Raw genomic sequence first — 57,671 nt, 5'->3', positions numbered from 1 at the left:
ACCAGGGCACCGCTCTGGTTCATCGTGCCGCCGATCACGCTGTCGCCATCCGACTTGGTGACGGGCATGGATTCGCCCGTGACCATCGATTCATCGAGCGCCGAACGCCCTTCCTCGACCACGCCGTCAACCGGCACCTTTTCGCCCGGCCGCACCCGCAGCCGGTCCCCCACCGCCACATCCTCCAGCGGGATTTCCGCCTCGCTGCCGTCCTCGGCGATGCGCCGAGCGGTTTTCGGGGCAAGGTTGAGCAATGCCTTGATCGCGCCCGATGTGCGTTCGCGCGCGCGCAGTTCCAGCACCTGCCCCAGCAGCACCAGCACGGTAATGACGGCGGCCGCCTCGAAATAGACCGCGACGGTCCCGTCAGCGGCGCGGAAGGCGTCCGGGAAGATACCGGGCGCCAGCGTCGCGACGACGCTATAGGCCCATGCGACGCCGGTCCCCATCGCGATCAGCGTGAACATGTTGAGATTGCGCGTCTTCAGCGAAGCCCAGCCGCGCTCGAAAAAGGGCCACCCCGCCCACAGCACGACCGGCGTCGCCAGCGCGAACTGGATCCAGATCGACAGCTTCATGGGCACGAGATGATGCAGCGCCGGGAAAAGGTGCCCGCCCATTTCGAGGATGAAGACCGGGAGGGCCAGCGCAAGGCCAATCCAGAAACGCCGTGTCATGTCGAGCAGCTCGGCGCTGGGTCCGGTATCGGCGCTGACCATTTCCGGCTCAAGCCCCATGCCGCAGATCGGGCAGGCGCCGGGATGGTCCTGCCGGATCTCCGGATGCATCGGGCAGGTCCACATCGTCCCCGGCGGCGCATCGACGGGTTCGACGGCGGACTTGTTCAGATGCGCTTCCGGGTCCGCAATGAACTTCTCGCGGCAGCCGGGGCTGCAAAAATGATAGTCGTGGCCAGCATAGGTCGCGTGATGCGCGGTTTTTTCGGGATCGACCGTCATGCCGCAAACCGGGTCGACCACCAGTCCGGCGGAATGCTTGCCATGGTCACCACAACAACTGTGGACACCGGAATGAACGCCATGTTTCGACTCGGCCATCAACCGTCTCCTTCTATCGCAGGGCAAGATGGAGTTTGACACCATGTCAGAGTCAATAGGCACTTTACCTTATCATTGTGTCAAGGTGCATGAAGGGTTCGAAAAGGATTCGAATCGTTGTCACCCAAGGCCCAACCGCCCAACAGGCCCCACCACCCAACAGGATTGCGATGAAGTTGCTTTCGTCGCTCCTGATTGCGCTTGCCATGCTCGTCTCGTCCGTATCGATGGCGAGCGGCACTGCAACGGCTATGCCGCATCAGGGTGCGATGGAGATGGCTTCGGTCGCGGGGCATTGCGCCGGGAGTGAATCTCCCTCCCATCGTAAATCACCCGAACCCGGCATGCACTGCGCCGTTGCCTGCGCGGCGTTCCCGGCAATGCCTTCCCTCATCGAGCAGTTGGATCGGCCAACAAAGGCCTTATATTCTGTTGCGGGACAGAAACATCTCATCGCGATCACGCTTGAGAGAGACACGCCGCCGCCGCGCATGATTCCGGGGAATTGAGGTTCATCCACTTTCTTCCGGAGATTAGTCATGAAGTTGATAATTGCTGCGATCACGATGATGATCGCCATGCCAGCCTTCGCCCAGAGCGCCGCACCGGCCGATGTGCGCACCCCACCCACCAGCCAGGGCGAAAAGACCGGCCATGACGGGCATGAAGGTCACGATATGTCCAGCGGCTGCTGCGACAAGGGGGCTGATGGCAAGATGGCCTGCTGCGAGAAAATGAAGGCCGAGGGCAAGGCGGAGGCGCCTGCCGCCGATCCGCATGCCGGACATGGCATGAGTCAGCACTGATCGAACGCAAACCGGGAGGCGGCTTTCCCGTCTCCCGGCCCATTCAGCACATAGCGGGCTCCCCCGATGGAGCCGAGGACAATATCATGACACAGACGATCGATCGGCGATCCCTGCTGCGTGCCGGCGCGGTCGGCGCCGCCGGACTGGGCTTTTCCGGCCTGTTCCCTGCCTGGGCCCAATCGGGTTCGGCAGGTCTGGCCGGCTCGCCGGGGCTGGCGCCGCAGATGCCCACGCTTTCGGGCGAGAATATCCACCTTAGAATCGCGAACACCCCCTTTACGGTTGGCGGCCGCACCGGCCATGCCGTCACGATGAACGGCGTATTGCCCGCGCCGCTGATCCGGCTGCGCGAGGGGCAGAATGTGCGCCTCCATGTCGAAAATACGCTGGATGAGGATAGCTCGATCCACTGGCATGGGCTGATCGTACCATTTCAGATGGACGGCGTTCCCGGCGTCAGCTTCCCTGGTATCAAGCCGCACACTACCTTCGTTTACGAATTTCCGCTGCTGCAAAGCGGCACCTACTGGTATCACAGCCACTCCGGACTCCAGGAGCAGCAGGGCCATTACGGGCCGATCGTGATCGATCCCGCCGAGCCCGATCCGGTCGCCTATGATCGCGAGCATGTGATCGTGCTCAGCGACTGGACCTTCCTGCATCCGCACCAGCTCGTCACCAAGCTCAAATCGGAAGGCGGCTATTTCAACCGCCAGAGGCAGACGCTGTTCGGCATGCTGCGTGGTGGTCCCGAGGAGAGCATGTCCGCTTCCGACCGCGCCATGTGGGGAAAGATGCGGATGGACCCCACGGACATCGCGGACGTGACGGCTGCCACCTATACTTATCTCGTCAATGGTCACGGGCCGCAGGAAAACTGGACCGGCCTCTTTCGCTCCGGCGAGCGGGTGCGGCTGCGCTTCATTAATGCTGCTACCATGACGATCTTCAATATCCGCATTCCGGGTCTGCCCATGACCGTGGTCAGCGCTGATGGGCTGAATGTCCGTCCGGTGACCGTGGACGAATTCCAGATCGGCAATGCCGAGACCTATGACGTCATTATCCAACCAACCGAGGACAAGGCGTTCACGCTCGTCGCGGAGTCGATCGATCGTTCCGGCATGGCGCGCGCCACGCTCGCGCCGCGCATGGGGATGACCGCGTCCGTTCCACCGCTTCGCCCACGTCCGACACTCACCATGAGGGACATGGGCATGGGCAGCATGGATCATAGTTCAATGGCTGGAATGGACCATGGCGCAATGGCCGGGATGGGTCATGGCGGCTCCCATTCGATGGGCAGCATGAACATGCGCGACAAGTCTTTGGTCCCCGACAGCGTCAAGGTCGGTGTTGGCGTGGATGCCATCGCCATGTCACCAGCCGATCGTACCGGCGATCCGGGCGTCGGGCTGGAAGATGTCGGGCACAAGGTGCTGACCTACCGTGACCTTATGTCGCTCACCCCAAACCCTGACACGCGCCCGCCGCAACGCACGATCGAGGTCCACCTCACCGGCAACATGGAGCGCTTCATGTGGTCGTTCGATGGCGAGAAATTCAGCGAAGGGGTCGAGCCGATCCGCTTCGAACGTAACGAACGCGCACGAGTCGTGCTCATCAACGATACGATGATGACCCACCCGATTCATCTGCATGGCCATTTCTTCGAGGTGGTGAACGGCCATACCGGCAGCTATCCCCGCAAGCACACGGTCAATGTGTTGCCGGGCGGCAAGGTCAGCTTAGACCTGACGGCAGACGCACCCGGCGACTGGGCGTTTCACTGCCATCTGCTGCTTCACATGCACGCCGGAATGTTCCGTGTCGTCACCATCCGTCCGCTGGAGGGAGATGCGGCATGAAGTATCTCCTCAGCCTGCTTCTCGCGGCCGCCGCAACGCCCGCGCTGGGGCAGCATAACCATGCCGCCGCCGAACAGCTGGTGACGGCCGATCCGCATGCGGGGCATCAGATGGACGAAGAAGCTGACGACCCCCATGCCGGGCACGATATGCCGCAGTCTCCATCCGGTCCATCGGATCCACACGCCGGTCATCAGATGCCTTCCACTTCCGCAACGGACGCGCACCGGGCTCATGCTGGGCATGAACCCGGCATTCCCGATCCGCCGGTGGCGCCGCCGTCAGCGGCGGCATTGCGTGGTCCCGATCACGCTGCCGATGCCATTTTCGGCGCGCAAGCAATGGCCCCGGCACGCGAAACCGTCCGCAAGGAGCATGGCGATATCAAAAGCGGTATGATCCTGATCGATCAGCTGGAAGCGGTCATGGGCAAGGGCAAGGACGGTTATGCGTGGGAGGCCCAGGGTTGGTACGGTGGCGATATCGACCGGCTCTGGTTCAAGACCGAAGGAGAAAGCAGCTTTGGCGAGAGTCCGGAACACGCCGAGGTTCAGGCGCTCTGGAGCCGTGCGCTCGACCCGTGGTGGAATCTTCAGGCCGGTATCCGTCAGGATTTTGGCGCGGGGCCCGATCGGACTTACGCCGTTGTCGGCGTCCAGGGCCTTGCCCCTTATTGGTTCGAAATGGGTGGGGCGTTGTTCCTGTCGGACAAAGGCGATTTCACCGCGCGGATCGAGGCGGAATATGATCAGCGTCTGACCCAGAAGCTGATCCTTCAACCTGCGGCTGAGCTCAACTTTTCGGCGCAGGATGTTCCTGAGCTTGGCATAGGCTCCGGCCTCTCCACCGCCGAACTGGGACTACGGCTGCGCTACCAGTTCGTACCCGAGTTCGCGCCCTATGTCGGCGTCCGATATGAGCGCGCTTTTGGCGACACGGCAGATTTTCGGCGTGCACGGGACGAGAAGGCAGGAGGATGGAATTTCCTGATCGGAATCCGATCCTGGTTCTGAGGACGACTGTTTCCAGGCTGGCACGCGTCGCTGATGCTGGCCAGTCTGGATTTTACCTACCGACTCGAAGCAAAGGCATCAACGAACGTGAGACGTCCGCTTATGCGAAAAGCGGTCGTTCGTTGCTCCGATTTCCAACGGCAGGTAAGTCCCAAGCGCCCGTGTCCAGCTCCACACGGGAAACGGGCGCCAAGGGTTCAAATCTCGGTGTTTTCGGCAAGGGCAAGCGCGTCCTCCACGTCGATCCCGAGATACCGCACCGTATTCTCGATCTTGCTGTGACCGAGAAGGATTTGGACGGCACGCAGGTTGCCGGTCGCCCTATAGATTATCGATGCCTTCGTCCGCCGAAGCGAATGGGTGCCATACTCGCTTCGTATCAAACCGACCCCTGTCACCCATTCGTCGACAAGCCGAGCATACTGGCGGGTGCTCAGGTGCCCATTATGATCGACCCGGCTTGGGAACACATAATCGTCCACCGTACCACCTCTGCGTTCGAGCCACGCCAGCAAGCTCGCTCGAGCATCTGGCAGCAGTTCAAACTGAACAGGTCGGCTCGTTTTCTGCTGCATGACGATTGCCCGCGTTCGGATTTGCCCGCCGCTGACAAGGTCGCCTATCTTCATCTGCACCAGGTCGCAGCCCCGAAGCTTGCTGTCGATCGCCAGATCGAACAGCGCCCGATCCCGCAGGCGGCGGCGTTGATTGAGGTAGAACCGGATTTCCCAGATCTGCTTAGGTTTCAGAGCCCGTTTTGCGCCCACGGCCCTTCCGGCATTCCAGACCGGGCGTTTGGTGGGGACGAATTCAGTTTCAGGCATCTCCATGATCATTCTCCTATGGCCACATTGGCCATCTGTAGAACGCTTGCCGGCGAGGACGGGGGTGAGAATGGCTTGGGGCTTGTGCCGACCAACTAACGCTGTTCGTTAAATGAGTCCCGACGGCCGCTCTCGACAAAAGCTGCCTTTTGAACATTAGAATTGACGCCTTGAGTAGGGGGCCAGATCAATCTGGTATTACGATGGGGTGAGGCCGAGCGCGTCTTCATCGGCCGTTGCGGCGGCGAGCTCGGCTTTCGCAGCGGCAATGCGGGCCTGCGCCTCGATGAGCTTAATCTCGGCATTAGTTGCGCTTTCCTCGCGCTGATTGACGAGGAAGAAGTCACTCGATCCCAGCTCGAAACGGCGACGTTCGGCTGCGGCCAAGCGCTGCGCCAGCGCCCATTCTTTCCCCGAGGTTACGACCAACTGGTTTGCTGCTTCGACCTCGAGACCGATCGCGGTGACTTCAGCCCGGATCTTTTCAGCTAGAAACCGCTGCTTAACCGTCAATTCGTCGATCTTCGCCTGGGTTTCGGCCAGCTTGCCCTTCGCCTTGCGGTTTTGCAGCGGTATCTTGAAGGTCACGCCGACGATCATCTCAAGCGGCGTGCGACTCCGCCCGCCCAGACCCGTTGGGCCGACGTCCTTGGCGATCTCCCCCCCAACGTCGAGCCGCGGCAGCATGTCGTTGCGGGCAAGAGCAAGCTTAACGGTCGCCTTGTCGATTTCCTCCAGCATGATGGCGAAGTCGGGACGGCCCTCCAAGTTGAAGGCGGCCCCCGTCCTAATCCCATCCAGCGCGGTAATGTCGGATGGCAGCCGCGTTTCATCAACGATGATCGGCGCGCCCTCCGCGTTGCGATAATAGAGCGACAGTTTGACGGCGGCGGCGCGAAAATCCTGCCGCGCTTCTAGGACATAAGCCTGTCGCCTGACGAGATTCACGTCGTTCTCGGTAAGCAGGATATCGGGTTTGGCCCCAAGCTGCACCTGACGCTCGATGCCGTTGGTGCGCCCATCTGCCAGCGCAAGTAGTGCCTCATAGGCTTTGAGCTTCAGTCCGGCGCCGACCCACTTCTGATAAGCTTCCACCGCGCGCGCCTGGACGCCGATGCCCGTCGCCTTGGCCTCGAACCGGGCGATGTCGATATCGTTGCTCGCCAGCCGAAATTCCGAACGTCGCGCATCGACCAACCGGTCGCGGAGCAGCGAATAGAGCGCCCCGACCTTCAATTCGCCTAGGCGATTCGTGTAGGATTTGTCTTCATAGACGGGAAAATCGCCGCGCGACGCCCGGTACTGGCCGTAGAGATAGCCGCCATTGTCGCTCAGCGGCTGCTCGGCCTTGCTCGCGATTTCGGTGCCGTCATAATAGCCCTGTACGCGGCTGCGTCCTTCGACGGCGAAGACCGTGTCGAACGCGCCCTGCGCGGTCAGCGCTCGAGCCTCCGCTTGCCGGTTGCGCGCCAGCGCCGCGATGATGTCGGGTGCGGCACGGGCCGAAGATTGCAGCACCTCCTGCAACGTCAGCGTGCCGCTGATCGCTGGAGCAGAAGCGTTCGACACAGCGTCCTGCGCCTCAGCCGTAAAGGCCGGGGGAGCGCTCGCCAGCAAAACGACGCTGATCACGGTCCGCATCGTCACTTCTTTTTCTTTTCGACCGAGCTTTTGTCCGATTTATCCTGTGCTTTATGAGCGACCTGATCCTGCCCGAAGTTCAATGGGAAATCGTTGAGCTGGCGCCATAGTTCATATCCGACGGTGACATTGTCGCCCTGGATCCAGCCCAATACCTTGCCGCCTTGGCGCACGAAGCGACGTGCGGGCCATGCGGGCTTGCCCGGCATCGGTTCGACCAGCACGCGGAACAGCCCGTCGGCGCGCGGCGTGGGGTCCACGGAACGAACCTGGCCATCATAGATGCCGACGGCAAAAGCTGGCCACCCGCTGAACTGGAATGCTGGGAAGCCTTCAAACTCCAGCCGCACCGGACGCCCCTTGTCAACCAGCGGGATATCCCGCCCGTCAACGAACAGTTCCACCGCCCGCTCGATCCGTTCGGGCGCGACGGTCGCGAGGACAGTGCCGGCGGAAATCAAGGCTCCACCTGCAGCAGCATTGAGATCCTGGATACGCCCGTCACGCGGCGCTGTGACCACTTGCGCCGACTGCCGCATCTGTTTGACCTCGATCTGCTTCAACTTGGCGCGCGCTTCGGCCAGCTTGGCGTTGGCATCGGCGACCTTGATCTGTGTCTGCTCATAATCACGCCGCGCGGCCAACCCCTCCGCAAAGAGCTGCGAGGTGCGACCCACGTCGATCGAGGCAACAGCGCGAGCCTGTTCAATTGCCGCGATCTGCGCCTCCACCTCCGCCTTTTCCGCGGCCAAACGCTCTAGGAAATTCGGATCGACATCGACCACCTTCACGATCGGATCACCCGCTTTCACCAACTGGCCGTCCTGAACGAAGAAACGGTCCACACGGCCCTCCACCATCGACGACACCTGTTGCAGCCGGTCGCTCGGATCAAGCGACGTGACCTGGCCGCCGCCCTGCGCCGTCTGCCGCCAGGGTACAAAAAGGATCGCGACGGCTAGGAAAATCCCCACTATAATGAGCCAGGCCACCACGATGACGACGCGTGGCGGGTTCAGCCCGGCAAGCGAGCGGAAGTGCGTCAGTTGCGTAGCGTTGATCGTCACGGCTGAATCTCCCTCTCGGCAAGGAACTGCGACAGCGCCGCCTTGTCCTCGAACTGACGCTGCGTTTGCGTGCCCAGCCATAATGAGCTGTCGAGATCCGTCGCCTCGGGTCGTCCGGTGAACAGCAGGACCGTCGTCCCCCGTTCACGCAGCATCCGCAGTGTCGCGTGGAGCGCGCCGGCGGGCATCATGTCGTACAGTTGGGACAACAGCAGTACCTTGGGACGGCTGATCAGCGCGGCTGCGACCTTAAGCTGCATGACTTCGACGATGGAGAGCGGTGATCCTGAACTTGCCAATCGTGTATCAAGGCCGCTAGAGAGACTGGAAATGCGCGTCGCCAGGCCCACGACATCCAGCACCTTCATGGTTATGGCGCTGTCCGCATTGCCTCCAGCCGCCATGGTCAGATATTCGCGAATAGTGACATCCACGATGGTGGGCCGGTTGAGCACCACGACCTCCGACCGCAACAGATACATATCGAAGCTGCCAAGATCGCTGCCGCCGATCGTTAGCAGTCCGCGATCGGGATTGACGTGGCGCTTGAGCAGTAGCGCAATCTGATTTTCGACGCCCGGTTCAGCCGCAACGACGGCCTGCTCTCCGCTGTCGATCGCGAAGTCGAAGCGCGACCCGGCCAGTTCAACGTTGCGGAAGCGGACCGATCCGTCGGGTGGCGCTTGACCGCTCAGACCCACAGGCTCCTGCGGGATCGCGAAGATTTGCGACAGTTCTTCCGAGCTGGCTACCAGATCGTAGAATGTATCGAGATACCAGCCAAGCTGGGCAATGCCATAGAAGACCCCGGACAGGATGAGCTCTGCCGCGACAAGTTGCCCGATTGACAGCTGTCCTGCGAGGATGAGGTTCCCGCCGAGCGCCAGCAGGGCTGAAGCGGCAAAGGCATAGACCAGGAAATAGGCCAGAGCCTGCGCAAAACTATAGCGGAAATAACGGCGATGGGCGCGGATATAGTTCGCCGTCACCGCTTCCGAGCGATCCATCGCGAAGTTCAGATGCCGGGCCGATTTGTAGAAGCCGTTGGATGCGCCGACGCTCTCCAGCCATTGAGCGGCTTCATGTTTGGCATGGGATACCCCGACGGCGCCCGTGATTGCCCCGTGGCGCCACAGCATCCAGATCAAAAGGCAGGTCACCACCAGAATGATGTTGAAGGCAAGGAAGAAGGGGTGGTAAAAACTCGTAACCACCAGCCCCACCGCACCCTGGAGGACGATGGTGAACGCGCCGATGACAAGGCTTGGCACCGATTTCTGGACGACAACCATGTCGAAGTAGCGGTTGAACAGGCTGCCCCGGCTTTCATCGGCGAAGAACGGGTTCTGCGCATGGACTGCCCGCACCGTGACTTCAGCGACCACCCGCGCAAACAGGCGGCGTTCGAACATGGTCAGCAGGTAGAGGCGTAGCGCGCTGAGGCACGCCACCAGCAGCAGGAGCACCAGCACAACGCCTGACAGTATCCACAGCGGTGCGACCAGCGCCGTACGTGCCACCGAATTGATGAGTAGCTGGACAGAAATCGGCGTCGCCAAGGAAAGAAGCGTGATGGCGAGCGTGTAGACGATGCCGACATTGACATAGCCCCTGTCCGGGCCAACGATCTCGCCCACCCATGCGGCGGCTTGCCGCAAACCAAACTGCCCGCTAGCCAATTTCTTACACCCCGATTTTTACGTTCGGCCTATTATCAAACAACCCCAGACTTCGACAAGGTTTGCATGCTGCACAGCAACATTTGCTTACGGAGGGTTATAGCGGGTGCACGTAAAGGAGCTTGCCGATGGCCGAATGCGTCGGACACCGTATCTCCAACGGAGGTAACGACGGCGTTGCCAAATGGCATTAACGGGTGTGAATGCCGTTCGGTAATTTGCAAGGTCGGGAATGGCCGCTGTCAGCGAATGCCGACGTTCTCCCTACATACGCGAATGGCGGGAAAGTCCCAGACTCTGCCTGTCCGGGAGGCGTCGATCATGATGCGACGAGATCCAGCATCCGAGATTTGATACGATCGCTGGAAAATCGCTGCTCCTTGATTCCATAAGGCCTCAGCCCCTCGCCAGAGGATGCGCATGCTTGGGCCATCGCGCTGGCGGCCGCAACCCGGGGCCAATCCGGCCGTGTTGGCGCTTGCGCGCCTGCCCGCTCCACCCGGCATTGTCCCGGGTTTCCCTTGGGCTTTGCCCGGCGGTGCTGCCGCCGCTTCCTTCGATGGCCCGGAGGCTGCGCATCCGGCGGATGGGCCGCTGGCCCCAAGTGGAACGAAAGGCAAAGCTCATGACCAGCACTCTCTCGGCGATACTCTCCGCCCTCGAACTCGGTCATCTTGATCACACTGGCGACCTGCGCACCCTGGAGGCGCCGCCACCCGCCGAAGCCATGGAACAAACCGTCAGCGCTGTCTGGAGCGATCTTTTCGCGCTTTTTCCCTTTAGTGCGCTCGAGCGCGACATCGAGGATCTGGGCTGGGGCCTGGTCAATCTCTTCCACCGCGCCGCCGCCAAGAAGCACCAGATGATCGATCGGCTGACGGACGAGATTCGGCTTCTGCTCGCCGAGCAGGATGGCTCGGAAGTCGCGACCGCCGACCTCGAGGACAAAATCGATCTCGCCCGCAAGATCGAGCAGTCCGCCGAGGCCTATGAAACCATGCGCGACACGGCGGCCCGCCATTATCTGCACGAGACGGGCCGTTCCTGGGTGCCGGCGTCGGGCAATCGCATTTCGCTCGGCACGACCGCGGCGATCGTCGATGGCCGGTCCTATCTCCAGGCGCGGCGAGAACGGGTGCGCGATGCCAATATGGTCCATGGCACGCCCGTGATCTTCGCCGGCGGGCGGCTGCGTTTCGCCAGCGACGACGACGCCAAGCAGTTCGCGGATAACCTGCTGCGAACGCTCAATGCTGTCCGCGAGCGGGTGGGCGACATGTATCTCGTCCATGGCGGTGACATGAAAGGCATTGAGCGCCTGGCCGCGTCTTGGGCCGAGCAGAACGGTATCCAGCAGCTGCGGTTCGGGCTCGATCGCAAGCTCGGCGATCGCGCCGGGTTCCGCCGCAATGAGCAGATGCTATCGGTCAAGCCGCGCTACGTCATCGCCTTTCAAGGCAATGGTGTCACCGAAAGGCTGGTGATCGAGGCCAAGGCGCGCGGTATCCACGTCGTTGATCGTCGCGGACCGCTTGGCACACCGCCAGCGTCGCGACCCTGCGGCTGATCCGCCGCGCCGGCCGCTTCGGCGGCCGGCTTTCCCCGTTTCGAAATGCTGCGAATGCCGGAGGGGAGGATGGCAGGGCGGGTGCGTCCTGTTTCCCGGAGGTTTGCATCATGTTCATGCCCGATCATCCCACGGCCCGCGCACTCCTTGCCTTTCGCGCGGCGCATGGCCACCGCTGGAAAGCGAAGCTGCTATTCTTGTGGTCGACCGGCCGCGACGTCGAAGAGGCCGATGGCGCGTGCCTGCGCCAGTTGCGCAACCAGGCCGGCCCGGCATGGCTCGGCCAGCTGTCGCCACGCCGCTGGCGCGCGCGATCGAGAGATTGGCGGAGCCCGGCGATCGGCAAACGGCCTCGATCTTCCTTGATCGCGCGCGCGAGTTTCACGAAGGGGCACGCCTCGGTGCTGCCGTCGCCCTTGCCCCCGCGCTGCACCTGCTGGCGATATCCTGCGAGCTGGGGCTCAAAGCCTATCTTATGAGCCGGGGCTGGTCGCACGAGGAGGTCGCGCGCGATATTCGTCACGACCTCATCGCCGCCTTCGACGAAGCGCGGCGGCTTGGCCTCCCGTCCCCGGGCCGTATTCTCGTCGATTTGCTTACAAGCCTCGGTCCCGCCTATGCCGGGCATCGTATCGACGCGCTGGTGGCGGATGGTTATGTTTGCGATTTCGCGGCCGTGCTGCGCGCGATGGGCTCGCTCCTCGGTGCCGTGGCGGCCGGACTGAGCCTGCCGATGCCGGCGCCGTAACTGCGCCTTCTTGCCCGTCCCCTAGCATGAGCATGCCATGGTTTGGGTTCCGCCGGACGGCGGCGCGGGACATGGTCCGTTTCGCCGCGCGGCTTGGGCGGCGGGCGGGGCAAAGTCGAGCTTGAGGTTCGCCAAGGCGTTGGACCGGCGTGGCCCTATAGGTCGGGGATGCCTGTGATTACCATGAGGGGTTCCTGGCACGCCCAAGCGACGAGCCGTCCTTCTCCTCATCTGACCCCTAAGTCGGCCGTCCGGCCCATCCAACCCGCGATCCTTCGGGCCGAGTTGCCGTGTGCCACGGCTGCCCGCACCACCCCTTGTCTCGGGGTTTCCCGGCGCTGCGCCTGCCGGTGGATGATCCGTCCTGTCCGCCTTGGCCGGGGATCAGTCGAAGGGACGGTCCCTTGGACCCAGTTCGAAGGAACTCCAGCCATGCAGAATCTCGTCATCCTCGCCGGCAATGTCGGCGCCACGCCCGAAGCCCGCACCACTCAGGGCGGCACCCGTATCACGCATTTCAGCCTCGCCACCTCGCGCCCGAAGCGCGACAGCAACGGCAAGATCCTCCGCGACGACAACAACCGCCGGCTCGAGGACACCGAATGGCACCGGATCACCTGCTTCAACGGGGTCGGCAAGACGGTCGAGCAGTATGTCGACAAGGGCATGAAGGTCATGCTCCGGGGCCGCATTCACTACACCCGCTGGACCGACAACGAGAATATCGAGCGCTACGGCGTCGAGATCATCGCCGATGAAGTGACCTTCCTCACCCGCGCCAAGGCGAACGACAATGCAGGCGGCGGCCATGAGCCCGAGGACGATGAAATCCCTTTCTGAAATCGGTCCCACCAGGCCCGGCGGCGACGCCGCCGGGCCTCCTTTCCTGCTCAGGCGGAAAAGGAGGCAAGCGGTTCATCGGGATCGGCATCGCCCCTGGGCATAGCGATCCCAGCGCAGCACGGTGCCGGTGCGGATCATGGCGCAGCTCAGGTCGCCGATGGAGGGCGCTGCGCACCAGGCGCCGGTCCTGTTGCCGCGCGCATTGCCGGTTGAATGGCAGCGCATGGTGGGACCGTCGACCAGAATATGGCCCGTGCTGGTGCGCCCCTGTGCGCCGCCGAGCAGGTTAACAAGAGCATCACGGGCGGCGAGGGCGCTCGCCTCGGGGCAGGGCTGACCTGGCCGGCAACTACCGTCCATCTCTCGGGCGGCAATTCCGGCGAGACGGACATGCATGCCTTCGCGGCACCAGATCGGCCCATCTCCATCCCAGACGCGCGTCGGCGTGCAGGTGAAGACCTCGCCATCGGGAATGACGGTGGCGGCAAGCAGGAGTGCGAACAGCATCGCGGCGACGCTAGCCCAGCGGCTCGTGCTTGTCATGGGTCTGCCATCAGTCAGACCGGCGGGGCGGGGGTGATCGCCGAGCAAAAATCGGCGGGATCATGGGGCTCTGGCCGGCGGGTCCACCCGCTCTCAATCAGGCGCGATCCTTGGTCCGACCGGCGGCCTTTTACGATCAACCCGCAAGGGGGTCCGGTCGCTGCGCTACGGCTTTTTGGGCTGCGCCAAAAAAGTGATCGCGGCCGCCGACCGGACACGTCGGGCGCCAGTCGAGCGGGACGGACCCGCCGGCGCGCAAAGGAGCCCCGACATGTTCACCGACATTGCAACCGCTCGTCGTCACGCCTTCAGTCTCTCGCGCAGCCTCATGGTGGTCACCTTCGTCATCGCGATCGGGCAGCAATATGGGGTCATCACCGCGGAGGATGCGGACGGCAGCGTTGCCTTGGTGGCCGAATATGATCCATTCGCCTGATGGCTCCTCCGGGAGCCTACGGCTCCCGGAGGAGCCATGGAGGGCGTGTCATTGATTCAACGAAAATAAAGACAGCAGCGCTAGGCGTTTGGCATGGATGACGGTGCGCCAATCGAAATTGCCAACGATGATCCCTTGTGGAACCAGGCGATCCAAGATGTGAACGCGTGGCGGGGCGCGTGTTTGCAGCATTTCTCGGCGGCTGAAGCGGCCGTTACCGAAACGCTGCTCCTTCTCAAGGCCATTCCGGGTAGAGGGGAGGCAGTACGGCTGCGGCATTTGATCGGTCAGCGGTTCGATGACCTCAGCAAACTTATCGAGGCAGAAGGCGCTTTCGCTCAAGAAGGCAAGGCGGCCGCCAAGGCCCTTTCGGATCTCCGCACACTCGAGGGCCTACGGTCGTTTCTTGCCCATGGTCAGGCCAAGATCGTGCTCGAGCGAACCGGAATATGGATCGTGATCTTGCGCCATGTCTCGATCCGCGGGCAGCAGGCTGAACGCCTGATGCTGCTTTTCGAGCAGGCCGAAGCCGAAGAAGGGCTCGCCGATCTGAAGCGCAAAAGCCAGAAGCTGTGCTCTGTTCTCGGCAATTTCCGGCGAACCGTGAAGAGCTGAACGGGCGGCTCCGGCGATGCCGGACCGGGCTCTAGGCTTCGCCCTGAGCCTTGGATTTCCAAGTCTCAGCCCATTCGGGTGACGATCCCTGCCGTGAGCGGTGCGCTATTTTGCCAGTGAAGCTCTCTTCCTCGGGCTGCGGCTGTGATACGTTACGAGTAGAGGGGGAAGAATGCTTACTCACATCAAGAAGATTAAGGGCTTAGGCGTTTTTGGCGACTACGCGGCGGCCGCCGATTTTCCGGCGTTTGGCCGCTACAACATAGTCTATGGCGAGAATGGCTCTGGTAAGACAACCCTCTCGCGCCTGCTTGCCTGCCTGGAGGTGGGGGAGCATCCGGATCACCCCGATCTTGAGTTCACAGTTGAATCGCAGTCCGGTCAGCTCACGAAGGGGGTGAAGTACGGCCGCCGTGTACGTGTCTTCAACAGCGACTTTGTCGAAGCGAACATCGGTCGTTTCGACGGGCCGCTTCGGCACATTCTCATCCTCGGGGAAGAGAACAAGACCATTGCCGAGGAGCTGAAGGCTGAAATCGCCATTCGCGACGATCGGGTAAAGCGTGTCCAGGCCAATGAAGCTGCCGTGGTCAAGCTTGTGAATGACAAGGGCAAGCTGTTTTCCGCCATCGCCAAGACCATTGGCGAGGCCACCAGCGGGTCGACCCTTCGCAGCTATCGTAAGCCCGACGCCGAGACCGCCTATGCCGAGCTTGGGGATGAGAGGGCTCTATCCGACGACGAATATGAGGTTCACCGCGGCACGGTTCGTCAGGAGCAAATGCCCGAGATCAACCCGCTCACCATCCCGCGGGGTCCCGAACGACCGGGGCAGGCACCCATCAGCGCCTTGCAGGCTGCCGCTGGCGCCGCGGATCGTGCCAAGGCACTGACGATGCGTTCGGCGCAGTCGGCCGTCATCGCCCGCCTTGCGGAAAACCCCGATATAGCCCTGTGGGCCGAGCAAGGCGTTGGCATCCATGCCAAACATGCAACCGGGCGCTGCGAATTCTGCGACCAACTCATGCCCGCTGATCGTCTCAAGGCACTTTCTGACCATTTCAGTATCGAAGACCAAAGGCTGAAGGAAGAAATCGAGGCGGAGCGCGTCAGCCTCCGCGTGATCATCGATGCGCTTGGCAGAACGGCGCTGCCTGATCGTCTGATGTTCTATTCCGAGCTTCGGGCAGATTGCGACGCCGCGCAGGCGTCGGTTGAAGCTGAGCTCGCGACCCTTCAGCTGGAGCTCGAGAAGATCGATGAGATCCTCGCCGAAAAGCTGACTTTGCGGACCACGGCCTATGAGCCGGAAATCGCCAGTGATACTACACAGCTGACCGCAGCGCTTGGCCTGATCAAGGCGCTCATCGCGCGTCATAATGACAAAACGGCAGGCTTTGAGAGAGAGAAGCGGGCGGCCCGCGACGCCATTGAGGCGCATCATCTTCAGTCCATCAAAGCCGACGTCGAAGAATTAACCGACAAGGCTGCAAAGCTGAATGCCGAAATCGAGCTGTGGCAATACGGCGGTGAGGATCTGGAGGAAAAACGCGGGATCGAGGCTCTGTCTCAGTCAATTCGAGAGAAGCAGGCCAAGGTTTCAAGTGCGCATGCGGGCGGCGTGGGTCTGACCGACCTTCTCAAACAGTTCCTTGGCAGGACGGAGCTACGCTTTGAGTCCGGCGATGAGGGCTATCGCGTCCTGCGGCGCGGCAAGCCGGCCAAGCGCCTAAGCGAGGGCGAAAAGACAGCCGTCGCCTTCATCTACTTCCTCGTGCAGCTCAAGGATCAGGATTTTAACATTGGCGAAGGAATTGTCGTCATCGACGATCCGATTTCCAGCCTTGATGCTTCGGCGATCTATCAGGCCTTCGCATTCCTCAAGAATGAGACCCAGCGCGCGAAGCAACTATTCATCCTGACCCATAATTTTGAATTCCTAAAATTGGTCATAAACTGGCTACAGAATGCGCGTGGCCAAGAAAATACGAAATCTTATTCGATGGTCCTGTGCGCAGAGACTGAGGAAGGTAGATTCGCGAGGCTAACTCCGCTGGATCGACTCTTGGTCGATCACCCGACCGAGTATCATTATCTTTTCAAGGTGCTCCATACGTTCAAATCAGATGGCACGATCCTCGGTTGCTATCACGTTCCAAATATTTCTCGTAAAGTACTTGAGACGTTCCTCGATTTCCATGTTCCATCGCGTAAATCACTTTATCAGAAAATGGATGACGTGGATTATGACCCGCTCAAGAAGACAGCAATTTATAAATTTGCAAACGACCTGTCGCATCATACAGGAAAGAGTTTCGATCCTGCCCTTGTGGCAGAGGCGCAAAAGAACGCGGAATATTTATTGGATATGATCAAGTCCGTAGCGCCACTTCACTACGAAGGCCTGAGGAAACTCTCTGAGGCGTAATTTGGTTCTCCTTCCCCCGTTGATCGATGGCATTTTCCATCAGCGTTCTTGGGATGCGCTGAGGGCTGCGTCTTCACACAGGAGTAGGCGGCGCAGGCACGGAAGCATGTCGATGCTGCTCGACACATCGATGGTCGCAGTCTCTAAAAGGGTCGTGTGGCCGGTGATCCGGTGCTGGGCGTGGACTGCCTCTGTCATGCCCAAGCCTGGATGGTGCGGATATAGCAGCGTTAGCCGCGGAGCATGATAGAGCTGCGCATAGGCCATCATCTGATAGACGTCGGCTTGGGAGACCCCCTGCTTGGGATCATCAATTTGTGATGCGATCCTTTTCCATTTGGTGTCGATCACATGCGCCACGACGCCCGAACGACGGATCAGGATGTCCGGTTTGGTCTGGAACAGGCCTCGGCCGCTGTCCTCGGCAGAGAGGCAGAACAATCGCCCGCCCTGCAGAGATACGGTAAACTCTGTTCCGGCAAGTGCGCGTGCTATCAGCCGCCCGACATACTCCTCAAACAAGGTGTTCATTTCGAAAAGGAGGGCGGTCCCCTGACCCGTCCCGCCGGTCGTTGTTTGGTAGCGGCCCCGGAGGAATAGCTGGGCCATGGCGAACAAGTCCCGCCAAGGACGATTGGTGCGATCGATGACTGCTTCATCCCATCGCAGTCCCGACACCGATACATCGGTGATGTCCGCATAGACGAAGGCGAGTTCGCGCAATCGCTGTTGGTTGGCCGGACGACGCGATATGCGGGACACATGGGAAATGGCCGCCTTCATGATGCGGTTAAGCGCTACATCCTCCGACAGAAGATCGAAGCGGCAGGCCAGTCGGGATGGGTTGACCGCATGGCGGGTGAACTGCCGGGTAATGTCGAGCCTGCCGCGTAGTGTCGGCAGATCTTCCTCATGCCCGACATAGCGACGCGGCATTCCCTTACGCAGGGCTTCGGTCAGCTTGTCGCAGAAGATGCGGATCAGGATTTCAAGCAGCGTTTCGCGCTGCCAGGCAAGATCAGTCACCGTACCAAGGTCGATTTTGAGATCGAGCGCGACAGCCAGCATGTGGATCAGGCGTTTTCGGATCGCCGCATTTTGATGATCGATCGTTTCGCCTGGCGCTACGTCTATCTTGGGTAGAATCTCCAAACTGCAATCGTGGGTCGCCAGAATTCCTACCACGCCCCGCGCGCGCAAGGCGTGTCGACCGTGGTCGAGCACGCCGCCTCCGCCCCGCCCGGCAAATGCCGATCGGGCGGCTAGACTGGCCAGCTTATCAGCGTGGTGCGGGGGAATCTGGTCCTCGCCGTCACCATAGGTGAGCTTGTCCCACTCACGAACGGTGTAGGACGGCATCAGATTTCGAATTCCGAGAAATCGAAGCTTGCCTTCACGCTCCAGCGCAGCTTGTCGCCCCCAAATTCATCTTCAGCAAAGCCCGCCGGCGCGGAAAGCCTTTTTGCCTCAATGAACCGAGCACCCGCCGCGCCGTCGCTGTCGCCGAGCACGGCAGCGACCTTTGACCAGTCCTCATAGAAATACTCGGCCAGAAGTGGGATGACCTTGTGGCGCATGACGTCCTCAACGTCCGCACGTCTGCGGCATCCTGTGAAATAGGCGTGACCGATCTGGTGTTCTCGATCGAAAAGATACTCGATCCGTTCATTGATGGTTCGCATTAGTTTGCACACATCGATTCCGTCGACATTATTGGCGTCGATTTGCTTTGCCGCCAGCGCTCCGCGAAGCGCTTCGGTGTCTGGCATCAACTCGCGGAACGTGAAGCGGCGGCGCAGCGCGGTGTCGAGCAGCGCGATTGAACGGTCAGCGGTGTTCATGGTGGCGATGATGTGGAGGTTCGACGGTACGCCGAAGCTTGTTCCGGAATAGGGTAGCCGGACCCGTACTTCGTTCTCGCAGCCCAAGCGTTTGTCCACTTCGAGCAACGTAATCAGCTCGCCGAACACCCGCGAGATGTTGGCCCGGTTGATTTCGTCGATGACCAGCACATGTGGCCGTGCGCCGGCGACGGGGCGCTCCGCGTTGGGGCCAATGACGACGGTTTCCAGCGCATCCCAATCGATCTCGTCCGGATCCAATCGATAGGCGGACTGCCGCCGAAAGTTCCGCGGGTAGAAGGCACTTCGCTCTGCGCCCTCGTCGTCGCGCCAGATCCATTTGACGCTGCGACGGTGGGGATGGAAGCTGGCATCAGGATCGAATCGATACTCGCCGGTCACCTGACCGAAGGCGCGATAGCTATCCCGTCCATCGGAAATGATCACATAATCATCGATCTGAAGGCCCGATCGGAAGGCGTAGGTCATCTCGATATTGGGGTCTTTGCCGGAGGCATCGGGATCCTTTTTCTCGTTCCACTCCTTTCGAATTTCTTCGAAATCGTCGAAGCGTTCGTCGGACCAGTCGATATCGCCACCCCAGCCCAGATGGATCAGCGCTCCGTCGAGCCCTTCCTTAATCCGATCCTCTTGATTGCCGCGCTGTCCGAGGGCGATCTTGTAAATCGATCTCGAGCGGTCGAGCCGGTGCGTTGGCGCGTCACCCGTGTCGAGCCGCGCTCTTTCGCTGATGAGCTTGAAGACGCCGGAATGCGGTTTGAGGCTGAAGCCGCCTGATGCGCTAACATCCTGCTCCTGGTCACCCTCCAGTTCGGTTCGGGTCGTCGGCCTCAATCCTTCGACGAAATCCTCATAGGAGAAGGACTGGTGGAAGGTGACGAACTCGATCTGCCCTTCGCCAGCGAGGCGGCGATATTCGGACATCAGGCCATCCCTGTCGTGGCGCAATTGCGCCGCCGCAGCGTCTCCGAGACAGAGCCGCACGGCTTCCCACGCCGTGGCGTAGGTCTTGCCGGTTCCGGGCGGGCCGTAAAGGATCAGATTAGTGGCGGTGGGTGGCCCAGCCATGGGTTCGGACGTCATGGTTTGTTGCCCTTCGTGCGCGACAAGCTGATAGGTGAAGACGGTGGAGCTGCTCGGATTTGGTGTGGTGTGTGTCGGGGCGGGGACGTTGGCACATTGCTGGAACTTCACGCTCCCAAGCGCGCTGCAGATTGCGGGGAACGCATCCTGCAGCCCCATGTCCCGGCTCAGGTCTCCGGCACGGATCGAGATCTCTGCCGCGCCTTTGTCGCGGGCAGGCTCGACATAATAGTTGCGGGCGCATAGCCGGATGCGATCCGCATTGCGGATCAGATGCTCGTACCGCTCGGGCGGGGTGACGGGGGAGTCATCGCCGTCGACGATGATATAGCCGGCATTATGCAACAGGGCTGCGGCATCGTCCTTTTGGCCCCAGCCTCCATTCAACTTGGTCTTGCTGCGCAAGAAGCCGACGATCGGTTTTGTCGGATAGACGCGATTGGGCCGCTCGCGTGTAGATCGGACCCAGTAGTCGCGCGGGTCGCCGAAAGCGTCGAATATGGAGCCGTGCTCGCCGGCTTGGCGGTAGCTGTCATAGGCGTCCATCGCAGCCTCGATGCCATCACGGGCAAAGGATACGGCGTCTTGTTCCTTGTAATTATGGGCAACCCAGAGCGCGCCCTGTACATCGATCATGTCGCGTGGCGCGAGGCCGCGCGCTTCGAAGGCCTGACGCACTGCCTTCATGAAGCGCAGTTCGTCGCGATAGGTCTCCGCCATCGATGCATGATCCGGAAACCGGCGTCCTAACGCTTCCTGCCAGAAATCCTGGCGCACCGAATGACGGATGTAGATGCCGTCATTCGGCGCCAAATGCAGGTACATGAACTCCGCAATCTGGCGTGCCGGATCAGGCTTGCCCTGCGGAACGGCCTCGACCCAGGCAGCGACAAAGGTCGCCAGTGCATCGGGAAAGCCGTCGGGTGGGCCCAAGGCAGCGGTTACAAGGGCACGCAAGGCTGGCCAGAGACGCTCGCGATCCGCGTCGCCTTTGGGGGACATTGGCCAATAAGCACGCCACTGTAACAAATTGCTTTTGACCAGTGCTATGTGAATCGCGTCGGCGAGCTTTTCATCGGTGCTGGCCTGATCGATCGCTGTTCTGAGATCGTGCGCGACCTCCAGCTTATAGTTCCGCTCTCCTTCGTCGAAGTCTGGATCGGGGCGATCGAAACGATCGAGCGCCGGAAAGAAATGGCGCAAGCGGTCGATCCAGCGGGTGACGGCCGCCGGATCGAGGACGAGTGCAGAGTTCGGTTGCAACAGGGTGTCTAGCAGCCGATGCAATTGGTCAGCGTCATTGATCCGGACGACAAGGCAGTCGGATTCTCCAAAGGACCAGTCACGGCTGAGAGCGGAATGCCGTCCTCCATCCTTCACCCCCTGTTGATAGGGGCGGGCGTCACAGGCGAAGCCACTGGCTGCCAGAAGCCCTTGCCACTTTCCGTCCAGAAAGACGTTACGCGCCGGATACTCGATTTCCCAGAGCAGGCGATCTCCTTCGCCAAATTCGAACGCGAGCATCTTCTTCGTGACGCCGGCTCCAGGGCGCAGGGCCGAGCTGCGGATCACATCGAAGAGTGCGTGGCGCAATGGCGCAGAGCGCTCTCGTTCATTTTCTTCGAGGCGGGCCTCGAATTCCCCCCACATTCAGGCTTCTCCAAATTCCAGCAAGGTCGATTCAGTGCCGAGTCAAAGGTCAATCATCCAAAATCTGGGGTATGCACACTATCCAAACTGCAGCCGTGAGGCCCCGCCCGCTGCCGGGGGAGAGACGTCCGCGTTTCCTATTGCGCTCAAGCCCCCGCGAAATCATCGAGTCGAACCTTTGCCCTTATCAATTGTCTAGCCATAGCGGGCGAGGGTGACAAATTCTGTCGCTGCCGATGGACCGCGCGGCTCGGCGATAGTCAGCGTTTGCCCGCTGGGCATGATACCGGCGAGGGGCAACGCCATCCGGTTCCTTTTCCGATGTCGGCTTCCTGGTCGGCGCGCGGGGCCGAGCAAGCCCGCACAGGCGGGCTTCTCCACTGCGTTGCGACCCTCCGGGTGCACGACCCCACTATGACGCCGCCCTTGGGGCGCCTGTCGGAAAGCCCCGATGGGCGGGGCTGATCCAGACCGGAGTCACAGCCATGTCGCAGCCTTCTCAACAATCGGCAGACCGAGCCGAGCGGATCGACCGCCGCACTGAATGACAGCCTGCGGAGATCTATTTGCAGCCCTGGCCGAAACCAGATCGTCATGACCGCAGGCGTCGCCGCGCTGGTCGGCGACGTGTCCCTCTTCCGCGGATTTCGCAGACGCGCCGAGATCCTGCGCACGGTGCAAAACTATGACAGCTTCAATTCCGACAACGATCCACTGGGCGAGCATGATTTTGGTCGCTTCGAATATGACAGCGCCATTCTCTACTGGAAGATCGATTATTATGATCTCGAGCTTGCCTGGGGCTCACCCGATCCAGCCAATTCCGACGTCACCACTCGGGTTCTGACGATCCTACTCGCCGAAGAATACTGATCGGCACGGCCATCCCCCTGACCGGGGGGGTGGCCGTGAAAAGTCTGCTTGAGCAGACTGCGCGCAAAGGATGTCCACGCACAAAGTGTGCTCGGGGAGGGGAGGGTGCACCGGAGCATCGCCCCCGTTCGGCCGATGCAAAGCTGTGAACCGATGCGGGATCAGACCATTCGAGGAGTTACCGCCATGTCCGCCTATTTCGCTGCCCATCCCGATCACGCGATCCTCTTTGCGTTCGGCTGTTTTGCGCTTACCGTCTATCTTTTCCGCTATGTCGGTCCCGGCATTGGCGGCGGCGGCGACTGGTCATCGCGCGACCATTATGAGCGCAATCTGCGCGACGGTCCGGACGACTATTGTTGAGCTGGCCGTACCGATGAGAACGATCGCCGTGAGCCTTCTCAAGGGCGGGGTAGGCAAGACCTTCCTCGCCACGCATCTCGCCTGGTATCTGGCCGAACCGGCAGGACGCCGGGTCGTGTTCGTCGACCTGGACCCGCAAGGCAGTTCGTCGCGCCGTCTGGCCCGCGAGCGGCCGGGTGGCTTCGCGGCCGATCTCTTCGATCCATCGGCGGCGTTTGCCGCCGATGGCCGGGTCGGGCTCACTTTGCTCGCCGCCGACCAGCGTTTGCAGATGATCAAGTCGGCGCAGGATGTGCGCGACTTTCTCGGCCGCTTTCCTGCGCTTGCGCCCCATTTCGACCTCTGCGTGATCGATACCGGTCCCAAATGGGATGAGCTGACCCTGAGCGCTCTCGCGGTCGCCGATGCAGTGATCGCGCCGGTCCACGTCGCCGAAGATTCAGTCGAATGCGCCAAGATGCTGCTGACCGCGCTGCGCAAGGCCGAGGCGGCGAGGGCAGGGCGCAAGATCGATTTCCTCGGATTGCTGCCATCAATGGTCAACCCGTTCGACCGGCGCGAAATAGACAATGCCGTCAAGCTCGCCCACGCGGTGGGCGAGCGGCTGATGTTCCCTGCGTTCATCAAGGCGCGACCGACCTACAAGCATGCGGCGGAAAATCATCGACCGGTCTGGGTGGAAGGGGGGGGCGGCGCCAAGGCGGCGGCCGAGGAAATTCGGCCGATCCTCGCCGAGATCGAACGGCGACTGGGTTCAGCGCCAGCGGCCGCCACCTGATGGGTAAGTTCGACGAACGCATCGAAGAGTTCGGCCTGCTCGTCGGCGCGCATGAAACAGCGCGCCGGGTCGAGGAAATCCCTCTGGAGCGAGTCATCCCCGACCCCGGCAATCCCCGGCGCAGTTTCGACGATGACGCCCTGGCCGAGCTTGCGGCTTCCATCGCGGCCCGCGGTGTCTTGCAGCCGATCACGGTTGCGCCCGCCGACGCCGCTGGCCTGTATCGCATCCGGTTGGGCGAGCGGCGCTTTCGTGCCTCCGAGCTCGCGGGCCGGGTGACGATCCCGGCGATTATCGTGGCCGAGGGCGAGGGAACCCATCTGCTGGCCGATCAGATCGTTGAAAACGATCAGCGTGCGAACCTGTCTTCGGTCGAGCTCGCTCATGCGATTGCCCGTATGCTCAAGGGCGGCATGAGCCAGGTCGAAATCGCTGCTGCGCTGGGACGCTCCAAGCAGTTCGTCTCGCTCTATGCGGCCTATGGTGACATGCCTGCCTATCTCAGGGAGGCGCTCCCGCGCGCGCCGATCCGGCTGCTCTATGACCTGCATCGCACAGCCAGGGATTATCCTGCGGAAGTCGAGGCCTATGTGGGCGCCTGGGATGAGAGCGGCGCGACATTGGCGGAAGGCGCGCGGTTCATTGCCGGGCTGAAGGGTAAGGCGGACATTCCTAGCATCGAGGCAACGCCGATGCAGGCCGCGGCAGTGACCGTCGCTCGTCCGGAACCGCGGGGAGGGACTGAGCCAGTCGCGCGACCAGGGGAGCAAACGCCAGAGGCCAGCCTTGCCGTTGAAGTTGATGGCCGTCCCGCGCGTCTTGTCCTTGGCCCGCGTGTCGTCGTGATCTTCGGCGATGGTTCTCGGCAAGAGGTGGCGACCGAACGACTTTGCTCCGCGTCTGAGGGACGCCCCGACGCCGCGATGCTCTGACCCTCTTCCTCCGCGTTCGCATATCCTGTTCGTGTGTATGTCGGCCGTGCCCCTTTCGGGGTGCGGCCTTTTGCGCAGGTCCGAGCTGGGGCGGCGCCGTTGGCGCCGCCCTTCGTGGATCAGGCGTGAATGATAGGCGCATTTTCCCAAATATGGTCGAAGTCTGCTCAAGCAGACTATCAGATGAGTTGAGTGAAGGTGAGGGCCGGATAGGCGTGACGCCGGGGATGTATGACAATAGCCTTTGATGCATGCCCGTCTTCACCTTCCGTCTCGACGATGACATCGCCCAGCGCTTCGATGCTGTGGCGGAGAGCGCCGGTGGTCGCTCGGTTTTGCTGCGGCGCCTCGTCATGAATGCAGTGGACGCGGAGGAGGGCGAGAGGTCGGGGCCAGTCCGCCGGCGGGAGCGAGCAACACGGCGGTTTGAGATCCGGCTGAGCGATGCGGAAATTGCCGCGCTGGATGCCGAGGCCGATGCTTTGGGTATGAAGCGCACAGACTGGGTGACAAGGCTGGTGCGCCGTCGGCTGCATTCGGCGGCACCGCTGCCGCTCGAAGAGCGGGCGGCAGTGGCTCAGGCGTGGCGCGAGCTCAACCGGATCGGCATCAATCTCAATCAGGCGACGCGGGCGCTCAACGCATCGGTGATGGTCGAATCCGGGCTCGATGTCGCGCGCGAGGCGGCGCTGGTGGCAAGCTTTCGGACGGAAATCCGGATGGCGCTTGCCGGTCTCGGCACCGCGCTCAAGGGCGATCTTGCCTATTGGGATAGCCTCGATGCTTGAGGAGGAGGGCATCCTGCCGCTGCCCAGCCTCATGGAGGCATGGCGGCCGCCCACCGGCGGTAAACGGACACTGCGGGGGGCCTATGTCCGCATCGGACGAGGCGCACCGGGCCGGGGAGGGCAGGGGCGGCTCGTGCCGCTGAGCCAGGCCGAGGCTCGGGCCAAGCTCGAGCGGATCGTGCGCAAGGCCCCGGAGGTCATGGTCAAGGTCTCGGGCAAGCAATATGGCGCGCATCATCTTTCCGAGCATTTCGGCTATGTTGCGCGGCACGGGAAGCTTGCGGTGCGCTCGAGCGAGGGCGAGATCATCGATGATCCCAAACGGCTGAAAGAGATCGCGCAGGACTGGGCCATGCTCGACGAGGCGATGAACGAGCATGGCCGCGACCGGCCGACCTCGCTGTCGCTGGTCCTTTCCATGCCCGGCGGTTCGACCGATCCCGAGACGCTGCAGGATGCCGCCCAGGCGTTCGCCCGGATCCTGTTCGAGGACAATCACGCCTATATGCTGGCGCTCCACACCGATACCGATCATCCGCACATCCATCTGACGGTGGCCACCGAAGGTGCGGACGGTAGGCGGTTCAACCCGCGCAAGGCCGACCTCCATCAAATGCGAGAGACATTCGCGCATGAGCTACGGGCGCGCGGCATCGCGGCTGAGGCGACGCCCAGACGCGCACGCGGTCACGTTCAAAAGCGTGTGCGCTCTGCAGCGCTGCATCTCGATGCTCGGATCGGTCAGGAGGGGCGCCGGCTCAATATGGATGAACTCAACGTGCTGCGCGCCCGGGCCTTTGCGCACGCGCGCGATGAGGAACGGCGGCCGCAAGACGTGATGGCGCTGGTTCGCCAGAAGCAGATACGCGGTGCTTATGCGGAGGCGGCGGTGGCGCTGGCACGTACCGGCGAGCCCGACGACCAGGCGCTTTCCGACGAAATTGCGGGTTTCCTGGCGGCTATGCCGCCGGCGGTCTCCCGACGTCTGGCCCTGGCCCGCGAGATGATGCAGGGGCGGCAAGCGACACAGCCGGCGCGCGAGCTGGAGGGTGGAGCTGGTCCCGAGCGGCCAGCGCCGGAGCGTGGGCGGGAGCGTTGATTCGCATGGGCGGTTTATCTTGCGAAGGGATGCTCCCATTACCATGTGCTAGAATGTCTTGGAAATTCGAGGGAACTGGCGCTTTCTGTGGTCATATCTTGTTAGAAAAAGCCATGCTATTATCTAACAGACAGGAGCTTGGACATGTCTGCAGTGGCTGATCGGATTATGAAGCGTGTGCGCGGCAAGGGCCGTGGCTGGGTGTTTACGCCCAAGCAGTTTGTTGACTTCGGTACGCGCGGCTCGGTCGACATGGCGCTGTCGCGTCTCGCGCATGCCGGTGACATCCGCCGGATCGGCCGCGGTCTCTACGACTATCCCCGCCAGCATGACAAGCTTGGTGCCCTGAGCCCGGATCCCGGGCAGGTGGCCCAAGCGCTCTCTGCGCAGAGCGGCGATGCGCTCGCGCCGTCGGGAGCGGCGGCGGCCAATAGCCTTGGTCTCTCGACGCAGGTGCCCGCCCGGGCGAGCTACGCCACCAGCGGCCGCACCCGCACCGCCAAGGCTGGCGGCCGCAGCGTTACCTTGAAGCACAGCCGCGCGCCGGTGCTCGACGCGCCGGAGTCTGTGAATGCGATCGTCCAGGCGCTCGCGCATCTAGGGAAGGGCAATATCGACGCGGATGTGATCGGGCGCTTCGCCGCGCGCCTCGACGATGCCGGTACGCGCGCGCTGGTCGCGGCCCGCTCGGCCATGCCGGGCTGGATGGGCGACATTGTCCTCAAGATCCAGGCGTCGCGGAGAGATAGGTCATACAGGGAGAAAGGGTAGCGCCGCTGGCGCCACCAGCAAATCTCCAGATGCAGGGTCGGGCACAAGGATGGGTACGGCCGGATAAAGTGTCGGCCATGTCGAATACTTGGCGATCCATGTCGCGGCGCTTGGAGACAGCCAGCCCGTCAAGGTCGTGATACTCGCATAGCGCTGCGCGAGCGGAAGCGCGATGATGGGTTCATAGTGGGCGACGCGGTTGCGCAATATACGCAGGTCGCGCAAGTCGCGCGCGATCACACCGCGCTGTACGCCTTTGGCCTGAAAGATGGGTCGCAGGCTTTGCCAGAGGTGGTGTGACTTGGGGCCGAAGAGTGACGCCCAGAAGCCGAAGTTCAACTCCGCTACGATCTGCGGACGGGTCGCTGCCTTCCCGTCTTTCTGCAGCGTTTGCCGTGCTTTTGCGATTGCGCCCGTCTGATAGTTCGTCACAAGGATCGCAGGATCGTCGATCCAGGCGGCGCCATGTTGCGCCGCAAGCCGCGCGTCCGCCATGTTACGCAGCACGACCTCGAGCATGTGTAGAGGGCCATAGAGGGCTGCGGAAAGCTGCACATTATAGGTGTACAGGCGCTCTGCGAGCGTCTGATCGGCTCCGGCCCACTTCAGATAAGTGTCGAAGCGGTCAGCGGACAAGGCATGAACGAATGTTGGCACGGGAACCTTTTCACTTGATTTTTAGGCACCCTTGCGCCATATGAACTGGGTATCCCCCGGCGGTCCCTGCTTTGCAAACCGTCGGGGCACTTTATTTCTAGACGTCGTAGATTCGATCTTCAATGCCGTTGCTGGAGCAGCGCAGCGCGAATGAACTCGCGCGCCACCGGCATGCGAGGAGATTTTGCGTGATCACAGCGAAATACATCCCGTGGGACCCGATTGGCGCGATGCCCGACGACCGAAAAGACGGTCGCCTCATGCTGCTCTGGGAAGGAGATCGCCCCGTAATCGGCCGATGGGATGACGGGCGTAAGGGATGGGAAGATCCGGAAGGCATGCACCTTTTCGAGGAGATCACCTATTGGGCGGATATCAATTCACCGGAATGACCCTTGCTCTTTCAGATGACAAATGATTGATATGGCGGTTTCGATTTGAAGCGCGACATCCGACGTGACGCGTAGCATTTCATCCGGGGTGGGGCGAGCCCCACCCCGGATGGCAAAATTTATCCGGCCTTGAGGATGGCGATTTGCTCTCCCAAAACCTCCTGCGGGGTGCGGTAGCCCAGGCACTTGCGAGGGGTGCTGTTGAGGCGGTCGGCGACGGCCTGGATCTCTTTGTCCGACAGCAGCGCAAGGTCGGTGTTGGAGGGTAGGAAGCGCCGTATCCGCCCATTGCAATTTTCCACGCCGCCTTTCTGCCAGGGTGCTGACGGCAGGCAAAAATAACTGGTGATGCCGAGCCTGTTTCGCAGTGTCGCAAAGGCGGCAAATTCTGTGCCTCGATCGAAGGTGATGCTTCGTCGGAGGGAAGGGGGCAGAGCATGCAGATGCCGATCAATGCCGGCCATGACACCGGCGGAATGCCGGCTCGGATTACGCGCGAGGAAGGTGAAACGGCTGCGGCGCTCGACCAGTGAGGTGAGGTTAGCTTTGCCATACTCCCGCCTGAAGATCAGGAGATCGCCTTCCCAATGCCCGAAGGTGCTGCGATCGGCTATTTCCTGCGGCCGGGCGCCGATCGTGTTGGCCACAGGAATATGGAGACCGCGTGGCTTTCGACCATAACGTTGCCGGCGCGATCGGCGGGCAACGGGAAGATGGCGCCACAGCTGGACACCTCGAATAACCGGGTGATTTTGGTCTGATGGCGTAGGAAGGGGCACGCGGCGCTGATGAAAGGCGGCGTTTCGGCTGCATTGGCGGCGTGATCGCGGTATCGGCCGAGTTCGGGACGCCAATTCCATGTCATGCAGGCGCAGTTCTGCCCTCGAGCCATGCAAGGCGCTGGAAGTTATAGACCAGGTTGGCCATGCCGATCTTGATCCTGGCACGAGCGATGCCGATGGTACGGACGACGAGGCCCATGCGGTGTTTCTGTCCGGCAAAGACATGCTCAACGGCGGCGCGTACCTTTGAGCGCCTTGCATTGGCTCTGGCTATCCGTTCAGGCAGCGGCCGCCTAGGCAAGCGCTTCTGGTGGATATTGCTGGTGAACATGCCCCTCGCGAGGAATGCCTCGTTCTTCTTAGATCGATAGGCGGTATCGGCCCAAACGCCCGAGGCGGTGTTCTCCTTGCTGATCAGATCGGGCAGTCGCGCCCCATCATGGGCATTGGCGGCGCTCGCATCCCAGGTGCGGATCAGGCCGTGAGTCCGATCGATGCCGATATGATTTTTATAGCCGAACATCGGAATGGCCAGATCGACCGGTTTTGTCGCCCTGGGATCGGCGCCTTCCTGGGCCTTGGCCTTGGTATATTTGATCGACCAGCGCGCATCGCGGTCTTTCTGCCGAACCCTGGCCGGCGTCCAGTCCTTGGGGATGCGGCCTTCCTTGATCGCCGTTTTCTCCTCCTGGGTGTTGCGCTGCTTGGGCGCGGGCACGACGGTGGCATCAATGATCTGACCGCCCATGGCCAGATATCCCCGGTCCTTGAGCGCGGCATCGAAGCGCGCGAATAGCCGGTCGATCGCCTTGGCCTTCACAAGCCGTTCGCGGAACAGCCAAACCGTGGTGGCATCGGGCACGGTGCCTTCCAGCCCCACGCCCAGGAAACGCTGGAACGATAGCCGGTCCTTGATCTGGAACTCGGTCGCCTCGTCGGACAGCGAATACAACGCCTGTAGAACCAGGATCTTGAACATCAGCACTGGATCGAACGGCGGTCGTCCGCCCTTGTTACGAGGGCCGCGTCGCAGCGCGGCCACCAGCGGTCCCCGGAATAGCTCGAAGTCCACCACGGCCGACAACCGTTCCAGGGGATCGCCCGCCGCGCTCAGCGCCTCGTATCGGTCCGAAAGATCAAAGAAACCCGGCTGTACTGCCATCTCTGCCTCCGCTGTCGCGTACCGGCAGTGAATCACCTCAAGCCGTCAGACGCCACCGGTTTTTCGAGGTGTCCAGCTTTTGGTGCCGTCCATCAGGCCCATAGACATATTGGTAGATGGTTTCGTGGCACACCGCCTCGCGAATACCCCGATGACGGCGTAGGTAGCCCGCAATCTGTTCTGGTGACCAGGCTGCCGACAAGCGATCGGCGATATAGGCGGCAAGTTCTGGCTTGCGCGCAATCTTGCCGCCACGCACGCGACGCCCGCGCGCCATGGTCTGCGCGACCGTCGGATAATAGCCCCGAAACAGCGGATGCTCATCCAGATGCCGGTTGCGTTTGAGTTCGCGGTAAATCGTCGCAGGATGACGCCCCAATGCATCCGCGATTTGCCTCACCGACCGCCCGGTCGCTACCAATCGATAAATGTCGCGCCGCTCGTCCAAACCCAGATGCTGATAGCCGTTCATCATGTGCCTTCCTGGAAAGGGGATCAAACCCTTATAAATCCTAGGATTTCGCACTTCGATTTAGAATCCACCCTATAAAACGATATGTTCCTGCCATTTAGAGAAGTCACAATCTCTGCCATTTAGAAATGTCACACGCTCGTGGACAGCAGGGGCTGCGTGGAGCCATCCATACAGCGCAGCGCAGACCCTGCTGATGCGCTGACCTTGGGGACCCGCTGCTCTGCAGTGGGCCCGGTCATGCCCTTTGCACGAAGCTGAGCGTGCCGCGTTCGCGCAACGCCTCGTCACTGAGCCTGAGACCGCGCTTGAGCTTTGAACCACCCAGTTTGCGGCGGTCAATCTTTGGCGGCGGTTCTGGCTCGGGGAAGAGATGCAGGGGCTGGTCGCGGCGGGCAGGGGCGTCGTTGTTGCGCTTGCGGTGATGCGGCATGATGGCCTGCATCTGTTTTGCCAGCATCAACGCGGCATCGAGATGCTTGTTCTCGACAATGGCGGGCTGGTTGACCTGCCGCATCTTGTCGAACTGACGGTAGGGCAGGACATGGCCCTCATGCTGGATCTCAAGCCGGCCATCGGGATATTCGCACACCGTCACCCGCTTGCGCGCCAGTGCCTTGCTAATCGCGGTCGGCTCCAGGATGAACATCGCCTTGTTGTAGTGGAGCGTCAGCGCCGCTGTCACGGTCCGCTGCTCGCGCCAGACCATAATCGAGCGCAGATCGTCATGCGGGGCGAGGGGGCGGTGCAGATCGCGGGTATCGAAGGCAGGGCGGGCGAACCGTGCATTGTGCCTGGCCATGTAGCTGGCGAGAAAGGCGTTGGCCTCGGCGATGGATGAGATGCCATCAAGCCGCATCGCTTTGACCAGCCGGTCCTGCAAGGTGCCGTTGGCACGTTCGACCCGGCCCTTGGCTTGCGGTGAGTTGGCGCAGATGATCTCGATGTTGAGCGCATCGAGAGCCCGACCGAAATGCGTCATGCCATCGCCTCGCGCGGCGCTGGCGCGGGAGTTGCGGAAAACGCTGTGCTGATCGGAATAGAAGGCCACCGGCTTGCCGTGCCGCTCGATATACTCACGCGTCGCCTCCATATAGGCGAAGGTGCTCTCGCTCTCGACCATCTTGAGGTGCATCAGTTCGCTCGTCGCGTCGTCGATATAAACGAGCAGGGTGCATTGCGGCCCGCGATCCTCGAACCACCAGTGCTTCGATCCGTCGATCTGGATCAGCTCGCCTCGGCAGTCCCGTCGGTAGCGCGGCTGATATGGGCGTGGGCGCCGGGCCACGCGATCACGCCAGATGCCAGCCTCGATCATCAGCTTGCGCAGCGTCTCGCGCGAAACGCGGATATCGTGCCGCTCGGCCAGATACTCAGCGGCCAGCGTCGGGCCGAAGTCGTAATAATGCTCCCGGACAAGCGCGACGATCCGGGTGCGGATCGCGTCGTCCATGCGCCGGTTACTGGGGCGACCACGGCGGCGCGAAATAAGCCCGGAGGAACCGTCGTCCATGAACCGGGTCAGCAGACGGTGCGCGTGTCGTCGTGTAATGCCCATGATCCGTGCAGCTTCCGTAACCGTCAATCGGCCGGAAGCCACCTGAACCAGCGTCTCAACCCGCGAAAGCTCTTCGGTACTCATCCGCAACACCGCCATGCATAACACCTCCAAACAGCTGGAGGGCACGATAGCGCAGGTGAGACATCTCAAACTTGCGCGACTGTGACATTTGAACGTTGCTGCTACACGATAAAAGTTTGATAATACATCTTATGTTAAATGCGGTGTGACGTTGTGTGGGACTGGCGGCACGAAAATGATCGCCAGCCCCTCGAGGTTCAATTTACGCCAACGATTTCCATCAGTTTTCCGTAGTCCGTGACCACGTCATATTTTACGCGATCCTCGGAGAACTGCTGGCCGATTTCATCGAAGAATTTCCGGGCGCACTCGATCTTCGTCTTCTCGATCTCCCGCAGCTTCATCGAGGACATCGTCCCCTTCGTTTCAGCCACGAAGTAGATGTGCCTGACGCTGCCAGCCTTGAACGATATCGCCCAGTCAGGGTTATAATCCCCGACCGGAGTGGGGATCAGAAACCCGCGTGGCAGCTTGGCGTAGACGACGACCTCGCTGCTCGTGTCCAGTTCTTTGACGAATTCCCTTTCTACGTCCGAATCCGTGATCGCGTAGTCGTAGACATGGTTCTTGAGCTTCGCCGAGGCGCGTGAGAAATCCTGACCGGTCTGGTTGGCCGTGAAGATGTCGACGTCGTATCGCTCATCGACCTCATCGTAGGCCAGACGCTCGATTACCATGGCGGCCTTCTGTTCGGCGATGATCCGCGAGGCTTCGGAAATGAAGTGTTCGGGGTTTATTTTGAACTGCCCGAATACCGCCGCCTCGGTCTGACCAAAGATGACTGCGGTCGTATCTCGCGTCAGTTGTGCACCTTCGGCAACTTTGCCGACTAGGTCATATTTTACCACAGAATGGATCGAACCGCCTTGTTCGGTCGTCGTGTTCGTGATCGTGAAGCCATCGCCAGCGCGCAGCTGGTCATCCCGCAAGCCGTCATCCTGGAGGCCCTCCTGAATGGTGTATTGCAGGGGTGTGACGCGCAGCTGGCTGTTGAGGGCGCTGACGCATTTCCTGATCAGTTCCGCCGAGTCAAATTCGACCCGATAGACCGCCTTGCGATTGATCCGTGCCCACAGCTCCTGAAACTCCTTCTTGTCGAAGTTCGTATTGAGCGGGTTGGTCTTGGGCTTGCGTCCATCACCTACCTTGGGCAGCTGGGCATCGCTGAAAACGCTTTCGATCAGCTGGAACACCTGATCCGCGTAAGGTTTCAGCTCATCGGGCAACTCCGCCAGCGTTCCGGCAGTCTTGGCGTTGTGGTAGGCACCTGCAATCTGATCGGCATCGTCGGTGTAGTCATTCTTCACCAGATAGCGGTAGATTTGTTTGGCCATCGCACTGGTGACCTCGACAGGCCCCTGGCCAGTGACCATCGTCTTGCCGGTGAAGTACTGCTCGGTCGCTTGGCGCGGTCGCGAGGACAGGGTATCGGCGATTTCCTTTTGCAGGCCAGCGACGAAATCCTTGTAGCTCTCGCTCGCGACCACGGTGAGAACGTTGATGTCGTGGACCACGGCCGGGTGATCCATGCGGTCCCCGTGCTGATCGACGCTCAGCCGAAGTCCGCGCCCCACTTCCTGGCGGCGCGAGATGGTGTTGTCGCTGTGCTTCAGCATGCACATGACAAAGACATTCGGATTGTCCCACCCTTCGCGAAGGGCCGAGTGGGAGAAGATGAACCTAACCATCCGCTTGGCGCGGTCTTCAGAACTGTCCTTGGGGCTAGCAAACGCCAACAAGCTTTCCTTGTCCTTCAGGATCAGATCGTAGGCATCGACATCGTCGGAATCGACCGCACGGGCACCTACCGCCGGATCCTTGAGGCGATTGGTTTTCTTGTCGATCGAGAAATAGCCGCTATGAGTTTTAGCCCCGTCTATGCCCGCGAGGTAAGCTCGGTAAGCTTCGTTATCGATCGCCAGTTCGGAGAGAAATTCGGTCTTCAGAAGTTCATATTCCTCCTCGAAGATTCGCGCGTATTCGCCTTGCTCGTCCGGCTGGCTGTAGTCGCGATAGCGCACCACCTCGTCGATGAAGAACAGCGATAGGACCTTTATCCCCTGCGCAAACAGCTGCTTTTCCTTGTCGAGGTGGGCCTTGATCGTCTCGCGGATCTGGATGCGGCGGATATCGCGCTCAGACACATCGCCGTTGGCTTCGCCTGCATTCAGCACGATGCCGTTTGTGAACTCGACCGTGTCGGTGTTGTAATCGATCTGACTGATCGTGAAGCCGCGATACTGATCCAGATCGCCTGACTTGACGAACAGGTCGTCACGGAATTCAAGCCGCCGAATCTGGCGCTTGATCTCGCCGGACTTCAGTTTCACCTCGAGCTCGATCCGGGCAACCGGAGCCTTTTTCGAGATGTCGATGCCTTCGAGATAGAGGTAGGCATTGGTGCCGGCGAGCCCGCGGGTCTGGATGCCGCGCACGGCGATCTTCTTCACCAGCTTCTGGTTGTAGGCGTCGAGTGCGTCCAGCCGGTGAATGCGGTTATGCTGGGTCTTGTGCGTAGCGGAGTAGCGCAGGATCATCAGCGGCTTGAACTTCGGCAACGCTTCCATCGTTGCCGCACCTTCCATCTTCTGCGGCTCGTCCAAGATCAGGATCGGCCGGTTGGACGCGATGACGCCTATGGGTTTGCGCGACTGGAAGTCGTCCAACTCTTCATAGATGCGGCGGTTGTCTGCACCCCGTGCGGCAAACGCCTGGATGTTGATCACCATGACGTTGATACCGGCGTCGGAGGAAAAACTTTCCAGCTCGTGCAGGCGCTTGGAGTTGTAGATGAAGAACCGCGCCTTCTTGCCGTAGCTTTCCGTGAAGTGATCGGCGGTAATCTGCAGGGACTTGTAAACGCCTTCGCGGATGGCGATCGACGGCACCATGATGATGAACTTCGACCAGCCGTAGCGCTTGTTCATCTCGAAGATGGTCTTGATGTAGCAGTAGGTCTTGCCGGTGCCAGTCTCCATCTCGACGTCAAGGTGAACGCGGGTCGCGGCCAGAGCATCGCGACGATAGGTCGCCGGTGCGGCCACGCGTTGATTGTTCCGGTCCAGCACCATGAACTCGTCCAGTCGCTGCGCGACGGGAAGATTCTGGCGGCGCTGAACAGCCTGGATGTTCTCCAGGATCTGGGCTTCGCTCAGCGCGAAATCGGCGTTCTTGAACCCTTCCTCGAAAGCGGCTGCCTGTGCCTTTTGGCCAGGGTCGATGCGGTAGGTCAAACCATCGACCTTCGGTTGACCAGCGAAACAATCGACCACCGCTTCAACAGCATTGGTCTGATAGGGCTGGACCTTGAATTTTAGCTTCATGGATTCAGCCTCAGATTGCTTTGACGTCGGTTGACGGTGAAAGCTGGCGGAAGATCTGCTCGACGTTGATCTTCACCGCATCCGAGACAAAGCCGTTGTCGCGGAAGACGACACGCAAAGGCTCACGCTTCGCCAGCTCCTTCACCAGTTCCTCGGTCACACCACGATCAAAACAGGCGACAAGGGCGTTGTCGTCGACGAAAAACACGGTCTTGCCCTGGACCGTCTCACGGCGGATCGGCAGCGTGAGGTCAACGCCCCAGTCGACCAGCACCTGAAACAGCAGGTCTTCGGACGTGCGGTCTTCCTTCACATTGTCGACCATATCGAGCAGGTCGGACTGCTTCAGCTCGTCCGGGCGGTAGTAGACGTCCTTCATGTTCGATGTGTCCACCTTGAACACCCGAAAGCCAACATCGCGGTTCCAGTCGGGGTGGCATTGGCCTTCCCGGATTTTTTTGCCAGCGCGGCGGATGCGCTCTTTTGAGACTTCAGCAATGGTACTCAAGCCATCGGTTCTATGCTCTGGTTGGAGATCCGTTGCCTCCGGCAATTGAACCATCAGGAACTTCCTGTTTCCGCCATCAGCCGCATTGGCTTCAAGGACTGCATGAGCAGTTGAGGATGAGCCTGCGAAAAAGTCTATGACAAGGTGATCTTCTTTTGCTGCCGTGCAGAGATCAAGGATACGTCGAAGCAGTTTGAGCGGCTTTTTTCCATTTGGAAAAATAATGCCGCCTTCTGCCCCAACGCCACCCGTCGTTTTAATGTCAGACCAAAAATCACCAGCCTTTTGATCGATGTTTTGATCTGCAAAAAGAATCTGTATTCTTGGTGACTTCGTCTCTTGGTTGAAATTTCTTTTGAACAGGTAGAGCTTCCCAGACGAGCTTAGAACGGTCAAGACCTCCTGCGGCGGCAGATCTCCGCGTTGAAGGGCAAGATTCTTTACTGACCCAGAACCAACTGCTTGGATAATGCGCCAAGAATTCTCTTGACGCCACTCTTCAAAATCGTGCCCCAGCGCATATTTTTTGTGGGCTTGCTTGGCCGAAATAATCTTAGCTGGCGCCAGTAGGCTGTCTATGAGCTTAACGTCTTCTTCTGTTGGATGGTCCTTCTCCAGCACTTCCTTGATCTGATCGACCGCTTGCTTCGATAGGTCATCAAGGAAATCTTTGTACTCCTCGTTCCATGTTTGCGCAGGAATTGTGACGGGCTGGACCTTGAGCGATGGAGACTTCCGATAGAAAAGGAGATACTCTTTGAGCTTGGGAAGGCGGGCGGTGATGTGCGACATTTTTACGCCCGAGGCTTCGCTCATCTTAACGGCAATACAGTTCACGAAATTCTCGGTGCCAAATATCTCATCCAGAACAGCGCGACAGCTATGGACTTCATTGTCGTCAATTGACGTAAAAAAGGCACCATCACTTGCGAGTAGGTTCTTTGCAAGCTTTGCTCGGGCATAGAACATGCTTAGCCAGTCAGAATGAAAGCGGCCATTGGCCTCCGGGTTGGCGACTAAACGATTTCCACTTTCGTCGGTCTGATTGGAACGCTGCAGGAAATCGTTAAAGCTTTCCGTGAAGTCGTCGTGATATATGAAGTCTCCGCCTGTGTTATATGGCGGATCGATGTATATCATCTTTGCTTTTCCAAGATAATTTTCTTGGAGAATTTTGAGAGATTCAAGATTGTCGCCCTCAATGAACAAGTTTTGCGTGGTGTCGAAATCCACGCTTTCCTCACGGCAGGGACGCAATGTCTTTGCAATCGGCGCGTTCGCAAGCGCCAACGCTTCCCGCTTCCCCGGCCAGTCCAGCCGATACCGCTCCTGCGGGCCTTCCACGATATGGTCGCTCAACTCCTGACGCATCTGATCAAAGTCCACCGCCAGGCGCACCACCCCCGTCGCCTCGTCGCGCGCCTCGGTGACGCAGCCCGGGAACACGTCGCGGATCTTCGCGATATTCTCCTGGCTCAGGTCGGGGCTATGCATCTTCAGCTTATCCATGGTCGTCCTCTTGGTAATTCGTAGCAGCAGTGCCGGCGGTGCCCGCCGTCAGCTGGTCCAATTCCTGTTTAGCTGCGCGCAGCTCGGCGTTGATAGCCACGCGCTTGTTGAATTGCTTCTCGCGCGCCAGCCGCCCCTTGATCCGATCGACCTCTCGGGTTTTGGCTTTGAGAGCCTCTGCCTGCGCGATGCGCGTCTCTAACGAGACAGGTTCAACTTGCGAGGTCGGCGCAACGGGTACCACCAGCGTGGGTTCGCCTGAACCAAGGATCAAGCGGGCCGTCTGTCTCTCCACCAACGGGCTTAGAAGCCGCTCATAAAGCGCCCCGAGGTTTAACGCCACTGGCAGGGGCGCTCGGGAGACATCCTCGAGTAGCCAGTCACCCTCAAAATAGTCGCCCACCACCCAGCGCGAGCTGTCCGCCTCGTTAGGACGCTTGTAGGCGGCGACCAGCTTGACGCGGTTGCCGTGGACCAGCTCGAAAATCAGCGGGAACGGGATGGCCTTGTCGATGGCGCGCAGCACATCACGGTCCAGCGTTGCCGTCCGCGCTGTGATGCGGAAAATCTGAATCTCGGCCACCTGCTTCGTGGCCGCCAAATTGACTGTCTCGGGGGCCAGCTTGTGGGACCAGATGATCTGATCCACCTCGCGCACGAAGAGGTCCTTCAGCGCGGTGTTGGCACTGGCGTGTTCGTAGATCTTGTTCTTGGGGATCACGCGCCCGAACGCCGCGGCCCGGGGCCATTCGTAGAGGATCATAATCCCCCCTCAATGACCAGGAAGGCGATCAGCTCGAAATCGTCCAACCCCTTGATGGTGTGGGTGAGCGCCGTGGTTCGCCCGCCGCTGAAAAGGCTGTCGATGTCCTTTTCTTCCTTCACCTCGATCATGGAGCGGATCGCGCTTGAGAGTAGGTCGGAATAGCGCCCCATCTGGCGCCCATCATCGGTCCGCTCGTTGAAGACCCGGCAAACCTCCCGGATCGGCTCTATCTGCCCTTTGCAGCTGGTGCGGATCAGATCGAGCAGGCGCTTGACCTCGGTATGGTCGGCGACGATTTCGCCATCGTCACCGATATAGACCAGGTAGAACGGGTGGAGCCGGTTCTGCTGGTTCACGTTCACGCTGTCATGGATGTTTTTCAACGCGAAGATAACGCCGGGCTCCAATCCAAGCTCCGGCTGGGCCGGAACGATGGCATGCATGCCGAAAGGCACGTTTTCGAGCTCACCATGCTCCTTGACGTAATTGAGCAGGTCCATGCGGAAATCATTGAGGCCAAGGTCGGTGATCGAGATGCCGGCCTTCACATCCTCGAGCTCGATCACCTCGTCCTGCAGGCGCTTGAGCTGCTCCTTGCGATAGGCGATGTCGCTCGACTTGGCGGTGAGCACGTTGTCGTCACCAGTTGCGGTCACGTCAGCGATCACCATCCGGTTTTCGACGCGTTCCTTCAGGTTGATGTACTCGTCGAGCGTGATGTCAGGCCAGTAGTTTACCAGCTGAATCTGGCTGTTTGGGGAACCGATGCGGTCGATCCGACCGAAACGCTGGATGATCCGGACCGGGTTCCAGTGGATGTCGTAGTTCACCAGGAAATCGCAGTCCTGGAGGTTTTGGCCTTCCGAGATACAATCCGTGCCGATCAGAATGTCCAGCTCGCCGGGCTCGTTGGGAAGGACGTTTGCCTTCTCCTTCGAGCGCGGCGAAAACAGTGTCAGCACGCTCTGAAAATCATAGGTTTTCTTGAGTGTGGTCTTGGGCGCGTCCGACCCAGTGACCTTGCCAACATGCAGCCCCAGCTGCTGCGCGAAGGCCGCCAGGTTATCGTACAGGTAGTTGGCCGTGTCGGCGAAGGCCGTGAAGATGATGACCTTCCGGTTGCGGGGATTGAGTGGTGCATCGATCTTTTGCCGGAGCAGAGAGAGCAGGTGCTGGAGCTTGGCATCATCGGCTGGTGCGACCAGATCCATTGAGGCGATTAGAGCCTCGATCAGCACAAGGTCTGCGGACAGGTCATGCTTCCATGAGGGCAGATCCATGTCGCCAAGGCTGATCTGCACCTTCTTGCCGACGGTAAACTCGTCGAGACCGCCCAGGTCTTCATCTTCGGAGTCGAAATCGCTGATTTCTTCGATGTGGTCGCTGATGCTTCCGCCGCGCCCGGTTCGCTCGAACTCGGCGATGGCATCGAGCGTGCGCGAAATATTGGTACCAAGCGAACGAAGCGTCAGCCGGAACGCCGCGACCGAGCTTTCGAGACGCTTCAACAGATTGGTTGTCATCAGCGCCTGAAGGCTGCGCTCTCGGTCGGCCTGGCGCAGCTTGCCGCGGCCGCCTTCGACCTGCGTGTCGTAGATGTCCTCGTACTTCCGCAGCCGGCTCGGCAGGATGTAACTGATCGGCGCGTAGACCGCGAGCTTCAGCACTGACAGCTGCGCGAAGATGTCGTTCAGCCCCATTACGTCCGGGCGTTGGGTGATCGGACAATGATAGGAGAGCGGCTTGCAGCGCTGCGGGAATTTGCCGATGTCCTTCGTGTCGTAGAAGGTCTCGATGTGCTTGCGGGACCGGGCGATGGTCACGGAATCGAGCAGTTCGAAGAAATCGAAATCGAGCGCCTTCAGGATCGAGGCCGCGGTGCGATCTTCAGGCGGCAGGGCCGTCCATTCGTTGAACGTCTTCTGGGCGCGCCGGAAGATTTCCTCTATGCTGGTTTCGGTCTTGAGGTTTTTGGCAAGTGCCTCGGACTGTCCTTCATATGCCAGCGCCAGCTGGTTGCGCAGGTCCGTGAAGCGGTTGTTCACAGGCGTTGCCGACAGCATCAGAACCTTGGTCTTCACGCCGGCACGGATGACCTTGTTCATCAGCTTTTGATATCGGGTCTCCCGGTCTTTGAAGATGTCATTGTTTCGGAAATTATGGGACTCGTCGATGACGACCAGATCGTAATTGCCCCAGTTCACCCGGTTCAGCGGGATGCCAAAGGACTCTCCTCGGGTTCGGGATAGGTCGGTATGGCACAGGACGTCGTAGTTGAACCGGTCCTTCGCAAAAATGTTGGTGGTCAGATTGCTGTTGTAGTTGCGCCAGTTGTCCGCGAGTTTCTTGGGACAAAGCACCAGGACGGATCGATTGCGCAGCTCATAATATTTGACCACCGCCAGCGCGGTGAAGGTTTTACCTAGCCCCACGGAGTCGGCCAGAATGCAGCCGTTATAGGTCTCCAGCTTGTTGATGATGCCGGTGGCCGCATCCTTCTGGTAATTGAACAGCTTGTTCCAGACCACGCTGTCCCGGTAGCCGGTCAGGTCGTTTGGCAGGACATCTTCGTCGACCTCCTCGAGGAAGTCGCGGAAGATATTGTAGAGCATCATGAAGTAGATGCGTTCCGGCGCATTCTCCTGATACACAGACTCGATGTGGTCGCAGATGGCGGCCGTGACGTCCTGCAACCTCTCCGGGTCCGACCAGATCTGATCGAACAGCTGCAGATATATCTGTGCGTGGCTCGGATCATCGAACCGCGTGACGAAATTCGAGACGGCATCGCCCTTCTGGTAACCCAGGTCGACCGCGGTGAAGCCGCTGATCGGCATGTAAGCGGTTTCGCCCTCAGCGGCCCCCACATGCATGAACTGCTGCATTGGCGCCTTTGTCCCGTTGGATCGGAATTTGGCCTTCTTGCGAATCCAGTCAGCGCATTCACGGGCCACTGCGCGCTGGGTCAGCTTGTTGCGGAGCTGAATCTCGAACTCAGTCCCGTAAAGGCCGTTCTCTCTCCGCGCCTTCGGAATGAAGAACTCCCGGCGTTCCTTGGTCAGGCGGTCAGTCGCCCCGTTCGGGGTGAAGGTGGGCGCGGTGAAAATGAACTGGAGGCTCTCGACCCTGGAAAGCTCAGACTTGAGCGCCTCGAAAGCATAGATCGAAAAGCAGGAGGCGGCGATCTTTACGCGCGCACCCCGAGCCAGCGACTGCTTGAGATCGTCGCCCCAAAGGTGAGAATTGTTGTCAATGATCTGCATAGATCGCTTCCCGGTTGAGCAGGACAATCTGCTGATCCTGTGGATTGCGTGCGGCGGGGTCGGTATCCAGACCGAGGCGTTTTAGGGCGTAGTAAAGGAGGGAGCGGCGCACCGGGATTGTCACCCGCCCGTCCTGCATCCCGTAATCAAGCTCGATAACCCGCCTTTGGTTGGCGCTGAGTTCCGGGTGAGGTCCGACCTCAAGTTCCAGCACCTGCTGCCAGGCAATGTCCGATGTTGCCTGCTGGCCGGCCGGTCGGGTCTGGCGCGCTTCGACAATCCGGGAAATCACGAAATCGCGATATTCTCCGCTCTTCTCGCAGAAAGACCGTGCGTGCCACCTGAACCCATCGAAGGCCAAGGCATGCGGCGCAATCCAGCGCCACTCCGGATCGGGGGACGACATCGACTGATAGAAAATCTCGATGGCTTCGTGGCGCCGGATGGCGATGATGAGCGAGCGCAGGACAGCCGGATCAATTCCGCGTGCCGGGGCCGGGGTCGCGTCGAAGGCCGGGAGGTTGCCGATCCATGCGTCCTCCCGGGCAACAATCCCTTCCGCTACGGAGCGGACCTGCGACAGATATTGGGTCGCATCGGGCTTCAGGAAAAGCGGAGTGAAGACTGCCCCGCGAACATAGGTCTTGCCGCTCTTATCATAGACCATGTTTTCCGGGGCGAGTGCGATATAGCGGTTGAGGTCGCCCGACGCCTGGTTCTGGGATACGCCGAACTTGTCGATCAGGTCGCTCCGGTTGACGTGGCCCTCCCAGAACAGGCGGAACTCGATGAACTGGAGCTTGTGCTCCACGCCCCACCTGAGATTTGAACTGTCATCCACGAAGCCGCCCCCAACCGAATCCGAATGGGACCAGTTTATTGTTGGATCAGCTTAGGGGGTGCATGCTGCGGGAGCAATCACAAAGCTGGTTAGCCGGCGATTTTTGAGTTCGCAGGTTACGCTTTCAAATCAGGCGGGTGCGCAGGGTTACTTCGCGGGAGTTCGCTCGTAGACACTCGCGGCCGCAGTGTGGAAATCGTCTTCAGTTCTTGCGGAGCGCCACGGCTTTTCAAAGCTGCACGCGGTTTGCGGACAAATGCCGGAATGCCCGGTCCCGGCAGGTAAGCAAAATTACCTGCATACGCTGAGAGGCTTCCTCCAGGATCTCGGTCATCAGATCGAGCCGGCCGTCGTCGGAGTAGACCAGTGGGTCGTCGAGGATCAGCGAAACTGGCATGCCCTGCTCCAGCAGCATGTCGGCAAAGGCGAGGCGGGTGAGGACCGCCAGCTGCTCCTGCGTCCCCTTTGAGAGCGTTCCGCAGGCTTCGCTCAGGCCGGATCGCGTGACCGAGGCCAGACCGAGTTCTTCATCGAAGCTGAGGTCGGCGCCGGGAAAAAGGCGCTCGACATGAACGCGAGCGCGTTGGGCCACAGGGCCAACAAAGGTTCTGGATGCCTCGGCACGCGCCTCGTCCAGCACATCCTTGAGCATTTTGACTGTGGCCGCCTCTTCGTCGAGCCGAGCCAGCGCCTGTGTCGCGGCATCGGCTTCCTCGGCTGCAGCTGCGGCTAGGCTCGCCAGACCTTTGCCACCCTCGCTCTCAATGATCGCCTCAAGGCGGGCGATATCCTTTTCGAGGTCGCTCCGCCGGGTTTGACCAGCCCTTGCCCGGCTATCGATCGTTTCGATCTTGCGGTTGATGGCCTGCACATCATGTGCGGTGGCGTCGCGCTTCGCTTCGGCCAGCTTGACAGCGGCCTGGGCAACATCCTCCCGGGCTTTGGCGATGGCGTCGGCAAGCCCGGCAAAATCGGGCTTTCCTTCGAGCTGAGCGATGCGATCCGAGGCATGGGTCCGATCGCGCTCCGCGCCCGCTTGCGCGGCGGCAAGCGGGCGGTCCTTATCCTCTATTTCTCGTAGGTCCTGAACGGCTTGGTCGTGCAGGGTTTCAGCGCGCACCGCGGCAGTTTCCGCCTCTTCCAGGCTGCGGGTGAGCTGATCGATCGAGATCTCGTCTTCATCGGACGCCGGCGATTCCGCTGGAACACCGGCGACGAACAGCTTGAGAGCATCAGGGCCTGCCGCGAGATGCAACATCGGCTGCGCCGGCGTGAGGCCGGTGATCTTAGTTTCGAGCAGTTGGACGGTCCCCTGCGCGTCGCGAGCAGTATCGTTTCGCGTCCGCGCCGCAGCGAGGTCGGCCACGTCCCATTCGGCTAGTTCCAGTTCCTGTCGCTCGAGCAATTCGGTGAGGCGGGCTTCCGCACTGGCTGCCGTTGCCGGCGGACGGATGACGAGGATACCCCCGCCCAAGGCAATCTGGGTCTCACCGGTCAAGGTGCGCGGGCTATTTGGTGTCAGGGGCTCGCCGCCTATGGTGATGCCCGTAGCGTCGCCCGTAAGCTCGATAGTGGTAGCGCCGGCATTGACGGCGGCCCGCGCTTCCGCGACAGAACGATCATTGGCCTCCAGGCGAGCGAACGCCTCAGCCGGAATGACGTGTGCGGCCTGATGGCGCGCATTGGCCAGTTGCTTTTCTAGATCGAGGAGTTCGGTGTGCCGCTGGCGTGCATTGGTGATCGCCGCGTGGCGCTGCCGCCTAGCGAGACGTGCGTCCCCTTCCACAAGCGCCTGACGGGCTGTGGCGCGATCATCTCGCGCCTTGTCGAGCGCTGCCTTTGCCTCAGCCACCTTTGTGCGTCCCGCTTCCAGCTGATCTGCAAGCTGCTCCCGATCGGCGGTGATTGCGGCCAAAGATTTGCCAGCGGCCGTCAGCGCTTCCTTCGCCGCCTCATGCTGCGATTGCAGATCGTCCAGACGATCGAGGTTTGCAGAGAAATTCTCATGCTCGGCTTTGCGGGTCTCCAGGATCTGCGCAGCAGCCCTGGCGATCTCCAGAGACTGAACAAGACTGGCGCGCTGTTCTTGCTCGGTCTCGTCCGCCAGCTCCCGCTCGATCACTTTCAGTCGGCCGCGCACGGTTTCCAGCTCGCCGAAGCTCTTTTCGAGCGCATCGAGCCGCGTGGTCGCGTCTGCAGCGGTTTGCCGCGCCTGCTGGTCACGATCCCGCGCCGCTTGCCAGCGTCCCTTCGACTGGGCCTTGCCAGTTGGCGTCCAGTAAATGTCATATTGCTCATTGATCCGCTTTCGGACGCGCTCATAGGCAGCGCCGCCGACGATCGTCCCGACCTCTGCCTCCAGCGTCGCCTGGATGCTGCTGCGCACGATGCTGCCGGGCGCCGTCACTTCGAGCGCCTGCGCCTGCGGAACCCAAAGCAGACCGAGCGCGCCATAGGTGGCCGGGTCACCGCGCTGGCTGCTATCCTTGACGAACCCTAGAAGCGCCTGCAGCCGATTTTCAGCCTCCTCGCCCTGCGCCCGGCCCTGCGGCCCCGTGACTTCGACCTGGGGGCCTTTGAGAAAGCGCTTGGCGATTTTCCAGCTGTCGTTGCCAATATCGAAACTGACTTCGATTTCTGGCGCGACCGCCTCGCCATAAGGCGCAAAGCTTTGGGCGAGCTGATTCTTCGTGGCATGGCGGACGAAGAAAGCCGCACGCAGGGCCTCAAGGATCGTGGATTTCCCACTCTCGTTGGGCTCGATGATGATGTTGAGCCCCTCGCCCAGCCCTTCGATCGTCAGGGGCTCGCGGAACTTGCGAAAATTGTTGAGGCTGATCCGTCGCAGCTGGAGGCTCATGCTTGGCTCCCCCGATGATATTCGACAAAGAGCCGCTCCATCGCGCGCCGCGCCAAAATGGCTTCAGTCCCGCCGGCTGCGATTGTCTCGGTGAGTTTCTCAGCCGCTATGCCGAGCAATCCCTCGACCTTGAGATCCGCCAAGTCCTGCTCGCCCGGCCGGCCGACAAGATCGTCCGCCCGGACATCCAGGAAACGGAGGCGATGCCGCAGGTCATCTTCGAGCCGCGACAGGATCTCGACACGGTCGGCAAGGCTCGTGATGCCTGCAAGCGAAAGGCGCAGCAGCGTTGCCGCAGGATCGATAGCCGAGAGCAGCACGTCGCATTCCGCCGAAAAGGCGGCCGTGTCCTGCAAGGTCCAATCCCTGAGCAGCCATTGAAAACGGCCGGTGCGCACGGGTTCCACCTTTGGCTCCACTCCCGGCGCAAGCTCGATCATCAGGGCATGGCCCGGCTCATCGCGCTGAAAACCATCGGTTTCGGGGGTTCCGGCATACCAGGTGCGCGGATCGACCTTGAGCGCGCCATGCCAATCGCCGAGCGCCAGATAGTCGAGACCGGACCGCTTCGCGCGATCCGGCGCGATCTGGTTCTTGGTCTCGCCGCGCGCGGTAAAATCGCGGATCGAACCATGAGCAAGGCCGATCCGCAGCTTCGCGCCTGGCGTTTCCATGCTGTCGAACAACTCGGTCGGATCGTCGAGATGGTGGCGGTGGAGGAGCGGCGCAGGAAGCAGCCAGAGCCCTGCTTCCATCTCCTGCGCGACGGGCTCGGTGAGCAGGATGATATTGTCCGAGGCTTTGTGACGGACGCGGTCCCACAGTCCGCCGTTGCGGGCATAGTCGTGATTACCCGGGAGCAGCCACCAGCGGCAGGGATAGCGCTGCATGCGCGAGACTGCCTGCACGATGACCCTATCTTCGGGACCCTCGGTATCGAAGATGTCGCCTGCGACAATCACATGTTCCACCTGGTTGGCGGCAGCGACCTCGCCGATCCGGTCGATGGCGTCGAAGCGCGCTTCGCCAAGCGCCGCGCGCACCTCGGGCTCGAACCGGCCGAAGGGTTTGCCGAGCTGCCAGTCAGCGGTGTGGAGGAAACGCATGGATCAAGATCCCGTACTGAGAGGCGCAGAAAATGGAGGAAGGGCACAGAGCGTGTTGACGAGCCGCATCTGCTCGATGCTGCTGCAGTTGGCCTCGCGCAAGCGGTCGCTACCAAATACAAGCGCGAGCGCTTTGGCGCGTGAAACCGCGACATTGATGCGGTTGAGCGAGAAGAGAAACTCCATGCCGCGGGCGGTCTCGTCGGCCGAGGAAGCCGTCATGGAGACCAGGCATATAGGGGCTTCCTGGCCCTGGAACTTGTCGACCGTGCCGACGCGGATGCTGCTCGGCAGCCCTGCCCGCAGCGCGTTGACCTGTGCATTATAGGGGGCGACGACGATGATGTCGCCGGGGGCGATAGGGCGCGTGGCGCCGTTCTTGTCGGTCCAGCTACCCTTCAGCAAATCTTCGACCGCAGCACCGATCGCCGCAACTTCCTCAGCGGCAATCTGGGCATTGCCTTCGTGGACGACCGGCACCCAGAAGGCGCCGGCCGTAGGCCAGGCCGTTCCGGTAACGCTCTGGCGCTTGGTATCGCTATGGCTGGCAAGGCGTCCCTCGTAGACCTGGTCGGAGATGAAGTCGCAAACCGCCGGATGCATCCGCCGGGTCTCGGCAAGGAATATGCCCCGATCGGCAGGCACCGTGGCATGCTCGCCCAGCATCCATTCCAGGCATGACAGGTTGGCAGGCGCAGGATGCGCGCCCTGAATGACCTGAGGCAACTGACGCGGATCGCCGACCAGCACGATATTGCGCGCGGCACGACCCATGGCGACCATGTTGGCGAGGCCCACTTGCCCCGCCTCATCGACAAACAACCAATCGAAGCCCTGCACATTCTCATCGCGCGCGAAGAAGAAGGCCGTGCCGCCGACCACATTGGCGCGGGCGAGGATCAGGTCATCATTGGTCGTGGCGCGGTGAACGGGACAATCGCTGGCATAGCCATCATCGCCGCCGGAAACCTTGTGGGCAAACGAGACGGGAAAGGTGCCACCTTCTTCCTCGCTAGCACGCAGGCAGCCGAGCAGGACATTGCGGATCGCTTCATGGCTGTTCGAGGCGACCGCGACCCGATGTCCCGCTCTGACCAGCGCCAGGATCACCCGGGCCGTGACGTGCGTCTTGCCCGTTCCCGGCGGTCCCTGGATCGGGAGCAACGTCTGGTCCATGGCGTGCGCCGCGGCAATGGTGCCCGCCACCGGTTCCCCGCCGGAGAGGATATCGCCGTCGATGCCGTTCAGGCGCGGGGCGGCGCCCGACAGCAGATCATCGACGGCAGACAAGCGCCGCGGCCCGCATTGATCCTCGATGACGTCGCGCACCGCTGCGGCCAACACCTTGGTATCGAGCGGCCAATCCGGATGCAGGGTCAGCCGATCGGTGAGGAGTTCGGCCCTTGCCACGCCGACCTTCAAGGTGATCGTGCACGCATCGCGATCCAGCGCCTCAATCGCAACGGTTGACGGCGGTCCGTCAATCCCGGGCACAGTGGCCTTGCCGCCTTCGCGCAATTTGGTTTCCTGAGACGGAAAGCGATAGGTGCGCATCACCGAGCGCTTGATGGGTTCGATTCCGGATATCGCCTCGAGTCCCGCCAAGGCGTCGAGATCATCGACAAGCTCTTCCTCATCGCGCGCCGCGCTGTCGAAAACGGTCCACTGAGCAGGCTTGGCTTCACGCTTGTGGAACAGCCCCAGATTGAACAGCAATTCCTGACGCTCTGGAGTCAAAGAGGATGCGGCCAAGCGATCGCGCAGCGCCGTCGTTTCCTCGTCCTCGACCACCTCCTGCTCGGCCGCGTCTTGTGCAAGCACGGGCCAGGCACCATCGGGCCGGATGCCCACTAGCCAATCGCGCAGAAGCTGGGTCGACTGGCAGTCGACCCGATTATAGTCCTCGATTTCGTCGAGGATTTGTTGATCGCCCGTCTCGCGCCAATTTTCATAAGCAACGACCGACCCGCCCGCCGTTTTAACCTCGCCCTCACGCCTCAAACCATAAAAGGCTTCCAGCGCCTTAATGGAGTAGCTCGGTTCGGAAGCAATGAGTGCGCCGCGCACGACCGCATAGAGGTCAACAAAGCGGCGTTCGCGCATGAGGCGGTCGAGAAAGGCCTCGCCGATACCATAGCGCGTGGTGAGACGCCGCAGCGCGGTGATCTCATAGGGTGCATAATGATAGATGCGGGCCTGCGGATAAGCCGTGAGGCGATTACGAAAAAACGCAAGCAACCGTTCGAGCGCTTGCGCTTCGGCCGCATGGTCATGAGCCCAGAAGGCATGGAAACTATCATCGGCCCACACGCCGTGCAGATATTCAAGGCCTCCCTCATAATGGGGGTCGCCCTCGATGTCGTAGAAGAGATCGCCCGCCTGCGGCCGAGGGAGCAGGTCAAAGCCTTTGCCTGGCTGTGCCGGACGCAACTCGAAGGCGGGTTCGCCGGTTTTGCGCGCGTGCTGCAGTCTGGCCTGGCCGACAAGCTTCTCCGCCGTCGCACTCGCAACGCCGCGCACCGGGCCGTCATGCCGAGCCAGCGCGGCCATGGTTTCGATGCCGGATGCCTCCAACTTCTTCACTTGGCCGCGTGTAATATTGGCGATCTGGAACAGGCTGTCCTGGCTCGCGAGGACGGCGTCGCAATGGTCGGCCCATCGGCACAGCGAACAATCCGCGCATGGGGTCGGCCGCGTTGGAACAGGGGAAACAACAAAGGCCTCAAGCTTAGCCCGCGCACCGCGCGCATAATGGGCATAGTCGGCCAAACGCAGCATCGCGCGCGTCCCATTGCCGAGCTGCACATGGGCATGTTCCGGCATCACGCCCTGGATCTCTGCCAAAAGGTCGGAATAGAGCACGAGCTGCAGCACATGCTTGGGATGGGCTTTGCGCTTGAGCTTAGTGTCGGTCACTTCATAACTGAACGGCCCCAGCAATGATGGTCGCTCGACCCGCTCAAGAAAATCGGACCAGCCACCCCAGCGCTCGGCCAGAAAAGCTCCTTGGAAGATAATCTGCGAGCCTTGTGCCAAGGCCGCTCGCGTCTCGTCCGCATTCTGTGCAAGGTCGCCGCGCGCAATCTCGACGACCCCGTTGCCCGCGTCTTTCAGCTTCTCCAAATGGGCGGCCTCATGGGCATCGCCTTGTTTCTGAAGCAGCGCGGCATCCTCGGTATCTTCCCGGGGAGTGAGCGGCTCGCCGCGCATATAGGCAAGGTCGAGCGCTGTCGCATGCGCGCAGCCGACGAACCGCATCAGGTCGGTCGCTGAAAACAGGATGGTGTTCCCGATCGTCCTCACTTGGCCCCCTTGATTGCCCAACGCCACCCACGAGGGAATCACCTCGACAGGCGCTACCCTGTTCCTTAGCATGCAAGGGTGTCAATCTCTGACATGGACGTATAATGACTTTCGCCAAGGCCAACGATCTTCTGCGCCTCGCCCAACTCGCCGCCTCGCGGCGTTTGGGCATCAGTCTTGAGGAAATCTCTCAGGAATTCGGCATTTCGCACCGCACAGCGCAGCGCATGACGAGCGCACTGGAGGATAATTTCGCGAATGTCGTTGTTGTGGAGGATGATGATCGCCGCCGCCGCTGGCGCATCCAAAGCCCCATCCCCGAGCGGCTGCAACCCCGCCAGGAGAACACCATCGAGGCGCTGGAAATTGCCGCTCGCGCAGCCCGAGATGAGAACCGGCTTCGCCATGCCCGTGCGCTGGAAGATCTAAGAGACAGCCTGATCACGCGCCTCTCCCCGCGTGATGCGCTGCGGTCCGAAGCCGATGCGGAGGCGGTCCTATCCGCGTTGGGCCAAGTGGCGCGGCCAGGCCCAAGGGTCGCGATGAAACCCGAGGTCACCGACGTTCTGATCGAGGCCCTGCGCGGACCGTTCAAAATGCGTATTGTCTATGGCGACACTGACGCAGAAACCCGGACGGTCGAGCCGCATGGGTTGTTGCTGGGATTGCGCAGCTATCTCGTTGCGCGCCAGGCTGACCGAGGCGAGAATCTCCGCCATTTTCGTCTCGACCGCATTCATAGCGCTGAATGTCTCGATGAGAGTTTTCCCATCCAATCCGGCTTTTCCTTAAACGATCATGCCGCGCAGGCCTTCGGCGCCTATCAGGACCCCGCCCAATATGGCGAGATCGTCTGGCGTTTTCTTCCCGAGGCAGCCTCGCGTGCGGCGGAGTTCCAATTCCACCCCAACCAGTCGGCCGAATATCGGGACGACGGCAGTCTGATTGTCCGGTTCAAGGCCGCAGGCTGGCTGGAAATGGCCTGGCATCTCTATCAATGGGGCGACAAGGTCGAGGTGCTCGAACCGGCAGGACTGCGAGCGCTGGTCGAAGGCCATGCGCGTCCCGATTTCCCGGCCCTGCCCTGATCGACCGATTTGTATCGCCCCTGGTGGCGGCGGCTTTCAATTGAGCTCGGCGAGGAAGCTGGTCGCCGTCAATTGTGCGTGATCGCTCAGGGGCGAGCGCAGCGTGAAGGCGCTTGGCGCACGGGCGAAATTCCACAGCCGCATGAGACACCATTCCTCGCGCCTCGTATCGGCGACGGCCAGCTCATTGCGAGAGATATGAAAGGGCGTGCGTTCCCATCCGTTGGTGGTCTTGACCTCGATCAGCTTCTCGCGCCCGTCCGTTTCAAAGCTTCGGATATCGAAGCCAAAACCATCGCCATCCTGCACAGATGTCCAGCGGACTTTGTCCGCGAGATCGTCGCGGCCCGCGGCAGATAAATGACGGCGCTCGTGATGCAGCACACATTCTTCACCCGCCTTGCCAAGCGCCCGGTTGCGCGCATCGCGCTCGGCGACATCATATTTGCGGCCGATCGCGGCCATGAACGCTGGATCAATCGGCGACGGTTCGTTGCGCACCGTCGGCGGCGGCCCGATCCGCAGTGATCCTTGCGCTTCCGGTACGTTCAGGGCAGCTCTTGAGAGCGTGTCGGGAGCCAGCCATTCGGGCCGCGCCTCCAACCACCGCAGGACGCCATCGACCAGCGCATTCTGGAAATTGGCGGCCGGCTTGTAGCCCTCGATCCAAGGCTGACCGAGGCCGAGCAAGACCGCGCTGATGTTCTGATGCTTGAACTCGATTGAGCCCTTGCTACGGTCGATCACGGCTTGAAGATCGCGGTTTCGCGCCGCTTTATTGAAGGAGCGACCAACCAGCTCGTCGGTGAGCATGGCGAAATAGTCGGCGACGATGTGATCAATTTCCTGATCGGACCAGACTTCCGCCACAGCCTATTCCACCACCGGGTAGTTCGGCATTGGCCAATCATGCCCGGCATTGTCCATCATGAGATCGATGAAGATCGGCAGCAAGCAGCCGAGCAGCGCGGCGCCCTCCCTGACCTGGGCGCGATTGACGTCGCTGTTCCATGTCGAGCCACCATGCACCAGTTGGTTGCGCAGCACATAAAGCCGGTCGAACAGGATCGAGAGTATCTTGGCCGTGTCATGATTGCGCAGTGCGGCGCCTATCGCTGTTCGCGACCGCTCGAGCCTGTCAGCCCAGTCGGCATAGCCGGACGCACCATTGTGATGCTGCCAAAAGGGATGGAAGACATAGCGGTTTGCGAGCAGCAGCCGGATTTCCTGAGGGAAGCGCTGCCAGACCATGTCGTAGATGCGATGTTTGCCATCAAAGCCCACAAGGGTTGCGAAAAAGGCCTGGAACAATCCCCGCTCACCCTCGGGGATACCAATCACCCGCGATGCTTCAACGTCGCCGGCATAGGCAGCGTTGAAGCCGATCCAGAGCAGGATGAAACGTACATCCTCATCGGCCTGCTCGGCCTCGGCACGGCGCAGCCACGACAGCGCGCGATGCACCCTGAGCGTCAGCGGCTCCGGAAAATCGCCACGCAGCTCGCGCTGCTTGGCCTTCAAGATCTCATGGTGCAGCGGGCTGCCGGGCGGATAGCGATAGGCCATGACCGATATGGTAAAGCCTTGCTGGTCAGGCTCAATCCCTCTCGATCAACGGCCTCGAGATCGTTGCAGCGGCGCTCGTTCCTTGCCGGGTTCCTGCCGGTTCCGGCCTGACGGCTCAACCGCCCGGACCGAGGTGTCCCGCACCTTGGCTGCCTGAAACTGCCGACCTGCCTGCAGATGCGTTTGCACCTTGTCGTTTGCCACCTTCATTACCCTGGCAACGGCATCGGGATTGTCGAACAAGGCCGCGCGCACCACCGCCTCAATCACGCGAAGCTGGCTCTGGGCCGCCCGCGCATTCTTCACCCGGCTTTGCTCCGACGATGTTTGCCTAGACGCCTCATCGGGCTGGCGTCGATCCCGCCCAGGTTCGCGCGACGCCGGCGCAGTGACGGCAGGGGCGATGCTGTTACGACTAGCATCGCGACGCGCTCGGTCCAGCTCCTGCAAATCCCGTTCGCTCGGCCGATATCCCTGTACTTCCAAACCTTGGCGACTGGCTTCGAGCCACGCGGCCCTTCGGAACGTCTCACTGCCGGTAACATGGACGTGTGACCACCCGCGATGGCGAGCGATGGCAACGAGATCGCGCACAACTTCGTCGCTCTCGCTGGAGGTGATGAGCCGTCTGCCCTGGTCACGGAACGCCGGTTCCTTAGCCTGCGCACTCGTGAAATAAGCAGGCTCGCCCGACCATTTGTTCGTCGTGGAGAAATAGCGCTTTCGCAAGGCATCAGGAATGTCACCAGACGGCGCCGCCTGGAGAACGGACGGATCGATCGACTTCCCCTTCTTGGTTGCTTCGGGCGACGATTGCGCCGCGTTCGCCGACTTGGCTGCCGCGTCCTGAGCGATCGTATTGCTACGCTTGCTCATACCGCGTGGCACCACAGGTTTTTCAGCGGCCATGATCTGTCCTTTCCTGGATGAGGGGTGAAGATGACGCCCCTTCCGTCTGCACGAGCGCCCGCTCGATCATCGATGACACGAAAGCGATGGCCGCTGCCTCATCGCCGGGCGGCGGCAAGTCGGTCAGGTCGCCCAGGACCAGCATGTCATCGGTAATCTTAGCCGCGCCCGCCAGTTCACCATCGGTCATTTCCCGCATCTTGATCTCCTCCAGCAAGGCCCCGCCCGTGCTCTTCGCCGTTGGTCCCTCCGCGTCATTGTAAGGGGACACCACCTGATGCTTGCCTGGCGGCAGAACAGTTGGGGGCGTAGCAGCGGGGATAGGCCGCGACGGCAGAATAGGCGGCGACAAAACGCGCCGTGTGAAGCGCGGCATTCGATAAAAGGCGATCTTCCTACCACGAACCGGCGCGATCCCGCCGCGCAGCAACAAGAGCTCGGTCTTGGGCATCTGCATCAGCTCCTGCGGCAGCAGGAGGGCGCGGCGCTGATCGGATTCCGATATGCTGCGATTGGCCAACAGCCCATGAATCGTTCGGCTGCGCGATTTCACATTCATTGTGAAGGAGCCGAGCCGCTCCGACAGCTCGTTCGCGACCTTCAGCTCCTTGGGCGTGAACACCACCTCAAGGCCGCAATTGGCGATGATTTCGTCGGTAACATCGGGACCATAAATGGCCCGCAGCTGCGCCCGGCTCTGGATCACCGGCAGCAGGCGCAAGCCGTATCCAGCGACATAGGAAAAGCCGCCCGCGATGACCGAGGCCTTCCCCAGCCTTGCGAATTCATCGAGCAGGATCAGGACTGGGACATTGCTGGCAGCGTCGGGCAAATCGCGCGTGTTGAGATCCACCAGCTGCTGCAGGAAGAGGCTGTAAACCGGCGCGATCCGGTCGATATTGTCGGGCGAGACACCGAGATAGATCGACATGCGCCGCGCCCGGACTTCGCGCAGGTCGAAATCGCTTGCCGAGGTCGCGGCATCGACCACGGGGTTGAGCCAGAGATTGAGCCGCGCCGTGATCGTCTGCTTGATCCCGGAAAAGGTGTTGTCCGAAGCCGAGGCGAAATCCTGGATTGCCGAGACGCATGCCTGACTTAGGCGCTGTCCTGCCCCCCTCGCCTCTTCCAGGGCCTTGGGAAGATCGCTCTTGGGATCCCCAGTGGTCAGCCGTCGATAGATCTCGCCGATCGTGAAGGGCATGCCAGGATTGGCAGCAACGAGCGCGCCGACGCCGATGAAGGCCGCCCGCGCCGCTTCGGCCCAAAACGGGTCCGATCGTTCCGGCGCGGGGAAGAGCATGACTGCGATTTTCTGAAGCTCGTTGACGACTTCGGTGTCATCGGCTCGCCGGATATGCGCCAGGGGATTGTACCGTGCCGTCCGCCCTTCAGGGTCCAACGGATCGAAGAGGTAAACCGATTGACCGGCACGTTGGCGATAACCGGCGCTGGTACTCCAATTCTCCCGCTTCACATCGAGCACGACGACCGAATCCGGCCAGGTCAGCAGATTGGGGATGACAACACCGACGCCCTTCCCGGCGCGCGTCGGCGCTTCGAGCAGGACATGCTCGTTTCCGCCGAAAATGAGGAAACGCCCTGCTTTGCGTCCAACGACAATGCCAGACGGGGCACGCAGCCCCTCGCGTCGGATTTCGCCCTCGCGTGCAAACCGAGCCCTGCCGTGCAAGGATGGGCCTCGCCGCAGGATCGTGAGGACAAGAAGCGCGATTACGGCGGCGCCGGCCATCGCACCCCGCTTGATCCAATCCCCGAGCAGTGGATCACCACGATAATACCAGAGCCAGGCCGGCAGAGTGCCGAGATCGATATTAGGTCCGATCTGCCCGAGTCCGAACAAGGCAACGAACAGGGTAATGACAGCCCACAACAGAATTGCGCCGATCACGCACAGGCCAATCGCCCAGGGACTACGCTGCGCCAGCATCGCCCATCCTCGGCTCGAAATAGATCTCGTCGACCTCAAACCGCCCGCCGTGACGGCGTGTCTGCACAACGACGTCGACGAGCATGCGAAGGAGTCCGCGAATATCGTCGCGGGCGAGATCGCGGCCGCCTTCCGATTCCTTGACGAGCAGCGTCAGCTGTTCGAACGCGCCGGCGGGTGAACCGGCGTGGACGGTCGTGATCGATCCGGGATGCCCGGAATTGACGTTCCTCAGATAGAAGAATGCGGTGCCGTCACGCAGCTCCTGGAGCAGGATGCGGTCGGGCCGCATGCGCAGCGCGCTTTCGAGCAGCTGCTTGGCGCCAACCTTGGCCAGGCCCTGCCCCTCGCTCGAATAGACCATATGGACGACATTGCGATGAGGCACGACCAGCTCACGGGTGTCTTCGATGGTGAGCAACCGCTCCTCCGGTGGGATAAGCTGGATGAGCGCTTTCGCGAGGGTCGTCTTTCCCGAACCCGTGGCGCCACTGACCAGAATGTTCTTGCGTGCCGGAACGGCGACCTTGAAGAATTCCGGCCAGTCGCCCGCGTCGCGCAGCGCCACTAACCGCGCATCGACATCGGTGAGACCCTTGGCGCTGGCGCGCGTCATCCGGAACAGCCCGGCCCCAGCCAGTTGGTCGATCGGCAGGGTCACGGTCGACGGTTTGCGGATCGTGAAGGAAGGGCAACCGCTTGGGGTGACCGACGGTATGACGATCTGGCAGCGCTCGCCGCCCGGCAGGACCGTCGAACAGATCGGAGACTGACGATCGATATCCTGGTGCGTGAAGCTCGCCGCGGCAACAGCCAGGGTAGAAAGCCAGTCGCTGTCCAGCTCCGGCATCTCCTGCCAGCACCACCCTTGGCGGTCCTCGATCCCCGCTTCTCCCGGGCGGTTGACCACCAGCTCCGTGACATCCTCCGGTTCCAGGAGGGGCAGGAGCGGCGCGAGATAGTGACGGAGGACGGCGGTATCGCGCATGGCTTACCGCCGCAGTTCCAGATTGTAGACGTCGGCGAAGTTGAAATCCTTGGCGACGAAGATGCCGACCTCCTCGCCCTGATTCTTCTTCAGGACCGACCGGATATTGATATTGTTCTGCAAGGCAATCGCCGCGCCTTCGCTGGGCGCCCGGGTCACATTGTTGAAATTGCCATTGCCGCTCGAGGCGGCCTGTCCGGCGATATAGGCGGCATCATCGACGAGTGAGAGGAGCAGGGCGCCGCCAAAACGCGCCCAGAAGAAGCTGTCGACCGCGCCTGCAAGCCCGGCTCGGCCGAGTGCATCGGAGCCAGGCGAGGCAAGATCGATCCGCACGCCCTGGGGCGTTACCGCTCGCGTCCAGAGGACGAACAGGCGATTTTGCCCTTGCTGGATGCCGCCGCGATATTCGCCGAGAACGCGCGTGCCCTTTTCCATGAGTACGACCCGGCCATTCTCGGAATAGACGTCTCGCGGGATCAGGCAGGACGTGTAACCGGGCTGCGCGGAATTGATGGCGGTTTGCAGAATGCAGGGGATCAATGTGCCCGCCGTAATCAGAAAATTGCGGTTCGGCAGCATCGAGGCCCGCGCTTCCCCGGTCGAGGAGCTTTGCCGCAAAAGATCGAGCGCGTTGGGCGCCCTGCCCTCGCCGCTCTCTGGCGCTCCGGCAGCGTTGTCGGGCGCTTCGCCGGCAGCCCCTGCAGCTGTGGGCGCGCCGGCCTCGCGGCCAAGATCGCGACCTCCATAGGCGATCAGCGTGGACCGCCGCGCCTGCTCGGCAAGCGTTGGCCGAGCGGCACTGGTCCCGCTCGGTGCCGCGCCCGGCTGCATGGCGGGCACAATTTGGCCTTCAGGTCCGGGAACGCCAGCGGCAGGATTGAGCACCGGCGCATTGGGATCCGTGTCGGCTGCCCCGAGCGATCGGCGTTGAGGGGCGACCGCGGCATAATCGACTGTTTCCCGAGCGACGATATCGGGTCGTTCCCGGGCTGCACCTGCCGGCGCGGTGAGGTCACGAGACGAGGATTGCTGGCCCGTGCCGGAATTCACCCAGACAATACCCAAGACCATTGCCGTGCCGGCGAAGATCAGCGCGGTGTTGCGCCGCGCGGGCGTCGTGCCGCCGATCGGCTCGATTCCACGCTCGTGAAGAATTTCGTGCCTTTCGGGCGTTGGATCGGCACCGGGCAGCGGGCGCACGACAGGGGACGGTTCATCGGCCATGGTTCATTCCTGCGGATG

45 protein-coding genes and 2 pseudogenes (2 of these 47 running past the window's edge) are annotated in these 57,671 nt (G+C 61.2%); 19 read left to right on the top strand and 28 right to left on the bottom strand.

Annotated elements, in window-relative coordinates; all coding sequences use genetic code 11:
* Positions 1-1,058: the 5' end (the start) of a heavy metal translocating P-type ATPase gene (locus ACI6S0_RS25700; RefSeq protein ID WP_037520664.1), read on the bottom strand. Its footprint begins 1,306 nt before the window's first position; the window shows 1,058 of its 2,364 coding nt (coding positions 1-1,058); the start codon lies at positions 1,056-1,058; its stop codon lies off the left edge, out of view.
* Positions 1,059-1,228: 170 nt separating this feature from the next.
* Here ACI6S0_RS25700 and ACI6S0_RS25695 point away from each other — a divergent pair, with 170 nt between their 5' ends.
* The 4 genes from ACI6S0_RS25695 (at position 1,229) to ACI6S0_RS25680 (ending at position 4,748) form a co-directional block, all read left to right on the top strand.
* The gene (locus ACI6S0_RS25695; protein ID WP_037520662.1) at positions 1,229-1,567 is read left to right on the top strand and encodes a hypothetical protein; all 339 of its coding nucleotides are present in this window, start codon (positions 1,229-1,231) and stop codon (positions 1,565-1,567) included.
* Between the two features lie 30 nt (positions 1,568-1,597).
* Positions 1,598-1,864, top strand: coding sequence for a hypothetical protein (locus ACI6S0_RS25690; RefSeq protein WP_021236450.1), 267 nt, complete (start codon positions 1,598-1,600; stop codon positions 1,862-1,864).
* Positions 1,865-1,950: 86 nt separating this feature from the next.
* Entirely contained in the window at positions 1,951-3,735 is a 1,785-nt protein-coding gene (locus ACI6S0_RS25685; protein WP_037520660.1) for a copper resistance system multicopper oxidase, read from the top strand.
* Positions 3,732-4,748, top strand: a complete 1,017-nt coding sequence (locus tag ACI6S0_RS25680; protein ID WP_037520659.1) for a copper resistance protein B — start codon at positions 3,732-3,734, stop codon at positions 4,746-4,748. Before ACI6S0_RS25685 ends, ACI6S0_RS25680 begins: the two co-directional genes overlap by 4 nt.
* 197 nt (positions 4,749-4,945) lie before the next feature.
* Here ACI6S0_RS25680 and ACI6S0_RS25675 read toward each other — a convergent pair whose 3' ends face one another.
* From ACI6S0_RS25675 to ACI6S0_RS25660, 4 genes are all read right to left on the bottom strand, one after another.
* Complete coding sequence (locus ACI6S0_RS25675) at positions 4,946-5,578, bottom strand: tyrosine-type recombinase/integrase (RefSeq protein WP_066768145.1); 633 nt, start codon at positions 5,576-5,578, stop codon at positions 4,946-4,948.
* 192 nt (positions 5,579-5,770) lie between these two features.
* Complete coding sequence (locus ACI6S0_RS25670; protein WP_037520671.1) at positions 5,771-7,213, bottom strand: TolC family protein; 1,443 nt, start codon at positions 7,211-7,213, stop codon at positions 5,771-5,773.
* A 2-nt stretch (positions 7,214-7,215) separates the two neighbouring features.
* On the bottom strand, positions 7,216-8,280 hold the full coding sequence (locus ACI6S0_RS25665; RefSeq protein WP_037520670.1) for an efflux RND transporter periplasmic adaptor subunit: 1,065 nt from the start codon (positions 8,278-8,280) through the stop codon (positions 7,216-7,218).
* Entirely contained in the window at positions 8,277-9,959 is a 1,683-nt protein-coding gene (locus ACI6S0_RS25660) for an ABC transporter ATP-binding protein (RefSeq protein ID WP_037520668.1), read from the bottom strand. The genes ACI6S0_RS25665 and ACI6S0_RS25660 overlap by 4 nt, the downstream gene beginning before the upstream one ends.
* Positions 9,960-10,584: 625 nt before the next feature.
* On the opposite strand from ACI6S0_RS25660, the gene ACI6S0_RS25655 reads away from it, so the two are divergent.
* From ACI6S0_RS25655 to ACI6S0_RS25645, 3 genes are all read left to right on the top strand, one after another.
* The gene (locus tag ACI6S0_RS25655; RefSeq protein ID WP_313326750.1) at positions 10,585-11,526 is read left to right on the top strand and encodes a DUF2493 domain-containing protein; all 942 of its coding nucleotides are present in this window, start codon (positions 10,585-10,587) and stop codon (positions 11,524-11,526) included.
* A 274-nt stretch (positions 11,527-11,800) separates the two neighbouring features.
* On the top strand, positions 11,801-12,274 hold the full coding sequence (locus ACI6S0_RS25650) for a hypothetical protein (RefSeq protein ID WP_313326732.1): 474 nt from the start codon (positions 11,801-11,803) through the stop codon (positions 12,272-12,274).
* 432 nt (positions 12,275-12,706) lie between these two features.
* Positions 12,707-13,114, top strand: coding sequence for a single-stranded DNA-binding protein (locus tag ACI6S0_RS25645; protein ID WP_434406027.1), 408 nt, complete (start codon positions 12,707-12,709; stop codon positions 13,112-13,114).
* A 75-nt stretch (positions 13,115-13,189) separates the two neighbouring features.
* Here the strand turns inward: ACI6S0_RS25645 and ACI6S0_RS25640 are convergent, their stop codons facing one another.
* On the bottom strand, positions 13,190-13,624 hold the full coding sequence (locus ACI6S0_RS25640; RefSeq protein ID WP_313326733.1) for a thermonuclease family protein: 435 nt from the start codon (positions 13,622-13,624) through the stop codon (positions 13,190-13,192).
* A gap of 307 nt (positions 13,625-13,931) precedes the next feature.
* On the opposite strand from ACI6S0_RS25640, the gene ACI6S0_RS25635 reads away from it, so the two are divergent.
* The 3 genes from ACI6S0_RS25635 (at position 13,932) to ACI6S0_RS25625 (ending at position 17,139) form a co-directional block, all read left to right on the top strand.
* Entirely contained in the window at positions 13,932-14,096 is a 165-nt protein-coding gene (locus ACI6S0_RS25635) for a hypothetical protein (RefSeq protein ID WP_007682673.1), read from the top strand.
* A gap of 93 nt (positions 14,097-14,189) precedes the next feature.
* Positions 14,190-14,711 (top strand): hypothetical protein, encoded by a 522-nt coding sequence (locus ACI6S0_RS25630; protein WP_313326734.1) that lies wholly within the window; start codon positions 14,190-14,192, stop codon positions 14,709-14,711.
* A gap of 172 nt (positions 14,712-14,883) precedes the next feature.
* A complete protein-coding gene (locus tag ACI6S0_RS25625; RefSeq protein WP_313326735.1) occupies positions 14,884-17,139 on the top strand; it encodes an AAA family ATPase in 2,256 nt (751 codons plus the stop codon).
* Between the two features lie 39 nt (positions 17,140-17,178).
* Here ACI6S0_RS25625 and ACI6S0_RS25620 read toward each other — a convergent pair whose 3' ends face one another.
* Positions 17,179-18,498 (bottom strand): McrC family protein, encoded by a 1,320-nt coding sequence (locus ACI6S0_RS25620; protein WP_434406026.1) that lies wholly within the window; start codon positions 18,496-18,498, stop codon positions 17,179-17,181.
* Positions 18,498-21,734: an AAA family ATPase gene (locus tag ACI6S0_RS25615; protein WP_313326739.1), complete on the bottom strand. Its 3,237-nt coding sequence runs from the start codon at positions 21,732-21,734 to the stop codon at positions 18,498-18,500. The genes ACI6S0_RS25620 and ACI6S0_RS25615 overlap by 1 nt, the downstream gene beginning before the upstream one ends.
* Before the next feature lie 540 nt (positions 21,735-22,274).
* Between ACI6S0_RS25615 and ACI6S0_RS25610 the strand changes: the two genes are divergently transcribed.
* From ACI6S0_RS25610 to ACI6S0_RS25580, 7 genes are all read left to right on the top strand, one after another.
* Positions 22,275-22,607: a DUF3768 domain-containing protein gene (locus ACI6S0_RS25610; RefSeq protein WP_313326751.1), complete on the top strand. Its 333-nt coding sequence runs from the start codon at positions 22,275-22,277 to the stop codon at positions 22,605-22,607.
* A 186-nt stretch (positions 22,608-22,793) separates the two neighbouring features.
* Positions 22,794-22,970, top strand: a complete 177-nt coding sequence (locus tag ACI6S0_RS25605) for a hypothetical protein (RefSeq protein WP_020820482.1) — start codon at positions 22,794-22,796, stop codon at positions 22,968-22,970.
* A 13-nt stretch (positions 22,971-22,983) separates the two neighbouring features.
* Entirely contained in the window at positions 22,984-23,748 is a 765-nt protein-coding gene (locus ACI6S0_RS25600) for a ParA family protein (RefSeq protein ID WP_434406030.1), read from the top strand.
* Complete coding sequence (locus tag ACI6S0_RS25595; RefSeq protein ID WP_313326741.1) at positions 23,748-24,680, top strand: ParB/RepB/Spo0J family partition protein; 933 nt, start codon at positions 23,748-23,750, stop codon at positions 24,678-24,680. The genes ACI6S0_RS25600 and ACI6S0_RS25595 overlap by 1 nt, the downstream gene beginning before the upstream one ends.
* A gap of 251 nt (positions 24,681-24,931) precedes the next feature.
* Complete coding sequence (locus ACI6S0_RS25590) at positions 24,932-25,468, top strand: plasmid mobilization protein (RefSeq protein ID WP_313326742.1); 537 nt, start codon at positions 24,932-24,934, stop codon at positions 25,466-25,468.
* A complete protein-coding gene (locus ACI6S0_RS25585; RefSeq protein WP_434406025.1) occupies positions 25,461-26,567 on the top strand; it encodes a relaxase/mobilization nuclease domain-containing protein in 1,107 nt (368 codons plus the stop codon). Before ACI6S0_RS25590 ends, ACI6S0_RS25585 begins: the two co-directional genes overlap by 8 nt.
* 144 nt (positions 26,568-26,711) lie before the next feature.
* Positions 26,712-27,338, top strand: a complete 627-nt coding sequence (locus ACI6S0_RS25580) for a DUF6088 family protein (protein WP_313326744.1) — start codon at positions 26,712-26,714, stop codon at positions 27,336-27,338.
* On the opposite strand, the gene ACI6S0_RS25575 is transcribed toward ACI6S0_RS25580, so the two are convergent.
* On the bottom strand, positions 27,318-27,995 hold the full coding sequence (locus ACI6S0_RS25575) for a hypothetical protein (RefSeq protein ID WP_434406024.1): 678 nt from the start codon (positions 27,993-27,995) through the stop codon (positions 27,318-27,320). The genes ACI6S0_RS25580 and ACI6S0_RS25575 overlap by 21 nt on opposite strands.
* Positions 27,996-28,183: 188 nt before the next feature.
* Here ACI6S0_RS25575 and ACI6S0_RS25570 point away from each other — a divergent pair, with 188 nt between their 5' ends.
* Positions 28,184-28,387: a hypothetical protein gene (locus ACI6S0_RS25570; RefSeq protein ID WP_007684590.1), complete on the top strand. Its 204-nt coding sequence runs from the start codon at positions 28,184-28,186 to the stop codon at positions 28,385-28,387.
* A 119-nt stretch (positions 28,388-28,506) separates the two neighbouring features.
* Here ACI6S0_RS25570 and ACI6S0_RS25565 read toward each other — a convergent pair.
* From ACI6S0_RS25565 to ACI6S0_RS25510, 12 genes and pseudogenes are all read right to left on the bottom strand, one after another.
* Positions 28,507-29,124, bottom strand: a pseudogene (locus tag ACI6S0_RS25565) (IS30 family transposase); the annotation flags it as partial.
* A 124-nt stretch (positions 29,125-29,248) separates the two neighbouring features.
* Complete coding sequence (locus ACI6S0_RS25560) at positions 29,249-30,331, bottom strand: IS5 family transposase (RefSeq protein WP_017501924.1); 1,083 nt, start codon at positions 30,329-30,331, stop codon at positions 29,249-29,251.
* Between the two features lie 73 nt (positions 30,332-30,404).
* A pseudogene (locus ACI6S0_RS25555) lies at positions 30,405-30,803 on the bottom strand (transposase); the annotation flags it as partial.
* Positions 30,804-31,041: 238 nt separating this feature from the next.
* Positions 31,042-32,460, bottom strand: coding sequence for an ISNCY family transposase (locus ACI6S0_RS25550; RefSeq protein ID WP_333885800.1), 1,419 nt, complete (start codon positions 32,458-32,460; stop codon positions 31,042-31,044).
* Between the two features lie 182 nt (positions 32,461-32,642).
* On the bottom strand, positions 32,643-35,768 hold the full coding sequence (locus tag ACI6S0_RS25545; RefSeq protein ID WP_313326564.1) for a type III restriction-modification system endonuclease: 3,126 nt from the start codon (positions 35,766-35,768) through the stop codon (positions 32,643-32,645).
* 10 nt (positions 35,769-35,778) lie between these two features.
* A complete protein-coding gene (locus ACI6S0_RS25540; RefSeq protein WP_313326563.1) occupies positions 35,779-37,785 on the bottom strand; it encodes a site-specific DNA-methyltransferase in 2,007 nt (668 codons plus the stop codon).
* Positions 37,778-38,548 (bottom strand): DUF4391 domain-containing protein, encoded by a 771-nt coding sequence (locus ACI6S0_RS25535; protein ID WP_313326562.1) that lies wholly within the window; start codon positions 38,546-38,548, stop codon positions 37,778-37,780. Before ACI6S0_RS25535 ends, ACI6S0_RS25540 begins: the two co-directional genes overlap by 8 nt.
* Complete coding sequence (locus ACI6S0_RS25530) at positions 38,545-41,814, bottom strand: helicase-related protein (RefSeq protein ID WP_434406023.1); 3,270 nt, start codon at positions 41,812-41,814, stop codon at positions 38,545-38,547. Before ACI6S0_RS25530 ends, ACI6S0_RS25535 begins: the two co-directional genes overlap by 4 nt.
* Positions 41,801-42,625 carry a WYL domain-containing protein gene (locus ACI6S0_RS25525; protein ID WP_313326560.1) on the bottom strand — a complete coding sequence of 275 codons (825 nt, stop codon included), beginning with the start codon at positions 42,623-42,625 and terminating at the stop codon, positions 41,801-41,803. The genes ACI6S0_RS25530 and ACI6S0_RS25525 overlap by 14 nt, the downstream gene beginning before the upstream one ends.
* A gap of 259 nt (positions 42,626-42,884) precedes the next feature.
* Complete coding sequence (locus ACI6S0_RS25520; protein ID WP_313326558.1) at positions 42,885-45,515, bottom strand: AAA family ATPase; 2,631 nt, start codon at positions 45,513-45,515, stop codon at positions 42,885-42,887.
* Positions 45,512-46,621 carry a metallophosphoesterase family protein gene (locus tag ACI6S0_RS25515; RefSeq protein WP_313326557.1) on the bottom strand — a complete coding sequence of 370 codons (1,110 nt, stop codon included), beginning with the start codon at positions 46,619-46,621 and terminating at the stop codon, positions 45,512-45,514. The genes ACI6S0_RS25520 and ACI6S0_RS25515 overlap by 4 nt, the downstream gene beginning before the upstream one ends.
* A 3-nt stretch (positions 46,622-46,624) precedes the next feature.
* The gene (locus ACI6S0_RS25510; protein WP_313326556.1) at positions 46,625-49,924 is read right to left on the bottom strand and encodes a TM0106 family RecB-like putative nuclease; all 3,300 of its coding nucleotides are present in this window, start codon (positions 49,922-49,924) and stop codon (positions 46,625-46,627) included.
* 104 nt (positions 49,925-50,028) lie between these two features.
* On the opposite strand from ACI6S0_RS25510, the gene ACI6S0_RS25505 reads away from it, so the two are divergent.
* On the top strand, positions 50,029-51,012 hold the full coding sequence (locus ACI6S0_RS25505; RefSeq protein WP_313326555.1) for a helix-turn-helix transcriptional regulator: 984 nt from the start codon (positions 50,029-50,031) through the stop codon (positions 51,010-51,012).
* A 36-nt stretch (positions 51,013-51,048) separates the two neighbouring features.
* Here ACI6S0_RS25505 and ACI6S0_RS25500 read toward each other — a convergent pair whose 3' ends face one another.
* The 7 genes in view from ACI6S0_RS25500 to virB9 are tightly spaced (at most 45 nt apart) and all read right to left on the bottom strand, a layout consistent with a single transcriptional unit that may run on beyond the window.
* Entirely contained in the window at positions 51,049-51,882 is an 834-nt protein-coding gene (locus tag ACI6S0_RS25500; protein WP_313326553.1) for a DUF3883 domain-containing protein, read from the bottom strand.
* Positions 51,883-51,885: 3 nt separating this feature from the next.
* Positions 51,886-52,578: a HEPN domain-containing protein gene (locus ACI6S0_RS25495; RefSeq protein WP_313326551.1), complete on the bottom strand. Its 693-nt coding sequence runs from the start codon at positions 52,576-52,578 to the stop codon at positions 51,886-51,888.
* 45 nt (positions 52,579-52,623) lie between these two features.
* Entirely contained in the window at positions 52,624-53,487 is an 864-nt protein-coding gene (locus tag ACI6S0_RS25490) for an LPD7 domain-containing protein (protein ID WP_434406022.1), read from the bottom strand.
* The gene (locus tag ACI6S0_RS25485) at positions 53,477-55,438 is read right to left on the bottom strand and encodes a type IV secretory system conjugative DNA transfer family protein (protein WP_434406021.1); all 1,962 of its coding nucleotides are present in this window, start codon (positions 55,436-55,438) and stop codon (positions 53,477-53,479) included. The genes ACI6S0_RS25490 and ACI6S0_RS25485 overlap by 11 nt, the downstream gene beginning before the upstream one ends.
* Entirely contained in the window at positions 55,422-56,426 is a 1,005-nt protein-coding gene (gene virB11, locus ACI6S0_RS25480; protein WP_313326546.1) for a P-type DNA transfer ATPase VirB11, read from the bottom strand. Before virB11 ends, ACI6S0_RS25485 begins: the two co-directional genes overlap by 17 nt.
* 3 nt (positions 56,427-56,429) lie before the next feature.
* Entirely contained in the window at positions 56,430-57,653 is a 1,224-nt protein-coding gene (gene virB10, locus ACI6S0_RS25475) for a type IV secretion system protein VirB10 (protein ID WP_313326544.1), read from the bottom strand.
* Between the two features lie 3 nt (positions 57,654-57,656).
* Positions 57,657-57,671, bottom strand: partial view of a P-type conjugative transfer protein VirB9 gene (gene virB9 / locus ACI6S0_RS25470; protein WP_313326543.1) — the 3' portion only. Its footprint extends 843 nt past the window's final position; only the last 15 of its 858 coding nucleotides appear in the window; its start codon lies beyond the right edge, outside the window — the gene reads right to left on this strand; its stop codon occupies positions 57,657-57,659.

The organism is Sphingobium sp. DN12 (genome assembly GCF_051058005.1).
GTDB lineage: Bacteria > Pseudomonadota > Alphaproteobacteria > Sphingomonadales > Sphingomonadaceae > Sphingobium > Sphingobium yanoikuyae.
Note: the sequence above shows the minus strand (reverse complement) of the source record. Positions and strands in the feature narration are given on the sequence as shown.

What these genes read in the sequence shown, in the direction of transcription:
- ACI6S0_RS25695 (WP_037520662.1), top strand. Translation starts at nt 1,229, where the DNA reads ATGAAGTTGCTTTCGTCGCTCCTGATTGCGCTTGCCATGCTCGTCTCG.
- ACI6S0_RS25680 (WP_037520659.1), top strand. Translation starts at nt 3,732, where the DNA reads ATGAAGTATCTCCTCAGCCTGCTTCTCGCGGCCGCCGCAACGCCCGCG.
- ACI6S0_RS25650 (WP_313326732.1), top strand. Translation starts at nt 11,801, where the DNA reads ATGGCTCGGCCAGCTGTCGCCACGCCGCTGGCGCGCGCGATCGAGAGA.
- ACI6S0_RS25515 (WP_313326557.1), bottom strand. Translation starts at nt 46,621, where the DNA reads ATGCGTTTCCTCCACACCGCTGACTGGCAGCTCGGCAAACCCTTCGGC.
- ACI6S0_RS25635 (WP_007682673.1), top strand. Translation starts at nt 13,932, where the DNA reads ATGTTCACCGACATTGCAACCGCTCGTCGTCACGCCTTCAGTCTCTCG.
- ACI6S0_RS25585 (WP_434406025.1), top strand. Translation starts at nt 25,461, where the DNA reads ATGCTTGAGGAGGAGGGCATCCTGCCGCTGCCCAGCCTCATGGAGGCA.
- ACI6S0_RS25625 (WP_313326735.1), top strand. Translation starts at nt 14,884, where the DNA reads ATGCTTACTCACATCAAGAAGATTAAGGGCTTAGGCGTTTTTGGCGAC.
- ACI6S0_RS25550 (WP_333885800.1), bottom strand. Translation starts at nt 32,460, where the DNA reads ATGGCGGTGTTGCGGATGAGTACCGAAGAGCTTTCGCGGGTTGAGACG.
- ACI6S0_RS25485 (WP_434406021.1), bottom strand. Translation starts at nt 55,438, where the DNA reads ATGCTGGCGCAGCGTAGTCCCTGGGCGATTGGCCTGTGCGTGATCGGC.
- ACI6S0_RS25690 (WP_021236450.1), top strand. Translation starts at nt 1,598, where the DNA reads ATGAAGTTGATAATTGCTGCGATCACGATGATGATCGCCATGCCAGCC.
- ACI6S0_RS25530 (WP_434406023.1), bottom strand. Translation starts at nt 41,814, where the DNA reads ATGCAGATCATTGACAACAATTCTCACCTTTGGGGCGACGATCTCAAG.
- ACI6S0_RS25545 (WP_313326564.1), bottom strand. Translation starts at nt 35,768, where the DNA reads ATGAAGCTAAAATTCAAGGTCCAGCCCTATCAGACCAATGCTGTTGAA.
- ACI6S0_RS25675 (WP_066768145.1), bottom strand. Translation starts at nt 5,578, where the DNA reads ATGGAGATGCCTGAAACTGAATTCGTCCCCACCAAACGCCCGGTCTGG.
- ACI6S0_RS25620 (WP_434406026.1), bottom strand. Translation starts at nt 18,498, where the DNA reads ATGCCGTCCTACACCGTTCGTGAGTGGGACAAGCTCACCTATGGTGAC.
- ACI6S0_RS25600 (WP_434406030.1), top strand. Translation starts at nt 22,984, where the DNA reads ATGAGAACGATCGCCGTGAGCCTTCTCAAGGGCGGGGTAGGCAAGACC.
- ACI6S0_RS25685 (WP_037520660.1), top strand. Translation starts at nt 1,951, where the DNA reads ATGACACAGACGATCGATCGGCGATCCCTGCTGCGTGCCGGCGCGGTC.
- ACI6S0_RS25520 (WP_313326558.1), bottom strand. Translation starts at nt 45,515, where the DNA reads ATGAGCCTCCAGCTGCGACGGATCAGCCTCAACAATTTTCGCAAGTTC.
- ACI6S0_RS25615 (WP_313326739.1), bottom strand. Translation starts at nt 21,734, where the DNA reads ATGTGGGGGGAATTCGAGGCCCGCCTCGAAGAAAATGAACGAGAGCGC.
- virB10 (WP_313326544.1), bottom strand. Translation starts at nt 57,653, where the DNA reads ATGGCCGATGAACCGTCCCCTGTCGTGCGCCCGCTGCCCGGTGCCGAT.
- ACI6S0_RS25655 (WP_313326750.1), top strand. Translation starts at nt 10,585, where the DNA reads ATGACCAGCACTCTCTCGGCGATACTCTCCGCCCTCGAACTCGGTCAT.
- ACI6S0_RS25495 (WP_313326551.1), bottom strand. Translation starts at nt 52,578, where the DNA reads ATGGCCTATCGCTATCCGCCCGGCAGCCCGCTGCACCATGAGATCTTG.
- virB11 (WP_313326546.1), bottom strand. Translation starts at nt 56,426, where the DNA reads ATGCGCGATACCGCCGTCCTCCGTCACTATCTCGCGCCGCTCCTGCCC.
- ACI6S0_RS25560 (WP_017501924.1), bottom strand. Translation starts at nt 30,331, where the DNA reads ATGGCAGTACAGCCGGGTTTCTTTGATCTTTCGGACCGATACGAGGCG.
- ACI6S0_RS25595 (WP_313326741.1), top strand. Translation starts at nt 23,748, where the DNA reads ATGGGTAAGTTCGACGAACGCATCGAAGAGTTCGGCCTGCTCGTCGGC.
- ACI6S0_RS25640 (WP_313326733.1), bottom strand. Translation starts at nt 13,624, where the DNA reads ATGCTGTTCGCACTCCTGCTTGCCGCCACCGTCATTCCCGATGGCGAG.
- ACI6S0_RS25540 (WP_313326563.1), bottom strand. Translation starts at nt 37,785, where the DNA reads ATGGATAAGCTGAAGATGCATAGCCCCGACCTGAGCCAGGAGAATATC.
- ACI6S0_RS25605 (WP_020820482.1), top strand. Translation starts at nt 22,794, where the DNA reads ATGTCCGCCTATTTCGCTGCCCATCCCGATCACGCGATCCTCTTTGCG.
- ACI6S0_RS25645 (WP_434406027.1), top strand. Translation starts at nt 12,707, where the DNA reads ATGCAGAATCTCGTCATCCTCGCCGGCAATGTCGGCGCCACGCCCGAA.
- ACI6S0_RS25670 (WP_037520671.1), bottom strand. Translation starts at nt 7,213, where the DNA reads ATGCGGACCGTGATCAGCGTCGTTTTGCTGGCGAGCGCTCCCCCGGCC.
- ACI6S0_RS25630 (WP_313326734.1), top strand. Translation starts at nt 14,190, where the DNA reads ATGGATGACGGTGCGCCAATCGAAATTGCCAACGATGATCCCTTGTGG.
- ACI6S0_RS25535 (WP_313326562.1), bottom strand. Translation starts at nt 38,548, where the DNA reads ATGATCCTCTACGAATGGCCCCGGGCCGCGGCGTTCGGGCGCGTGATC.
- ACI6S0_RS25580 (WP_313326744.1), top strand. Translation starts at nt 26,712, where the DNA reads ATGTCTGCAGTGGCTGATCGGATTATGAAGCGTGTGCGCGGCAAGGGC.
- ACI6S0_RS25490 (WP_434406022.1), bottom strand. Translation starts at nt 53,487, where the DNA reads ATGGCCGCTGAAAAACCTGTGGTGCCACGCGGTATGAGCAAGCGTAGC.
- ACI6S0_RS25590 (WP_313326742.1), top strand. Translation starts at nt 24,932, where the DNA reads ATGCCCGTCTTCACCTTCCGTCTCGACGATGACATCGCCCAGCGCTTC.
- ACI6S0_RS25505 (WP_313326555.1), top strand. Translation starts at nt 50,029, where the DNA reads ATGACTTTCGCCAAGGCCAACGATCTTCTGCGCCTCGCCCAACTCGCC.